This is a genomic window from Halomicrobium zhouii (genome assembly GCF_900114435.1).
Classification (GTDB): Archaea; Halobacteriota; Halobacteria; order Halobacteriales; family Haloarculaceae; genus Halomicrobium; species Halomicrobium zhouii.
Map to the genome: position 1 here is coordinate 1,073,964 of NZ_FOZK01000002.1, position 56,597 is coordinate 1,130,560.

Consider the following 56,597-nt stretch of genomic DNA (forward strand, 5'->3'; position numbering starts at 1 on the left):
CGACGCCGAGTGCGGCGACGGGTATCTGGAAGTAGAACGCGCCAGCGGCGAGCAGGCCGCCGAAGACGCCCTGCGTGAGCGCGACGTTCGCCAGGAGCGCGCCGGTCGTGAGTTCGAGCCCGTCGACGTGGACGCGGCCGCCCGACGCGACGTCGGACCCGCGTCGTTCGAACCGCGGGATAACGGGGTCGGTCCGATGGTCGCCGCGGGTCGTCGTGCCGCCGAACGGGCGCGACCTGTTGCCGTTCGAGACTGTAGAGCGGTCGCTGACGACTGACTGTGAGAGCCGAGCCAAAACGAGTAATAATGTCACGACGACGCCGGTGAGGCCGACGAATGCGGCCCACCTGGTCACGATTCTACTGCGGGCTGGGACTGCCGCCGCCGACTTCCCGCTGTTCGAGGGCCTTGCCCGTGATGGACTTGAGCCGGTCGACCAGCGAGTCCTTCTCGGGTTCGCCGGCGAGCGCGACGTCGAGGACCTCGCTGATGTGGGAGACCGGGATGATCTCGATCTGGTCCTCGTACTCCTCTTCGATCATCACGTCCTGCTCGTTCGCCTTGGGGATGATGACCGTGTCGAGGCCGGACTTTGCCGCGGCCTCGATCTTGTGGGTGACGCCGCCGACCGGGAGCACGTCGCCCCGGACCGACAGGGAGCCGGTCATGGCGAGGTGCTGTTCGATCGGGATGTCCTCCAGGGCGCTGATGACGGCGGTCGCTACCGTGATGGAGGCGGAGTCGCCGTCGACGCCGCCTTCACCGGCCTGGACGAACTGGATGTGGATGTCCTTCTCCGAGATGTCCTCGTCGGAGAACTTCTTGATGATCGCCGAGACGTTCTGGACGGCCTCTTCGGCCATCTCCTTGAGCTGCCCGGTAGCGATGACCTGGCCGGGCCCCTGTGACGGGGCGACTTCGGCCATGACGGGGAGGACGATGCCGCTGTCCTCGCCCATGACTGCGAGTCCGTTGACGCGTCCGATGACGTCGCCCTGGTTGACCGTGAGCTCGTAGTCCTTGCGGCGCTCGATGTAGTCGTCGGCGAGCTGTTGCTCGATGGAGCGACTGCGGCTCTTGGCCTGGAGGACGTCGTCGCGGGTGGTCATCTCCTGGTCCTCGGCGCGGGCGATGTCGCCAGCGACGCGGACGAGGCCGCCGAGTTCGCGCAGCTTGAGGGTCAGGTGACCCTTGCGGCCGGCACGGCGGCGGGCCTCGAGGATGACTTCCTCGATGGCGTCCCGGGTGAAGTGGGGCAGGCGCCCGTCCTTCTCGACCTCCTGGGCGATGAAGCGGGCGAGCTTGCGGCGCATCTCGGGGGTGTCCTCGATGGTGTCGTCCATGTACACCTCGTACCCGTACCCCTTGATACGGGAGCGCAGCGCGGGGTGCATGTTCTCCATGGCGTCGAGGTTCCCCGCCGCGACCATCGTGAAGTCACAGGGGACGGGTTCGGTCTGGACCATCGCGCCCGAGGAGCGCTCGGACTGGCCCGTGATGGAGAACTCGCCCTCCTGGATGGCCGTCATCAGCTTCTGCTGGCTGCGGACGTCGAGCGTGTTGATCTCGTCGATGAACAGCACGCCCTTGTTGGCCTCGTGGATGTTGCCCGACTCCACGCGGTCGTGGCTCGGGGTCTCCATCCCGCCGGACTGGAACGGGTCGTGGCGAACGTCGCCCAGTAGCGCACCGGCGTGGGCGCCCGTCGCGTCCTTGAACGGCGCGGTCTGCTGGTTCGCCGTGTTGATCAGGAGGTTCGGGATCATCGCGTCGTTGCCACGGGAGCCGTAGCGGAACGCGAGGTAGATGACACCGGCCGCGAGGATGCCCAGCAGGATCTGCTGGACGATGATCAGCGCGTAGCCGATGACGATGGCGATGATGATCCACATCAGGAAGGTCCGCATCTGGTTGCGCTTGCGGGCCTCCTCCTTGTGGGCGTCGACGATCTGTTCGCCCTTGCCCGCGGGGACGGTGCGGACCTTCGGCTCGTTGCCGTCGTCGGGGTTGTGGTAGACGAGAACGTCCTGCAGTTCTTCTTTCGGCAGCAACTGGCTCATCGCTTTGGCCAGCATCGACTTGCCCGTCCCGGGCGAGCCGATCATCATGACGTGCCGGCGTTGCTTGGCGGCCTTTTTGATGACGTCACGGGCGTGGTCCTGCCCGATGACCTGGTCGACGAGGCGGTCCGGGACCTCGATGTCTTCGGTGGACTCGACCTCGAGTCCACCGAGGACGCCGGCCTCCTCGGCCTCGTCGAACGTCGCTTCGCCCTCGAGTTCGACTTCGCTCCCCAGGTCGGGCTGGTCACCCGACTCGGGGGCGTCGTCGGCCTCGTCGACGAAGCCGTCGTCCGCCGTCTCCCGGTCCTCCTCGGCCGGGACGACGACGTCGCTACCGGACTCCTCGTCCGGTGTGGGCTCGGTCACCTCCCGCTCGGAGTCGGGAGTGTCGTCAGTGTCTCTATTGTCGCTCATAGAACGGTTGCTAACATCGGATCGGAAGGACTGTCCACTGATATACTTTCTCCCCTCGCGCCGCTCCGAATGGGGTGCATAACCGCCGTACTCCGGCCCAACGACCGTCTCGGTGGGCGCCTGCCGAAACACTCGTCGCCTTTTTTAGACGCGGCGCCGGAGAGGGAGTATGCGCGGGTTCTACATCGGACGCTTCCAGCCCTACCACAACGGCCATCACACGATGGTCTCGACCATCGCCGAGGAGGTGGACGAGCTCGTCCTCGGCATCGGGAGTGCGGGCGACTCTCACTCCGCCCACGACCCCTTCACCGCGGGTGAGCGCATCATGATGATCACCAAGGCCGTCCGCGAGTACGAGCGCGAGGACGACCTCGTGACCTACGTCGTCCCCATCGAGGACCTCAACCGCAACTCCGTCTGGGTGAGCCACGTCCAGAGCATGAGTCCGAGCTTCGACGTCGCCTACTCGAACAACCCCCTGGTCGTCCAGCTGTTCGAGGAGGCCGGTATCGAAGTCCGCCAGTCGAGCATGTTCGAGCGCGACCGCCTGGAGGGCAGCGACATCCGCCAGCGGATGATCGACGGCGAGACCTGGCGCGACCGGGTCCCCGACGCCGTCGTCGAGACTATCGAGGAGATAAACGGCATCCAGCGCCTCCGCACCGTCGCGGAAGACGACGTCGTCGAGCGCTGGGAGGCCAAGAACGGCTCGGGCGGGGAGAGCGTCCACCGCGACGACCACTGAGCGATGATCACGCTCAGCTCCGACTTCGGGTCGCCGTATCCTGCAGCGATGAAGGGCGTCGTGCTCCAGCAGTCCGACGCCCGCCTCGTCGACGTGGCCCACGACTTCCCCCGGCAGGACGTCCGCGCGACCGCGTTCTGGCTCCGCGAGGTCCTCCCGCACTTTCCGCCCGCGGTCCACCTCGTCGTCGTCGACCCAGGCGTCGGCACCGACCGGGCGGCCGTCGTCGTCCGCGCCGGCGACCACGCCCTCGTCGGGCCGGACAACGGCGTGCTCCTCCCGGCAGCGCGGGCACTCGCAGCCGGCGCCGATAGCGGCGGTGACGACGGCGACGCGGCCGACCTCGACGCGGCCGACGTCGAAATCTTCCAGATCGCCGTCGACGACCCCCAGAGCAGCACGTTCCACGGCCGCGACGTGTTCGCCCCGGCCGCAGCTACCGTCCACGAGGCGGGCGTCGACCACTTCCACGAGGACGACGGCTTCGCCCCCGCCGACTCTTTCGAGGACCTGCAGTTCCCGACGGCGACCGTGAGCGACCTGGGCGCCAGCGGCGAGGCGCTGGTCGTCGACGGCTTCGGCAACGTCGTCACCAACGTCCCGGGCGACGCCGTCGCCGGCCGGTTCGGCGAGCAGGTCCGGATCAACGGCGAGCCGGCGCCGGTCCGCAGGACGTACGCTCACGTGGACCCGGGCGACCGGCTCGTCACCGTCGGGAGCCACGGCAACGTGGAACTCGCGGTCAACCGCGGACGGGGCGACGAGGCGTTCCGCGTCGACCCGGGCTCGCGCGTAGAACTCGAGTACTGAGGAGGAGGAGGGAGAGGCGTCTACTGCAGGTCTACGGCGTCGAGGCTGTACGTCGCGACCTCTCGGGGCTGTTCGTCGAGCAGTTCCGCGGCGCGCGAGGCCGTCCGGAACGTCTCGCTTCCCGCGTAGGGCATCGCGTACGCGGCGTCGACGTCGGTCCCGGCGTCGTGGGATCCGGACAGCGAGAGGCCGTCGTCGAGGAACCTGTCGCGCCGGAGCCCGTAGCACAGCGCGACCGGGTCGGTTCCGACCGCCGTGGCGCTCACGTCCGCCGGTGATTTCGGCGTCCCCGTCCCGTCCTCGATTCCCGGGAGGCTCCCTCCCTCGGAGAGTCCCGTGCCGTGGAGCCAGAGGTCGAAGTGGTTGCGCCGGTCGAACCCCTCGCGTCGCTCGGCCGACTGCAGGTCTCGAATCGCGTCGAGCGAATCGGGATGCCGGAGTCCGTGGAGCGACGGTGGCTCCGCCCGCTCGATGGGAACGCTCAGTTGCCGAGTGTCACCAGGGACGAGCGAGGCCCGTTCGTTGCTCGCGCCGAGCGCGAACCGCTCGACCGGCGCGTCGCCGGCCAGCAGCGACGCGGCCTCGTGTTCCGCGACGTACGCGTCGGGGTCACAGGGCATCGCGAGCGCGTCGCGGAGGGTCGTCTCCTCGGCGTCGGTGCCCGACTCGATCCGGAGGGCGAGCGCGCCGCCGTCGAGCCACCGGTCCCGCCGGAGGCCGCGAACGACGGCGACGTTCCCGTCTGGCCCGCCCCCGTAGGGGTACTCACCGTCGACGTAGCCGTCGACGTCGCGGAGGAACGTCCATCCGTCGCGGTCCTTCGCCCGCACGCGACGGTCGTAAAAGGAGAACGCGTCGCCGCGGAGCCAGAGGTCGAACCGGTCGGCGGGGTCGAACCCTGACCGGGTGGAGTGCGTCGAGAGCCAGGCGTACTGGAGGCGGTCGCGGGCGACGGTTCCGGTCGTGACCGGTTCGTCGACGTCGACGTCGGGTTCGTTCGGTACGAACGGGTCGAACCCCTGTTCCGTGGGAGCGTACCTGGACCGCCCGTACCAGCCGAGGCCGGCCGCACCCGCTTCGAGCGAAGCTCGGAGGTTCGAGCGGAGAGACTGTTTGCTCGGCGTGTGGTTCGGATTGACCGTGTGTGCCTGGCCGAGATAGAAGACGGGGCTCCCACCGAGGGCGTCGCTGGCGTTTCCGACGAGGCTCCGAACCGCGTCGTCTGCCGGGCCGGGTCCGACGTCTTTCTCGTACCAGCCCCGGTAGAAGTCGAGGAACGCGAAGTCCGGCGTAGCCCCCCGGTCGGCGATACGGTCGGTCAACGTCCGGAACACCTCGGGATTCTTCGAGTCGACGACGTAGGGGAAGTGGACGAAGATGCCCACGTCCCGGTCGGTGGTCGCCTCCGAGACGACTCGCTTCTGGTCCGCGAAGATGCGCGGGCCGTGTTCGAGGAGGTTGTCGACCGCCGCGTCCGTCCACGCGCCGCCCTCGACCCACTGGCCCATCACCGGCGCCTCCTCCCAGAGGACGACACGGCCGGCGTCGGTCAGGTCGTCGTAGACTCCGCAGACCGCCGCGAGCCGGTCCAGATGCGCGCGGCGTGCGTCAGCATCGGCGACGAACTCGTCCGCAGCGAGTTCGGTCAGCATCCCCACCCGCAGCCAGACGTCCAACCCGGCGGCCGTCGCCTCGGTCATGGCTCGCCGGACCGTCCGTTCCCGCGACTCCCAGTTCGCCGACCGGACGGCCAGCACCACCGCGAGGTCGTGCCGACGGGCGAACGCGTAGCCGTTGGCCCGGAGCCGGTCGTGGTCCAGCGCCGTCCCGTGCATCCACAGGAAGTCCTCGCGCCGGTCCGACTCGGCCCCGTCCGCGACTCGTGGCACGCCGTCAGATCGCATGGAGTCGTCGACGAGGGCGCTCCCCATCAGCGACACCGCGCCGAGCGCGCCGGCGGCCTGGAGGTAGGTTCGTCGCGTGGTGGAGGTCGGGGCGTCGCGCCGGTCCGTCGTTCGTGATGAATCAGGCATGGAAGTGGCGGAAAGCGGGGGCGATATTCCGGGACTGCGGCCGGTTCGGAGGACGGCCCCGGTCGTATTGGTCCGTCAACACGTTCGGCGACGACGGGCTTGAGTCTTGGGCCCAGCAGGTGGAAATCACCGATGGATTTTTGTGCTTTAGGCCCACCTAAACTGATGTGTGCCGCGGAAGCCGGTACACGCCGGGCGACGCTTGCGAGACAGCGCACCGTTTCCGAACACCCGCGCGGCGGCCACAGTTACCGTGGGCATCCCGTCGCGCGCGTCTGTCCCCCTTTCCCGTGAGTACTCGACGCTAGAGGTCGCTGACTGCGACGAAAAATAGAGCCGCTCGACCGATCAGCTCGCGTCGGAATCTCCGCGAGCCGCAGCCTCGCGATGAACCGCTCGACCGATCAGCTCGCGGTCGGATCTCCGCCAGCTGCAGTCTCGCGATGAACCGCTCGACCGATCAGCTCGCGGAGATGACGTCGTCGATGCGTGCGATCATCGTCGCGGCCTCGGTGGCGCTCTCGACGGCCTCGCGCTTGACCGCGGCGGGGTCGAGGACGCCGTAGTCGATGGGGTCGTCGATGACGCCGGTCTGGCCCTCGCTGATGATGCCGGCGCGGCCCTCCTGCTCGTGCAGGCTGCGCAGGTCGACGAGCGCGTCGATGGGGTCCATCCCGGTGTTCTCGGCCAGCGTGCGCGGGAGTACGTCGAGGGCGTCCGCGAAGGCCTCGACGGCCAGCTGCTTGCGGCCCTCGATGCCGGCGGTCTCGCTGCGGACGTAGTCGGCGACGGCGATCTCCGTGGCGCCGGCGCCGGGGACGACGCCGCCCTTGTCGAGGGCGGCCGTCACGACGTCGAGCGCGTCGTTGAGCGCGCGTTCGAGCTCGTCGGTGACGTGTTCGGTGCCGCCGCGGGCGAAGACCGTGACGGACTCGGCGGTCGCGCCGCCGGTGACGAAGGTGAGGTCGTCGTCGCCGTACTTCTCGACGCTGACGTCGTCGGCTGCGCCGATGTCCTCGTCTTCGAGCGTGTCGACGCTACCGACGCGGTTGGCGTCGGTGGCGTTGACGATGGCCTGCACGTCGTCGTCGCCGACGCTGTCGAAGGCGACGACGCCGGCCTTGGCGAGGTGGGCGGCGACGCGGTCGTCGACGTCGCCGGTGACGAAGACGACGTCGACGCCGGTGTCGACGAGCTCCTCGGCGTAGCCCTGGAGCTCCGACTCCTCGGCCTCGATGGCGGCGTTGAGCTGGTCGACGCTGGAGACGTTGTACTCGGCGTCGATGTTGCTCTCGCGTACCTCCAGGTCGGCGTCGACGACGCCGATAGCGGCGTTCTGGACGGAGCGGGGCATGTTCTCGTGGACGGGCTCTTCCTCGATGACGACGCCCTCGATGAGGTCCGTCGCGGAGGAGGAGGACCCGGTCTGGGTCCGGACGACGATGTTGTCGCGCACGATGCCGTCGTCGCTGTCGGCGTGTCTGACGGCCTCGACGACCGTCTCGGCCAGTGCGTGGGCCGCGACGTCGCCGGTTCCCTTGCCGGTCATGGAGGACTCGGCGACCTTCTCGAGGATCTCGTCGTCGAGTTCGTCGTCGAGTACCTCCTCGTCGATGGCCTCCTGGGCGAGTTCGGCGGCCTGGGAGTAGCCCTCGACGATGGTCGTTGCGTGGACGTCGTCGTCGAGCAGGTCCTCGGCCTTCGCGAGGAGCTGTCCGGTGAGTACGGACGCCGTCGTCGTGCCGTCGCCGACCTCGTCTTCCTGGGTCTGGGCGACTTCGACGATCATCTGGGCGGCGGGGTGCTCGATGTCCATCTCCTGGAGGATGGTCGCGCCGTCGTTCGTGATGACGACGTCGCCCGAGTCGGAGACGAGCATCTTGTCCATGCCACGGGGGCCCAGTGTCGTCCGGACGGACTCACTGACGGCCTTTCCGGCGGCGATGTTCGAACTCTGTGCGTCCTTCCCGTGCGTCCGCTGGGTGTCCTCGTCGAGGATGAAGAGGGGCTGGCCACCCATGCGTCGCTGACCGGACTGTGACATAGCTGTATACCTCACTCAAAACATCGTTAGCGGTTCTATATAAAGCTTTCCGATCGGGCGGGCGAGACGGCGTGCGACACCCGGACGAGAACCGTCGTTCGCCGGCTGCGCTGCCGATGGTTTAATACAGCGATACCGCATCACTCGGACCATGCTGGAGCTGGAGCACGGATTTCGCGTGGTCGACGTCCACGCGCGCCTGGAGCCCGACGAGTCCCGCCGTCCCCGCGACGGCATCGGCGACCCGGAGCGACTGGAGCGGGAGATGCACCAGGCGGGCGTCGTCCGCGCGGTGGTCTACCCGGGCGACCGGGAGGGGAGCTATCTCAAGGCCAACAACGGCGTGGCCCGGATGAGCGTCGGTCGCCCGATGGTCGCGTTCGCCCGTATCAACGGCTCGCGCGAGGCCGGCACCGACGCCGGGTCACGGCTAAAGAACCTCGCGGCCCGGCGCGGGGAGGACCACACCTCCCCCGACGACGTCGAGAAGTACGCCTACGACGACCGCTTCGCCGGCTTCGAACTCCACCCCTCTCGTGACGGGCTCCCCGACGAGGCGGTCATGGCGGAGCTGGAGTCCGTCGGCAAGCCGCTCATCGTCCACGGCGGCCTGGAATTCCCGCCCGAGGCCGTCGAACGCCACCTCCTGCAATACGACCTGCCAGTCATCCTCGGGCACTTTGGCGCGCATCCGCTCCAGCGCGACCTGATGCACGAGTCCATCGACCTGCTGGACGCCTACGAACAGTGCTACCTGGACACGAGCGTCGTTCGATACCGGGAGCCGCTCGAACGCGCGATCATCGAACATCCCGACAGAGTGCTGTTCGGCAGCGGCGCACCGAGCGCCCATCCCAACGTCGCCGTCATGGAGATTCTCACCCTCGACGTCCCGGAGGACGCGATGAAGAAGGTGTTCTCGAAGAATCCCGTCCGCGTCGTCGAGGAACTCGCGCCGTAGAATTCTGGGATCGAGCGGTCGGCTCCGAACGTTACTCGTACACTTCGACCGCCCGGTCCACGCGCATCGAGCGTCCGTTCGGGTTCTGGCGCGGCGGATGGTCCCGGAACCGGGCGACGACGCCGTCCTTGGCACCGGTCGACACCCCGCAAGCGACCTCACGACCAGTGCCCAGCCAGTTCGAGGCGCCGGCGTCGCCCCGGAGCACGTCTCTGAGGCCGTCGTAGGCGTCGCGAGCGGCGTGAGCGGCGACCCGGTGGGCGACGGTCGGTCGGACCCCGTAGTTCTTGACGAGGCGGTAGGAAAGCGACTGGTACTTCGCGGTCCAGTCCGTCCGGCGCATCCCACCGTCGGCCTCGAACTCGCGGCGGACGCACATCGACGGCTGCCAGGCGACGTCGTAGTCGGCCCCGGCGATCCGGTGGGCCAGGTCGCGGGACCCGCCGATGTCGAGGTACTCGTCGAAGCCGTCGAACTCGTCGAGAATCTCGCTCGTGAACGTGACGTTCCCCGGGTTGAAGTACGTCACGTCGCGTCCGGCGATGGTGGTCGTCTCCTCGGACTCGGTCGTCATCCCGGCGGTGAGTTCCTGGTGAGTGGGCCCCGTGACGACTGGCGCCTCTGTCAGGCCTTCGAGGACGGCGTCGAACCAGCCGTCTTCGACGGAGAACGTCCGGTCGAGAAGCGCGACGGCGTCGCCGGTAGCCCGGTTGATGCCCGCGTTACGGGCGGCGTTGATAGTGCGGTCTGCGATCTCGACGAGCACGTCGACGTCCGCCCGGTCACGGACCATGCCTGTCGTGCCGTCCGCAGAGGGACCGTTGACCACGACGACCTCGGCGTCAGGGACGTGCTCGGCGAGCGCGTCGAGACAGCCCCGCAGCTCCTCCCGGCCGTTGAGCGTCGGGACGACAACCGAGAGTTGCATAGATACAAATAGTTCCGCCGAGCCGTATAAAGTTCGCGCACTTTCGCCCGCCGTGCGGGTCCGTGCCGGTGTCTACCTGCCATTTGCGGGGAAGCGGGCGCGCGGCCGGTCAGACCCGGGCGTCCCAGTACGACACAGAGGCCAGTGAGTCGCCGACAGGCGACTTCCCGACGGCGGTGTCGAGCGAGCGGAACGCGGTGGCGAGACTGTTCGGGATCTTCCGGTAGAAGCCGTAGGGCAGGACGAAGTCGTGTTCGTCGCTGGCCAGTTCCAGGTTCGCCCCGTCGAGGAGGCGGTCGATCTCCCAGCGGGAGTACAGCCGCGACCCCATCGGCAGCGCCCAGTTGTACAGCGACCGCGTCGAGAACCGGTTGAACGTGTCGAACACCACCTGCTCCTTCGAGACGCGCCGGAGTTCGGCGAGGAACGAGGCGGGGGTGTCCGCGAGGTGGAAGAACCGCATGGCCATGACGACGTCGAAGTGGTCGTCGGGGAACGGCAACCGCGCGGCGTCGCCACGCATGAACTCCACGTGGTCGTCGACGCCCGCCGCCTGGGCCTTGGTTCGCCCCTGCTGGAGCATCGGCCCGGAGATGTCGAGGCCGACGATGTCGGCGCCGCGTTCGGCGAGCATCACGGTGAACCTGCCGGTCCCGCAGGCGACTTCGAGGACGGACTTCCCCTCGACGGGGCTGATCGCGTCCAGCACCGCTTCCTTTTCACGACTGTCGATGAGGCGCCCGCCGCGCGAGAAGCGCTTCGAATCGTACTCCTCGGCGACGTCGTCAGCCTGGTACCACTCCTGCCCTTTCACGTGAACAGGTTTCGCCACCCGGGGAATAAAACGATACTGCTTCGACGTAACGACGACGCGGTCCTCCCGGTCGCTGCCGGGCTACGAGGTCGCCACGTGGTCGGGCCGGATCTCGACGATGACGCGGGCTCCTTCCTCGTTTTCCTTGTTCGGGTACTCGTCGACGTCCATGTACCGGCGCGCCAGTTCGTCGATGTGGTCGACGGCGCCGTCTTCGACCATCGCGTCGACCTCGCCCCGGACCGAGAGGAATCGGTAGGGGTCCTCGGGGTCCGTCATGCTCACGCCGACCTTCGGGTTCCGCTGGAGGTTCCGCTCTTTCAACCGCCCGCGGACGGTGTTGAGCAACAGGCGGTCGCGGTCGCTGTCGTAATCGACCCACACCGGCGTCACCTGGGGGGTGTCGTCGCCCATCAGCGTCGCGACGTGGGCGAACGTCCGCTTCTCGAACAGGTCGTGGAACGCCTCGGGTATCGCTGCCATACGTCCAGCGAGTCACGCCAGCCCTTTCAGCGTTCGCCGAAACCGCCAGATCGATCACCCGAATCCGGGAATATAAGGGGTCATTATATGCACTGTATACTTTCCATTGTATTGACCTCCATATAGCGAAGTTTTACCAGTGACGTCGCTGCAGGCTTTCGTATGAGCACGACCACCGAGGAACCCACGACTGATCCGTTCACCGAGCAAGCGTTCCGTGAAACCCTGCGTGAACTACCGCCGAGCGCCAAACTCGTGGCAAAAGTCCTCCAGTCCGGTGAACCCCTCTCCCAGGGCCAGCTCGTCGAGGAGTCGCTGCTCCCCGACCGGACCGTCCGCTACGCCCTGAACCGACTCGAGGAGTGCGACCTGGTCGACTCCCGCTACAGCTTCTCCGACGCCCGGAAGCAGGTTTACTTCCTGTCGGTGTGAACTGCCGGGCGAGTGGATGGAACGCACGCGAATCCCGGTCGACGTCGAAACCCGCGCCCCCGGCGGCCAGACGAATGCGTACGTGGTCGGTCGGACCGATGCGCTCCTCGTCGACCCGGCGCGTCGAACGCCCGCGCTCGACGAGGTTCTCGCGGACAGGACGCTCGCGCACGTCGCGGTCACCCACCACCACCCGGACCACGTCGGCGCCGTCGCGGCGTACGCCCGCGAGTTCGACGCGACCGTCTGGGCACGGGCGGGCCGTGAAGACGCGTTCGAATCGGCCACCGGCATCGCGCCGGACAGGACCTTTCGCGACGGGACGGTCATTCCACTGGGCGACAGCGGCCACGTCGGTGTCGTCGAGACGCCGGGCCACGCCCCAGAACACGTCGCCTTCGCCGTCGACGAGGATCTCCTCGTTGGCGACCTCGCGGTGGCCGAGGGGAGCGTCGTCGTCGGCGCACCCGAGGGCGACGTCCGGGCGTACCTGAGTTCACTCAGACGTGTCCACGCTCGCATCTCCTCCTCCGCACGGCTCCTCCCCGGCCACGGCCCGGTCGTGACCGACCCGCGAGCCGCGTGCGCGCGACTGATCGAGCACCGTCTGGACCGCGAGCAGCGCGTGCTCGCCGCGGTCGAATCCGGTGCGACGTTGGTCGACGACGTCCTCGACGCCGCATACGAGAAGGACCTCACGGGCGTGCGGGATCTCGCAGGCGCGACGGTGCGAGCCCACCTCGAAAAGCTCGCCGCGGAGGGCCGGGTCGAGTGGGACGGTCGGCGAGTGCGGCCCGCTTAGCCCTTCCAGAGGCTACGCGGGAGTCGAGGTTCACGTTCCGTACTCCTTTTCACCGCTGGCACGTACTCGTTCACGTGGAATCACTCGAAGCCGAACTCGAACGCGCGCGAGCCCTCGACGTGGGCGACCTGGCCGACGCTATCGAGCGAATCGGCTTCGAGTGCACGCGCTGTGGCGCCTGCTGCAAGGCGAACGAGATCGAAGAGAGCGAGGCCGACGACGAGCACGCCGACACCGAACCGCACACGGCGACGGTCCAGCCCGAGGAAGTCCGTCGGCTGCAGTCGGCCGGAGAGAAGGAGTACGACTGGCGCGACGTCGCGCGGCCGATGCCCTTCGGCGTCCGCGAGGGCGAGGACGGTCCCGAGGGCGAGACCTTCGAGTGGGCCCTCCAGACCGACGACTGCGGCGACTGCACCTTTTACGAGGAAGACGAGGACGGCGTCGGCGCCTGCTCCGTCCACGGGGACCGCCCGCTCATCTGCCAGACGTACCCCTTCAGCGTCGCGCTCGGTGGGACCAGTCAGCCGATGGGTGAGGCCGTCGACGAGGCGGGGATGGTCCGGGCCCACGAGTGCGAGGGCCTCGGCCGGGACATCTCCCGGGCGGACGCCGAGGAACTGGCGGCCACACTCAGGGAGCGGGCGGTTCGGGAACTGGCGTCGGCCATCGACGTCAGGGAGAACTACGAGCCGGCCAGGCCCGACCAGGGAGTCGTCGTGCACGACTCCGAGGGCCCGAAACGGCCCGACGGGACGCCGGTGGAGTAGGCGACCTGAAGGGACGTCGTCCGAGTACGGCCGTCCGAGCGGGAGAAACGAGCGCCTAGAACTCTTCGTCGATGATCTCGCCGACGGCGAAGTTGGACTTTACCTCGCTGATCTCGACTTTGACGCGCTCGCCGATCTCTGCGCCGGGGACGATGATGACGTAGCCGCGCTCGACGCGAGCGATGCCGTCGCCCTGCTTGCCGATGTCCTCGATCTCGACGTAGCGTATCTCGCCGCCTTCGACCGGCGGCTGGGGTTCGGTCGGCGCCGTCGTCGTCCCGCCGTCCTCGCTCGTCTCCTCGGATTCGTCGGCGGCGATGAGCGCGACCCGGTAGGTCTCGCCGGGCTGAATAGATCCGGTGTCGACCTCGCGACGCGGTACCTCGACGACGTAGCTGTCCCCGTCCTCGGAGACCTCCGCACTGAACAGACACAAGAGTTTCTCTGAGATTTCCACAGCTTTAGACCTCTACTCCCCGCATTGAAGGCCACTGATAAAGATGTTACGTCGGTCTCCCTGGTCTCGCGTCCCTAGAGAGACGTACCGATGTCTCCGGGTAGTCCATCACATCCGCGAGCGCTCACGCGGACCGCTCGTGCCGTCACCGGGCTTTCCACGGAGTAGGTGCCGGTTACCCGACCGTACCAGTGACGACAGCGGGCCGGTCGAATACCGGCGGCATGACCGCGAAAACCGCAAGAAAGCGAGCCGTTAACCGACTGTACCAAACCCACTAAGACCGTTTCCCCCAACTGTATTGATATGAGCGCGACAGCGTCGACGACGGACACCCGCCTCTCGGACAAGCAACGCCGCATCCTGGAGTTCCTCCGGGACAACGCCGACACCCAGACCTACTTCAAGTCACGACTCATCGGCGACGAACTGGACCTCTCGGCCAAGGAAGTCGGGACGAACATGACCGCCATCGAGGGCGGCGAGTTCGACGTCGAGGTCGAGAAGTGGGGCTACTCCTCCTCGACGACCTGGAAGGTCACCGCCTAGGGAGAGCGGACTGCACGGCAACGGTCTCTTTTCGACGCTGCCAGTGGTTCGAGCGACTGCTCTCGACGGACGTCGTCCTCACTCCGGCCGGTAGTTCGCTCGCTGGAGAACGGCGCCCGGTCCAGGCCAGTCGATAGACGACCAGGTCAGGGGTCGTACGCGAGGAGGTCCGCCGCCTCCGAGGCGAGGGCGACGGCGTCGGTGTCGAACGAATCCGCGTAGCGAACGACCAGCGTCAGCACCGTCTCCGGCGCGTCCACCGCGTAGCCGTCCTCCCGGGAGAGGAGGCCGGCTGCTTCCAGTTCGGCGGCGTACTTGCTGACCGTCGGCCGCGAGACGCCGAGGTGGTCGGCCAGGTCCCCCGCCGTCGTCGTCGGGTCGCGGAGCAACGCGACGAGCATCCCGCGAGTGGTGTCCCGCCGGAGGTACCCGAGCGTCACCTTCTCGTACTCGCTGAACTGGTCGGCGGGGAAGAACCGGCGATAGTCGCCGTCCTTCTGGCTCTCGATGGCGCCGTTCTCGGCCAGTTCCCTGAGGTGGTGCTGGGTCTCGCCGGTGCCCAGCTGGAGGTCGTCACGGATCTTCGAAAAGTGCGCGCCCGGCGTCGTCGAGAGGTAGCCGGCGATGGCGTCGCGGGCGTCGCTCCCGCTTCCGCTTTCGCTCTCCGAGAAGCGGACGAGCGGACTCGCCGCGCCGAGTGCGGCGAACCGCCGGAGGGTAGCCCGCTTGGACTCGTCGACGTCACCATCCCGACCCATTGATACGTTGGTATGACGAGGACGTGTAAAACGGCTTCGACTAGGATCAGTTCTCGTCCGAGGCGGTCGACCCGCCGTCGGCGTTGAACTCCTGGTCCATCTCCTCGATGACCTCGTCGGGGTCGGAGATTTCGTTCGGATCCTCGCCGTGTTTGACGGCCTGTGCGGCCTGTTCCATCTCCTCGACGTCGACGTCCGCCTCCTGGTCGATCTGGCCGAGGATCTTCTCGATGTCGTCGAGACCGAGCATCTCGCGGGCCTCCTCGTCGAACTCGAGGCCCTCGAGCACGTGGCCGTTCTCCTTGACGTCGGAGCCGCTCAGGTGCTTGCCGTAGCGACCGACGAGCGAGGTGAGTTCCTGGGGGAGGACGAACGTCGTCGACTCGCTCTGGCCGATTCCTTCCAGCGTCTCCATCCCCTTGTCGATGATGGCGCGCTCGCCCATCGCTTCGGCAGATTTCGCGCGGAGGACGGTCGAGATGGCGTCACCCTGCGCTTCGAGGATCTGGCTCTGCTTTTCACCCTGTGCGCGGATGATGTTGGACTGCTTGTCACCTTCCGCCGTCTCGACGGCGCTGCGCCGTTCACCCTGGGCCTCCAGGATCATGGCGCGGCGCTTTCGCTCGGCGGAGGTCTGTTGCTCCATCGCCTGCTGGACGTCCTTCGAGGGGTTGACCTCGCGGACCTCGACGCTCTCGACGCGGATCCCCCACTCGTCGGTGGGTTCGTCGAGTTCCTGGCGGATGCGGGAGTTGATCTCGCCGCGCTTGTTGAGCGTGTCGTCGAGTTCCATGTCGCCCAGCACCGCGCGGAGCGTCGTCTGGGCGAGGTTGGAGGTCGCCCGCTCGTAGTTCTCGACCTCGAGGAACGCCTTCTTCGGGTCCATCACCTTGATGTAGACGACGGCGTCGGCGGTCACGGGCGAGTTGTCGCGGGTGATTGCTTCCTGACGGGGGACGTCCAGCGTCTGGGTACGCATGTCGAAGCGCGTCACGTCGGAGACGAACGGCCAGACGAAGTGGATACCCTGGTCGAGCAGACCGTTGTACGAACCGAGGACCGTGTACGCGCCCTGCTGATAGGGTCGGATGATGACGATGCTGGAGTACACCAGTGCGATGACGAGTAACAGGAGGATGACGCCGACGAACATGACTCCGGCGCCGCCACCCTGGAGGACCACTGTTGGTAGCATAACGTTCGAGTTTCAGGTTCCCTAAAATAAAAGTGTTCGGTGTGCTTCCACGCCTCAGGAGGCCCGGTCCGACTCGACGTCCGTCTCCCGTGTCCCGTCGCCGGCGCTGTCGCCCTCGCTCGCGACGTTTCCGTCGGAGTCCGACGCGTCTCGCTCCCGTGCGAGCGCGCGATCGATGTCGTCGCCGGCGGCAACCGACTCGACGGTCACCACGTTGCCGCCGCCGGGGTCGACGACCATCACCTCGCTTCCCACCTCGATCTCGCCTTCGACGCTCCGGGCGCGGTAGTAGGGGTTGAAGCCGCCGTCTTCGAGTTTGACCTCGCCCTCGGTGGTGGTCACTCGCTCGGTGACCGTCCCGAACTGGCCCCTGAGTGACCCGGAGTGGCTCGTCTCCGCCGCGCCCTCGCCCCCGTAGATGTCCAGCCGCCGGTAGCCCCAGAGCGTCAGTCCGGTCAGGGCCAGCACGACGACGGCGAGGATTATCGGCGCGAAGATACCCAGCCCGCCGGGGAGCAACAGCCCCACCAGCCCGGCGGACAGCAGTGCCACCCCGAGGACGAAGAGATGCGCACCCGGCGCGAACGCCTCCGCGACGAGGAGGATGGCGCCGGCCAGGAACAGGAAGAAGGATATCGACTCGCTGAACAGTTCCGGCATATCCGAGGCTAGGGTCCCGGCGAAATTAAGTGTCGGGGGTCAGGAGTCGGATGTCAACACGCCGAAAAAGCCGAAGAGGACGAGGCCGACCAGGAACGTCCCACCCGTGAGGACGAGCAGGTCCTGCGCGTCGAACCCCTGGACGTCGACGAACAGCCGCGTCAGCCCCAGGACGGCGACGTACGCCCCGAAGACGACGAACAGCGAGTTCTCCAGCGACGGCGTTCCCGGTTCGATGGTCGCCGAGGGGCGGAACTCACCGGCGACGTTGCCGCCGACGTCCTCGTCGTCGCTGCCGTCGCCGTCGTCGTCCCCGTCCACGACCCCCGCCTCGTACTGCTGGTTGTAGTACTCCCGCTCCTGTTCCTCGTCGGGTCCGTCGCCGTTTACGCGCTCGTCGCTGGCGGGACCGCCCCAGGTTCCGTCCCGGGACTCCTCGCCGTCGTCTGCCCCGCGACCCGCGTCGTCTCGCATACAGAGGGGTTGTTCGTCGCGCTACTAAAGCGCCTCGCGTGCCGCCGGCGAGGAACCGACGAGGGGTTCGCCCTAATTCCGGCAGCCACGTGACGGAAACCATTTATCCCGGCCCGGAATGCACCCGCTATGGCCCTCCACGTACTGGCCGCCGTCGAGCAGGGACTCAGCCGGACCTTCCAGCGAAACGGCCTGCTGCTCGTCGCGGCCTTCGTCGCGTTCGGACTCCTCGGAACGCTCGCCAGCGAAGCGACTACCGGGACGTACGCGGCGTTCTTCACCGAGCAGTCGGAAATAATGACCAGCACAGACGGAACGACGCCCTCGCCGCTGGAACCGCTCTTCGACGTCACTTCGGACGGAATCGACTGGCACGTGACGACGTTCCCGCCCGGGACCGTCGTGGGGCTCTCCGTCCTGTTCGCCGTCGGCGAGGAAGCGCTCAGGATCGCCGCGATTCGCGTCTTCGCGTCGGCGGAGACCCGGACCATCCCCGCCACCCTCGTCCGCCGGAACCTCGCGTGGGCGACGCTCCACGCCGTCGTCGCGGGCGTTCTCGTCGCGATAGCGACGGCGATAGGACTCGTCCTCCTGATCATCCCCGGGATCTTCCTGGCCCTGTCCTTCTACTTCGTCAGGCAGGTCATCGCCCTCGAGGACGCCACCACGTCCGAGGCGATGGGGCGCGCCTGGGACCTGTCGGCCGGTAACCGCCTGGACCTGGTCGGCCTCGCCGTCGTGGTCGCCCTGGTCGGTCTCGTGGCCAGCATCCCGCCCGCGCTCGTCGGCCTCGTCTCGCCGCTGGCGGGAGCGGTCGCCGGGGCCGTCACGTCCGCGTTCGTCCTGGTCTTCAGTATCGCGGCGACGACGCGGGCCTTCGAGCAAGTTCGGGGCGCGGAAGCGAATCGCCCGTAGAAACGGTCGAACTGGTCGAAAACGCAGTTCTCGACCCGTTCAGTGGACGCGTGTCCCGAGCGGGGAGTCCTCGTGGGTGGTCAGCAGGTCGGCCTCGTCGCCGGCCGCCAGCACCATCCCGTTGGATTCGGTGCCGAACAGTTCGGCCTTCTCCATGTTGGCCAGCAAGACGACGCGGGTGCCCGGAAGCTCGTCGACGTCGTGGAGCTGTTTGATCCCGGCGACAACCTGGCGGACCCCGTGGCCGATGTCGACCTGGAGCTTGACGAGTTTGTCCGAGTCCTCGATGGGCTCGGCCGACTCGATCTCGCCGACGCGCAGGTCGATCCCCTGGAAGTCGTCGAAGCTGATGCGCTCGTCTTCGAGCGGTTCGAGGTCGACGGCCTGGTCGGACGTCTCCTCGTCGTCGTTCCCGTCGGTTTCGTCATCATCGCCCTCGCTCGCGGCCTGCACGCGCTCGCGGAGGTCCTCGTTGAGCGCCTCGATCTCGTCGTCCTCGACCTTGGCGAACAGCTCTTCGGGCTCGTCGAACTCGGCGGGCGGGGCTTCCAGTGCCGCCTCGAGGTTGGCGTCCTCGACGGTGCCGCTCTCTCCGATCTGTTCCCAGGCGTTCTGGGACTTCTCGGGGAGAACGGGCTGCATGAGGACGGCGACGGCCTTGGATAGCTGAACGCAGTCGCGGATGACCTGCGCCGCCTCGTCGGGATCGTCGTCGACGAGGTTCCAGGGCTCGTTGCGCTGGATGTACTCGTTGCCGTAGTCGGCCAGTTCGACCGCGGCGTCGGCGACGGTCCGGAGGTCGTACTCCGCGACGGCCTCCCTGAACTCCTCGACGGCGTCTTCGATGCGTGCTTCGACGTCGTCGCTCGTCTCGACGTCCGGCGTGCCGCCGTAGTTACGCTGGGCGAACAGCAGGGAGCGGTAGACGAAGTTCCCGACGTTTCCCACGAGCTGGCCGTTGACGCGCTCCTGGAAGCGGTCCCAGGAGAAGTCGACGTCCGATTCGAGGCCGGCGCCCGAGATCGTGTAGTAGCGGAACAGGTCGGGGTGGAAGCCGGTATCGAGGTACTCCTCGGCCCAGACGGCACGGTTGCGCGAGGTGGAGAGGGACTTGCCGTCGATGCCGACGAAGCCCGCCGCGAGGATGGCCCGTGGCTCGGCGTAGCCCGCGCCGCGGAGCATGGCCGGCCAGAAGACCGCGTGGTGCTGGATGATGTCCCGGCCGATGACGTGGACGATCTCGCCCGCGTCGTCGGTCCAGTCGTCGTCCCACTCGGTACCGTGGCGCTCGTCACCGTCGACTTTCCAGACCTGCTCCCAGTCGTACTCGTCGGCCCCGACGCGCTCGGTGTACTGCTTCGTCGAGGCGACGTACTCGATCGGTGCGTCGACCCAGACGTACAGGACGAGGTCGTCTCCGGTATTCTCGTCAGTGTCCTCGTCGCCGGGGTAGTCGATGCCCCAGTCGAGGTCCCGCGTGATACACAGGTCCTCCAGTTCGCCCTCGATCCACTCCCGGGGCTGGTTGCGGGCGTTGTCGGTCCCTTCGAGGCGGTCGATGAACCCCTGGAGATACTCCTGGAAGTCCGAGAGGCGGAGGAACCGGTGGTCCCGGGAGCGGTACTCGGCGGGGTTGCCGGTCAGCGTCGAGACGGGGTCCTCGATCTCGCCGGGTTCGAGGTGGCGCTGGCACCCCTCGTCGCACTCGTCGCCGCGGGCGTGCTCACCGCAGTAGGGGCAGGTTCCCTCGACGAAGCGGTCGGGGAGCCACTGGTCGGCCTCGGGGTCGTAGCCCACCTGGATCTCCTTCTCGTAGACGTGGTCCCCCTCGATCCACGATTCGACGAAGGACTGGGTGAGTTCGGTGTTGGTCTCGTCGTGGGTGTGGCCGTAGTTGTCGAAGGCGACGTTGAACTTCGGGAACGTCTCGGCGTACTTCTCGTGGTACTCCAGGGCGTACTCCTCGGGGTCGACGCCCTCTTCGGCGGCGTTGACGACGATGGGCGTCCCGTGCATGTCCGATCCACTCACGAAGGCGGTCTGCTGGCCGACGCGTTCGAGCGCGCGCGAGTAGGCGTCACCGACGACGTAGGTCCGGAGGTGGCCGACGTGCAGGTCGCCGTTGGCGTAGGGCAACCCGCACGTGACGACCGCCGGTTCGTCGGTCGGTAGCGTGTCGTGGCTCATGTGTGTGCGATGCCTCCTTGCGGGCCTAAAACCCGCGGGTTTGCTGTCGTCATCTGTGTCGTGACTGCTGGTACGATTCGCGTTCGACGCGTGCGGTACTGGTGACCCACCGGGGTTCACCAGTCGATGGCCACCCCGCCGCTTTACCGGCGGGGCGTCGTCGAGCCGGTCCACCCGGTGCTAGAAGGAGGTCATCATGCCGCGCATACCGGGGGACGCCGTCGCTGGCATGGGTGAAGGTTGGACGTCCGGTTTCAAAAACGTATCTGTGTCGCGTGAGCCGCTGTCACGACCGGGTCGGTCACTCGTAGGCGTGCCACCCGCGCGGAACGTCCGGGAGGCCTTTCATGCGAACCTCGCGGTCTCCGTCGTCACGCTCGCGCATCTCGAGGACGCAGTCGAACTCGCTCGTCAGCGTGTTGACGCTCTGCCGGTCGTGGGCGGAGTCGTCGAGCGTGAAGACGCCGAGTCCGTTCGTGTCCGCGATCCGCGAGGTGTAGATGTGGAGGAACTTGAACACCGTCCCGATGTCGAGGTACTGGATCAGCGTCGAGACGGAGACGAGGCCGTGACGGATGCCGGAGACGTCCCGCTTCGAAAACGCCTGCAGTAGCTTCGCGGTCCCGATGCTGATCCCCGTGAGATCGCCCGGTGAGGAGACCCGCTCCATCGCGATCTCCTCGATGGTTCGCTGGGAGTCACGGCCCGAGCAGTCGACGATACCGACGCGGTCGCGGTCCAGGCTCGGGATCTCTGCTTCTAGCTCCGAGAGCAGTTTCTCGGCGTTGTCGCTCGTCGTCACACAGAGGATCCCGTCGTCTTCTCGATGGCCGGCAGCCAGGAGGCGGATGGCCAGCTGGCGCTTGCCGATCATCGAGGGGCCCTGGACCAGGAGGCTGGTGCCCGAACGAAGTTCCGAGAGCATCCCGCTGGGGAGGACATTGCCGACGGCGTAGCCCGAACTCACTCTTCCTCACCTCTCATCGAGGGCGAGTCCGTCGGAGATGGGTCCGCCGGACCCCCGTCGTCGTCCATGATCTCTCGAACTGCCCCGACGAAGTCCGTGTCGTCGGCCATGTCTCCGAGGTCTTCGTCGACGGTCGTCTCCGCCGCCTCGATCCGATCGACCAGATCAGCGTACTCCCCGCTCTCAGCCAGTTCCGCCTCGGTCTTCGCGGTCTGGAGAGCGCTACGACGGGCGACGAGCGAGTAGTACTCCTGCATGTCGTCTTCGAGGGCCGCTCGTTCGTACAGCCGCTCGACCGCTGCCTCGAGTTCGTCCCGTTCCGGCGGCTTCGAGAGGTACTCGTCGAACCCCATCTCGATGACGTCGAAGTCAGCGTCGACGGCGGTCACCATCGCGACCCGACACTCGAGTCCGCGCTCGCGGATCGCGGCGAGAACCTCCTGGCCCGACATGCCGGGCATCATCCGGTCGAGCAACACCACGTCGACCGTCTCGTCGACAGCGTCCAGGGCCGCCGGCCCGTCCGGCGCCAGTCGAACGTCGTAGGATCCCTCGAGCCAGCGTCGATAGGTCTCGGCGACGTCGGGTTCGTCCTCGACGATGAGTACGACCGGTGTGTCGGCGTCGTCCATTCTTCTGTAACATGCACTGCTCTAGCGTATAGAGCCTTGCCCCGACGGGACGAGACCGGTTCGACGCGGGAACGGCGACGTCCGCCGCGGACGCGGTCACTCGGCGGTCGGCAAGTGCAGGACGAAGGTGGCTCCACCGTCGTCGTTGTCCTCGACGTCTATCGCACCGCCGTACTCGGTCACCATCGCGTCCACGAAGAACAGGCCGAAGCCGGAGCCGACCGACTTCGCGTGGCCGGTCTCGTCGCGGCGGAAGATCGCCTCCTTGTACTCGTCGTCGACGCCCTGCCCGTTGTCGGCGATGCGAACGACGCGGTGGCCGTCCTCGTCCACTACCGTGACCTGGATCCGGAGGCCGGCCGTCTCGTTGTGCTCGATCGCGTTCGTGAGAACGTTCCCGAGCACGTCGCCGAGCAGTTCGTTCGCGATCACCGGCGGCCCGTCCGGAACGGAGACGTCGAAAGAGACCTCCGGGTAGGTCGGTTCGAGTCGAGCGATCTCCGCCTCGAGCTCTGGACCGAGCCCCATCGCCTCCAGGTGCGGGTCGCCCGTGCCAGTCAGCGTCTCCAGGACGGTGCGCACGCGGGGGACGATCTCCTTGACGTCCTCGCTCCAGCGGACGATCGTCGCCGCGTCCTCGCGTTGCTCGCCCTCGAGGTCTGCCTCGAGGAACTCCGCCCGGGACTTTATCACGGTCATCGCGTTGAGCACGTCGTGTCGCAGGATGGAGTTGAAAAACTCCATCCGGTCGGTCTGGCGCTGGAGCTGTACCTCGCGTTCACCGCGGTCGAGTGCGGACTGGGCGTTCGCCCCGAGCAGTTTCGCCAGCGCCACGTCGCTGTCCGAGAAGGCGTCCGGTTCCCGTGAGGCGATGTTCAACACGCCGTGTTTGCCCAGCGGGATGACCATCTCGCTGCGGAGCGGCGTGTCGGGATTGTACCGACCCCCCGCGTCCCTGAGGTCCGCTATCACGATCGATTCACCGGTCGCGAAGGCCTCCCACGAGAGGCTATCTCCGTCCGTGTATACGGGCGGGCCGCCGAAGAGGTCCTCGGACGCCGTCGTCCAGGCTGCCGGTTCCAGGCGCTCGCCCCCCTCGTCGCTCAACCAGATGCCGGCGATCGGATGCGCGAGCGTCGTCTCTATCGTCTCGATACCGATGTCGGCGACTGACTGTGCGTCCGTCGCCTCGACCATCCGGCGCGTGGCGTCGTGAAGCTCGCCGATCTGGCGTTCGTGCTCCTCGCGTTCGGTCACGTCGCGGCTGTTGACGACGAAGCCCCGGACGTGGGGGTTCTCGAGTTGGTTGAACCCGCGAGATTCGAGCCATCGCCACGAGCCGTCGGCGTGCCGAAAGCGAAACTCGACGACGATCGCTCCCCCGGGTTTCTCGACGGCGGCCTCGAACCGTTCCATCACCCGCTCCTGGTCGTCCTGGTGGATGTACTCGAAGGCGTTCTCGCCGATCAGCGCTCCACTATCGTAGCCGAGGATCCGCTCCGCGGACGGACTCTGGTACTTGTAGTTCCCGCCGCCGTCGAGCACGCTGATGATGTCGTTCGACTGCTCGACGAACGCCTGGAACCGCTCTTCACGTCGTTTGCGCTCGGTCACGTCCTGGATCGTCCCGAAGTGATAGCGGACCCCATCGACGGCCATGCAGGTGGTCACCGTCTCGACGACGGCCTCGTGGTCGTCGAGCGTGACCGTCGTCTCCGCCGTCCGGGTCTCTCCTTCCTCGAAGGAGGCCCAGTACTGCGGGAATCGCTCGGGCTCGAGTGCCGGATTGACGTCACAGATCGACAACTCCAGCAGTCGCTCCGTCTCGGTATCGAGGATGTCCGCGAGCCGCTGGTTGACGTACTCGAACCGGCCGCTCTCCCGGTAGGCAGCGACGCCCACGCCGAGGGTGTCGACCATCTCCTCGACGAACTCGAGGTCACGCTTTCGCTCCTTCCGGTCCGTGATATCGCTGACGAACGCGATCGTTCGCGGCTTCCCACCGATGGTCGTGCGCTTCAGGCTCACTTCGGCCCAGACGGCGGTACCGTCGCGGTGTTCGAACAACCAGTCGAAGGTCTGGGACTCGCCATCGACGACCCGCTGCATGCGTTCCACGGCCGCCGCCTGGTCGAAGGCCGGATCGTCGGCGCTGACTTCCTCGATCCGTTTCTCGCCGAGTTCGTCGGGGTCGTATCCGAGCATGTCCGCGTAGTGCTGGTTGACCTCGCCGAACGTCCCAGTCTCCAGGTCGTTGATCGCGATACCGACGTTCGCGTTCTCGAAGACCTCGCGATAGTCGATTCCCCCGTCCGTCACGAGGGTCGACCGCGGGTCCTGTCGGTCAGTCACGTTCGGTATGGAGTATCGAAGCTCTTCAATCCGGGGGTCAGAACGCACGTGCGTCGCTCTCAGTACCAGTCCAGGTCGGCGACGAACGACCGGAGCATCGACCGGGTGACGTGGGGCATGCAGACGACGCGCATCTCGCCGGCGCCGGTCTTGGAGACGCGCCAGCCCCGCTCGCGGAGTTCGGCCGTCATCGGGACGGACAGGTCCGCGGCGACGAGCGGGAGTTCGGGGCCGACGACGTCGTGGCCGCGGGCGTCCAGCTGGTCGGCCAGCCACTCGGCGTTGGCCATCGAGCGCTCGTACTGCTCCCGGTACCCCTCGGACCAGAGCGCGTCCATCGCCGCGACGGCGCTGGCGACGCCGGCGCCGGAGCGGGTCCCCGTGAGGGTGACCTGACTGGTCGATTCGAGGTACGGCGTGTCGATGGCGAGTTCGTCCAGTAGGTCAGCGGAGCGGGCGAGCAGGCCCCCCGCAGGCACGGCCGCCTGGCCGACCTTGTGGGGGTCGATGGTGAGCGTATCGACGGCGGCGTGGTCGAAGCCCCACTCGTGGTCGGTGAAGGGGAGGTAGAAACCGCCCCAGGCCGCGTCGACGTGGCAGAGCGCGCCGGCGTCGGCGGCAAGGTCGGCGATGGCCGGAATCGGGTCGACGAAGCCGTACTCCGTGGTGCCGGCGACGCCGACGAGGGCCACCGTGTCGTCGTCGACGAGTTCCGCCATCGCGTCGACGTCGGCCCGGTGTCCCGTCGTCGGTGCGGTCCGCAACTCGACGCCGAGTAGCTCCGCGGCCTTCCGGAACGAGAAGTGGACGTGCTCGGGCGCGACGACGTTCGGGTCCTCCGTCGAGTCGCTGGCGCGGTTGCGAGCGACGCGGACCGCCTGGATGTTGGCCTCCGTCCCGCCGCTGGTGACGTAGCCCGCCGGGTCGGACAGGCCAGTGATGGCGCCAAGTCGCTCGACGGCCTCGCGCTCGAGTTCGGCGACCTGTTCGTAGGTCCCGGGGTCGCCGGGGTTCGTCGCGAGGAATCGTTCCGCCGCCTCGCGGGCCGCCGGGTGCGGTTCCGTGCACATCGAGGAGAGCACGCGGTCGAAGTCCTGGGGGGCGGCCCGCTGCATTCTACCCCATACCACGGGCCTGTGGCCTTTAGCCGTTGTGTTCGACTCAGGAGTCCACCACACCGTCGGGTGTGTCTGGTTCGAGGCTATGAACACCGACCCCGAAAGCCCCGCCCACGCCGGTTGACGAGGCTACCGACTGGAGGGAGGGGCCCGACGTCGGTACCGTCGGTGGAGACGAAGGCGACGTCGTAAAATAGCGGCTGAACCGGTCCTACCGCACCGACTCCAGCAGCAGGCGCTGTTCGACGCGCTTGACCTCCTGCTGGACGTCGAAGACGGCGTCGATGTTGGCGCTGATGGAGGTGACGCCGCTGTTGACGAGGTGGCGTACCATCTCGGGCTTCGAGCCCGCCTGGCCGCAGATGCTCGTCGCCACGTCGTGCTCGCGACAGGTCTCGATAGTGCTACTGATGAGTTCGAGGACGGCGGGGTGGAGTTCGTCGAACCGGTCGGCGACGTTCTCGTTGTTCCGGTCCACGGCGAGGGTGTACTGGGTGAGGTCGTTCGTTCCGAAGCTGGCGAAGTCGATGCCGGCCTCGCAGATGGATTCGATGGAGAGCGCGCTGGCCGGCGTCTCGACCATGACGCCCCAGGAGCGCTTTTCGGGGTCGAGGCCGACGTCCTCCATGATTGCCTTCGCCCGCAGGACGTCCTCGGCGTCGGTGACGAGCGGGAGCATCAACTCGACGTTGTCGTAGCCCATGTCGTACAGCCGGCGGAACGCTTCCAGTTCCAGCCGGAAGGTCTCGGGCCGGTCGAGGCTGCGGCGGATGCCCCGATAGCCGAGCATGGGGTTGTGCTCGTTGGGCTCGTCCTCGCCGCCGTCGAGCTGGCGGAACTCGTCGGTGGGCGCGTCGAGCGTCCGGACCCGTACCGGTCGCGGGTAGAACGACTCGGCGACGGTGCGGACGCCGTCGACGATCTCGTCGACGTAGGCGCGCTCGCCGTGGTCGGCGATGTAGCGCTCGGGCGTCTTGCTCGTCGAGAGGATCATGTGCTCGATGCGGAGCAGGCCCACGCCGTCGGCGCCGGTCGCTGCGGCCCGCTCGGCCGCGGCCGGGATCGAGACGTTGACCTTGATCTCCGTGCCGGTCATCGGCTTCGTCGCGGGCTGGCCGGTGGATCCGGACTGCGTGTCGACAGACTTGCCGGACTGGCCGTCCGGCCCCGTCGCAGTCTGGGTTTCGTCGCCATCGTCACCGCCATCGCTGGAACCCTCCGCGCTGGCCGGGCGGACGGTCCCGCGTTCACCGTCGATGATGACACGCTGGCCGTCCTGGAGGCGCGCCGTCGCGTCGTTCGTCCCGACGACCGCGGGGACGCCGAGTTCGCGCGAGACGATGGCTGCGTGGGAGGTCATCCCGCCCTCGTCCGTAACGAGCCCGGCGGCGCGTTTCATCGCGGGCACCATGTCCGGCGTCGTCATCTCGGTGACGATGATGTCGCCCGACTCGACCTTGTCCAGCTGGTCGAGCTTGGTGACGATGCGGACGTCGCCCGTCGCCGAGCCGGGGCCGGCACCGAGACCGTCGGCGAGGATGCCTTCCTCCTGACTCGTCATCGCGCCGCCGTCGGCCAGGCCCGCGTCGGCGCTGACGCTGGCAGAGTCAGCGTCCGTATCGATGGAGTGTGAGTCGTTTCCGTCGGCAGGCGCGTCGATAGCTTCGTCGATGGTGGTGATGGGCCGGGACTGGAGCAGGTAGACGTCGTCGTCGAAGATGGCCCACTCGACGTCCTGCGGGGTTTCGTAGTGGTCCTCGATACGCTCACCGAGCGTCACCAGTCGGTCGACGTCGTCGTCGTCCAGGACGCGCTGCTCCCGTTTCTCGTCGGGGACGGCGCGCTCGACCGTCTCGCCGCCGTCGCGGACGTACATCATCTTCTTGTCGGCGACGGTGACCTCCTCGAGGTCGCCTGACTCGCGGTCGACGACGTAGTTGTCCGGCGAGACGGCGCCCGAGACGACGGCCTCGCCCAGGCCCCACGCGGCCTCGATGATTGACGTGGGCGCGCCGGTCGAGGGGTGGCTCGTGAACAGGACGCCGCTCGTGTCGGCGTCGACCATCGCCTGGACGACGACGGCGATGTCGACGACGTCGTGGGCGAACCCCTGTTCCTGGCGGTAGTAGATGGCTCGCTGGGTGAACAGCGAGGCCCAGCACTCTTTGACGCGCTGGAGGAGGTCCGCGCGCTCGACGTTGAGGAACGTCTCTTGCTGGCCGGCGAACGAGGCGTCGGGCAGGTCCTCCGCCGTCGCAGAGGACCGAACCGCGACGACGTCGTGGCCCAGGTCGTCGTAGGCGCCGACGATCTCGTCGCGGACGTGGTCGGGGACCCCGGTCTCCAGAATCAGTTCCTGCGCGCGTTCGGCGGCCGCCGCGAGCGCCTGCGAGTCGTCGGTGTCGACGTCGACCACCTCGAACAGTTCGACGTCGATGCCGGTGTCTTCGATGAAGGAGCGATACGTGTCCGCGGTGACGACGAACGCGGGCGGTACGGGGAGCCCGGCTGCCGTGAGTTCACCGAGGGACGCCGCCTTGCCGCCGACCGAGTCGAGGTCGTCGGCCGTAATGTCGTCGAGCCATCGTAGCGCCATGTACTCGATGTCCACTACATGTACAAATATTAAGGTACTGTCGAAGCCGGCACCATCTAGTACCCCTGACTCGGATGCGAATCAATCGCTTCTCCGACCTGTTCGCTCGACACCGAGACGACGACGCGTCACGGTATCGCCCGTCAAACTTCGCTTCCGTCGCCCGTCAGATCTCGATTATCTCGTCCTCGTCGTCGTCGGGGATCACGAGGTCGCCGTCGAACGTCGTCACCGCGCGCCCGCCCACGCGCACCTCGTCCCCGTCGGACTCCACCCGGACCGTTCCCGGCCGGTCGAGGAAGTGTCCCTGCTCGACGAGTATCTCGTCGAACTCTCCGTCCATCGCGTTGTGCCGACGGAGATAGGCACCCAGCGCGCCCGCGGCCGTCCCCGTGACCGGGTCTTCCGGGATGCCCGCCAGCGGCACGAACGCCCGCGCGTGGACCGTCGAGTCCATGTCGAGCGTGTCGAAGGTGAACGCGTAGAGCCCCTCGCAGCCGGTTCGTTCGCAGAGCTCCTCGATCGCGGTCATGTCCGGGTCGGCGTTGCTCAGGTGCTCGAAGTAGTTGATCGGTACCATGAGGAACGGCATGCCGGTCGAAACCTTTCCGATGGGCACGTCAGCGCCGACGTCGCGCAACGACGCCACGTCGACGCCCAGCGCGTCTGCGGCCTCCTGCTCGTCGACGTCGACCCGGCCGAGCTCGGCGTTCGCCTGCTCCATCCACACGGTGCCGTCGATGGTGAGTTCGATGTCGAAGGTCCCCGCCGCCGTTTCGAGGGTGTGGGTCCCGTCGTCGACGACGGCCCGCTCGAACAGGTAGGCGTGGGCCGCTACCGTGGCGTGCCCGCACAGATCCACCTCTCGTTCGGGCGTGAAGTAGCGCAGCCGTCGGTCCGCCTCCTCGGAAGGGACCACGAACGCCGTCTCGCTGGCCCCGAGTTCACCCGCGATCGCCTGCATCTGGTCTTCGCTCAGGTCGGACGCGTCCGGCAGGACGCCGGCCGGATTCCCGGCCATCGGCTCGTCCGCGAACGCGTCGACTAATACTGCTTGCCGAGTGTCCATGGCCTGGGGTTTGCCGACGCGCGTGAAAACGATTCCCCTGACTGGGAGCTTCAGCTGATACGGTGATAACCGCCAACAACTCGAAAGCCCCCGGTCGCTCGTGGGCTCCGACTCGCTGCGCGCGGCCTTCGGCCGTGCTTACTTCGTCTCGCTCCACGAGCGACCGGCCCCTTTCAGTCCCGCCCGCCTGGTTAGTCCAGGAGGGCGGGGCTTTCGGGCTGTAGGTCCGATCGAAGTCAGTGGTATCGTCACCCGTTGCCCCGAGCAGACCGACCACCACGACTCTCACGGGTCGTACCTCCCCGTTCGAGCGACCGAGGTCTCCCTCCGGTCGACCTCTCGCTCGAAACACGGAAGGTCGGCGACGATGCACACCAACACATGAGCGACCTGCCGGACGACTTCTCGTGTACCATCACGAACTGGGAGTACATCTACGGGCTCTGTCGGGACGTCGCGGACGAGATCAAGCGCGCCGAGTTCGAACCGGACGTGGTCGTCGCGCTGGCCCGCGGCGGCTGGTTCGCCGGGCGTTGCCTGTGTGACTTCCTGGGACTCGACGACCTGACGAGCCTGAAGATGGAACACTACGTGGGGACGGCCCAGAAATCGGGCGAAGCCGAGGTCCGCTATCCGATGCCGGCAGGATCCGTCGAGGGCAAGGACGTGCTGATCATCGACGACATCGCCGACACCGGCGGGTCGATCAGTCGGGCCCACGAGTACGTCACCGACCGGGACTGCGGCGAGGTGCGGACGGCGACGCTGCAGTTGCTCGACACGAGCGAGTTCCAGCCCGACTTCGTCGGCGAGCGCCTGGAGGAGTGGACCTGGGTCGTCTACCCCTGGAACTTCATCGAAGACATGATCGAACTCGTCGAGGGCGCGATGGAGCGGGCCGACGAGGACGTGCTCGAAGAGGAGGCCGTCCGCGGCCTGCTCCGGACGTATCACGACGTCGACCGCATCGAGATGGAGATCGCCCAGCCCGACCGTCTCGGAGAGGTCCTGACCGAGATGGAGCGCCGCGACGTGGTCGACTGGACCGGCGACGGCTGGTCCCTCGTCGAGTGAGGGGCCTGACACGACGCGTGCGGTTTCGACAGGATTCTTAGCCCCGCCACGCACTTCACGAGCGTGTCGCTCCTGGGCATCTTCGCGTCGGCCATCCTCCCGATTATCGCCATCGCTGCCGTCGGCTTCGCCCTGGGCCGGGTGAAGGGCGTCCAGCCGGACGCGCTCAACACGGTCACGGTGTACCTGCTCGCGCCCGCGCTCGTCCTCCACAGCCTCGCGACGTCGGAACTCGGCGGGTCGACCATCCTCGAAATCGTGGCCGCCGTCGCCGTCTTCTCGCTCGCGATGATCGTCCTCGCCGAGGGTATCGGTCGCGCGTCGGGCCGATCGGAGCCGCTGCTGGGCGCGTTCGTCATGGTAGTCATCTTCCCGAACGTCGGCAACTTCGGCATCCCGCTGGCGGACTTCGCCTTCGGACAGGTCGGACGCAGCGTCGCCGTCCTCGTCACCGCCGTCCAGGGCGTCCTGCTCTACACCCTCGGCGTCTACGTCGCGGCCCGGGGAGACGAGGGCGCCGTCCGCGAGAACGTCAAGCGCGTGTTCTCCCTCCCCCTCGTCTACGCCGTCGTCGTCGCGCTCGCGGCGCGCTGGCTGGGCGTCGTCCCGGCGACCGACTCGACGGTGATGCAGACGCTCGAACTGCTCGGGAACGCGTCGATCCCGGTGATGCTCGTCGTGCTGGGTATCCAGCTCTCCAGTGTCGACGTCGAGGGGGCGCTCCGCCCCGTGGGCCTCGCGAGCGGGGTCAAGCTCCTCGCGGCTCCCGCAGTCGCGCTGGCCGCGGCGCTCCTCGTCGGCTTCGGCGACGCCACGGTCGCCCGCGTCGTCGTGTTACTCCTCGCGGGCCCGACCGCGGTGACACCGATCATCCTCGTCGGTGCCTTCAGCGGCGACACCGACGGTATCACCGCCAGTGAGTTCGTCAGCGCGACCGTGTTCCTGACGACCGTCGCGAGCGTGGTCACTGTCACCGCGCTGGTCGCGATTCTCCAGTCCGGCGTCGTGATCTGAGGGTCAGGGGTGGCGGCCGGATCGACCGTCGTCGCGGACGTACTCCAGCGCTGCGACGAACTCCTCGGGGTCGACACCGTCGCCGACCTCCTCGAGGCGTTCGCGGATTGACGTGGGGGTCATGGTCATTGGTATCTACCCACACAGACGATTTAGCCCTTCGCGTTTCGACGAGTAACTGGTCGGAGAATGGTCAAAACCGGAATATCAGTCCGCGAACGCTTCTTCCGACCCCGTCGGCGCGGCGGGGTCCTGCACCCACAGGTCGCCGAACAGTTCGTCCTGCTGGAGGCGGACGCGGCCGCGGTGGGAGAGGAAGAGCAGGCCGAGGTACGTCTCGACGCGCGACCCGCCGGCCAGGTGGACCTCGCGGTAGAGCACCTCGTCGCGGCCGGCGTCGTAGTGCTCGCGCAGCACCTCGTAGACGGCGTCGATGATGTCGTCCATGTTCTCCGCGTGCGTGGTGCCGGTGACGTCGTCCTCCGTCGGCTCGTCGTCCATCCGCAGGTCGTCGGCCGACCGGTAGTCCAGTTCCTGGGTCCCGCGCTGGAACCCCTGCGGGGAGTCGCTCGTGTCGTACTCCCTGGACTCTTTCCACCACGACTCGCGCTCGGCGTCCCGCAGGTCCCGCACCAGCTCGTCCAGCGTCTGGGGCATCCCGCGTGCCCGCCGGCGTTCGAGGCGCCGGTCCATCTCCTGTTCGAGCGAGGCGAAGGGGTCGGGCTCGTCGATGGGCGCGTCCTCGCCCATCGCCTGCTCCCAGGGCTCGACCTGTTCGGCCTCTTCCTCGTCGTCGTCGGCGAGCATCGCGTCGCTCTTCATCCTGATGAGAACGGAGGCGTAGAACAGCGCCCGCCCCGACGTCCGCAGGTCCTGGGCGTCGAGGACGTGCAGGAACTTGTCCGTCACCCGCACGACGTCGATGTCCCACGGGTCGATCTCGCCCTCGTCTGCCAGCTGGACGAGTACCTCGACCGGTTCGACGTTCTCGTCTTCGTCTTCGTCGGCCTCGGATTCCGCGTCATCTGTCTCAGTTGCCGTGGTTTCGGCGTCCGAAGCAGTGTCAGACTCCTCGTCGCTATCGTCGCTCGCGCCGAAGAGTTCTGCCGCGTCGGAACTACCACCAGGCCGTTCCCGATCATCGTGGCCCGCGATGTTCAGTGGGATGTCGTCGTTCCTGTCCCCACTGTCCTCGCCGTCCTCGCCGTCTCCACCTCCGTCAATCATCTGCGGGCACCTCCCCGTCGCCGTCGATGTCCACGTCACCCGAGAGGTCGATGCCGGTGACGGCGCTGATGTTGTTGTCCTGCATCGTCACCCCGATGGCGCGCTCGGAGCGGTCGAGCAGGGCCGAGCGGTGGGAGACGACGACGAACTGGGCCTGCCCCGCGAGTTCGTCGACCATCTCGCCGACGCGCTCGGCGTTGGCGGCGTCGAGGAAGGCGTCGACCTCGTCGAGCGCGTAGAACGGCGCGGGGTTGTGGCGCTGGATGGCGAAGATGAACGCGAGCGCGGTCAGTGACTTCTCCCCGCCGGACATCGCGTTGAGCCGCTGGATGGGCTTGTCGCCGGGCTGGGCCTTCATCGTCAGCCCGCCGTCGAAGGGGTCCTCCTCGTTCTCGAGGAACAGTCGACCCTCGCCGTCGGAGAGGCGCTCGAAGATGTCCTGGAAGTTCTCGTCGATGGCGTCGTAGGACTCCATGAACGTCTCCTTCTTCCGGGCCTCGTAGGTCTCGATGCGCTCGCGGATCTGTTCGGCCTCCTCGACGAGCGTCTCCTTCTTGTCCTCGAGCTCACCCAGGTCCTCGGCGACGCTGTCGTACTCCTCGATGGCGCGCATGTTGACCGGTTCGAGCTTCGCCATCTCGCCTTCGAGACGGTCGATCTCGGACTGGACCGTCTCGTGGTCGGGGACGTCTTCGGGGTCGTAGTCGCCGACCTGCGCTTCGAGTTCCTCGATCTCCCAGTCCAGGCGGTCCTCTTCCTCGCGGGCGTCCTCGAGGTCGCGCTCGACGTCGCTGACTTCCGATTGCTGTTCGTCGCGGGCCTCCTTGGCCTCCTGGAGTTCCTCGCGCAGGTCCTCCCGTTCGTCCTTGAGGTCGGCCAGCTCTTCTTCGAGTTCCTCGACCTCGGACTCCTTCTCGGATTTCTTCTCGCGGTGCGCTTCGATCTCCGATTCGAACTCCGCGATGCGCTCCTGGGCGTCGGCCTTCCGGTTCTGGGCCGTCTCGATGTCATCGTGGAGGTCGTCGATGGCGTCCTCCGCGTACTGCTTTTCCAGGTTCAGTTCGTTGAGGTCCGCGTCGAGGTCGTCCTGGCGGTCCTCCAGCTGGTCGATCTCGGCGTTGATCCGGTCCTTCTGGTCGGTCAGATCCGGGAGGTCGGAGTCGGCGACCTCGGCCTCCAGCTCCTCGATGTCGGCGTTCAGCCCGGCGATTGTCTCGTCCTTCTCCGATATCTGGGCCTCCAGTTCGTCCATCTCGTCGGAGACGGCCTCGCGTTCCTCTTCGATCTCTGCGAGTTCCTCTTCGAGACGCTGGATCTTCTCTTCCGCGTCCTCGATGGACGTCTCCTTGCGCTCGACGTCGGCCTCGATCTCCCGGACCTGGTCGGCCGCGTCGGCCTGGCGGTCGCGGGCGTCGTCGAGGCGCCCCTCGACGTCTCGCAGTTCCTCGCGGACCGCCTTGCGCTCGTCCTCGAGGTCGTTGATCTTCTTCGCGACCCGCTCCAGTTTGCCCTGGCCGCCGGAGAAGGAGTAGCGAGTCCCGGAGGAGGAGCCACCGGTCATCGCGCCGGACTTCTCGACGAGGTCGCCGTCGAGCGTGACGAGGCGGAACTGGCCCATCATGTCCCGGGCCGTCTCGATGTCGTCGACGACGACGGTGTCGCCCAGCACGTAGGAGAACACGCCCGCGTACTCCGGGTCGAAGTCGACGAGGTTGTACGCGAAGTCGATTACTCCGTCTTTGTCGGGCAGGTTCCCCAGCCCGCGCTGGTGCATCTCGGTGATTGGCAGGAAGGTCGCCCGCCCGGCGCCCTTCGACTTGAGGTACTCGATACCGCGCTGGCCGACGGTGTCGTCGTCGACGACGACGTGGGCGAGCCGTCCGCCCGCGGCGGTCTCACAGGCCGTCGCGTAGTCGGGGTCGACGCCGCCGAGCTGGCCGACGGTGCCGTGGACGCCCTCGATGCCGGCGTTGAGGATGGACGTGACCGCGCGGCCGTACGAGGAGTCGCCGTCCTGGCCCGCTCTCGCTTCGAGTTCTGCGTACTCCTGCTGTTTCGCGGAGATTTCGTCCTCCAGGTCGTCGATCGTCGACTGGAGCTCCTGTTTCTCGCTCTTGAGATCCTCGACGACGCCGGTGATGGTCTCCCGGTTCTTCTCGGCCTTCTCCAGTTCGTTCTCGAGGTCGCCGATCTCGGATTCGAGGTCGGGGATCTCTGCTTCGGCCTCCTCGATGGCCTCCTTCTTCTCCCGTTGCTCGTTCGAGCGGCGGCGGGCCTCGTCGATGAGGCGGTCCTGCTCGCGCTGGAGGTCGTTTTTTGCCGATTTAGCCTCCTCCAGATCCGCCCGCTTGTCCTCGAGTTCGGTCTTGACTTCCTCGAACTCGTCGCCGACCTCGTCGATCCGCTGCTGGACCTCCTCGAGTTCGACTTCTTTCTCCTGGATCTCCGCTTTCACGTTGGACTTCTCGACTTTCCGCTCGCGGATGTCGCTCTCCAGGTCGTCGATGGTCTCCTGCTTGCGGTCGATCTGGACGAACGCCTGCCGGCGGGTGTTTTCGGCGTCTTCGACCTTCTCCTCGGCGGTCTCGATCTTGTCCTCCAGGCGGGAGATGTCGCCTTTGATCTCTTCGATCTCCCGCTTGATGGCGAGCTGTTCGTCCTCGCCCTTGCGTTCGATCTCCGCGTTCAGGTCTTCCAGATCCTCTTCCAGGCGGACGACGGTGCCCTGGCGCTGGTCGAGCTCCTCCTGGAGCCCGGCGAGTTCGTCTTCGAGCTCGTCGATCTCCGATTCGATCTCCTCGAGTTCCTCGCGCTTGTCTTCGAGTTCGGCCGCCTTGCGGTACCCCTCGTACTCCTCTTTCTCCTCGCGGAGGCTCTGGTACTTCAGCGCGGTCTCCCGCTCGTCTTCGAGCTGGTCGAGGCGGTTCTGCTTCTCCTCGATCCGCAACTCGGCTTCGTCGATGCGCTCCTGGACGACCTCGAGTTCCTCGAAGGCCGCCTCCTTCTTCTGGTCGAACTCGGCGACGCCCGCAATCTCGTCGATGATCTCCCGGCGAGCGCCGGGGGTCATGTTGATGATCTCGGTGACGTCGCCCTGCATCACGACGTTGTACCCCTCGGGCGTGACGCCCGCCTGCGAGAGCAGGTCCTGGATGTCGGAGAGGTTGACCGAGCGGCCGTTGATGTAGTAGTAGGAGTAGTAGTTGTCCTCGGTCTGTTTGACGCGCCGACGGATGGATATCTCGTCGACGTTACCGACGTCTTCGGTGCCGGCGGCGTTGATCACCTGCGAGCGCTGGAGCTTGCGGTCGGAGTTGTCGAGGATGACCTCGACGCTGGCCTCGCGCTCGCCGCCGAAGTCGTCCTCGTCCTCGGCGTCCCGCGGGTTGTAGATGAGATCCGTCAGCTTCTCGGCCCGGATACCCGACGTGCGGGCCAGGCCGAGCGCGAACAGGACGGAGTCGATGATGTTCGACTTCCCCGACCCGTTCGGTCCGGTGACGACGGTGAAATCCTCGTAGAACGGAATCCGCGTCTTCCGGCCGAAACTCTTGAAGTTGTCAAGGACGAGCTCTTTGATGTGCATTGGGTCGCTCGTGGCCGTCCGACCTACGCGACGATGATGTCGGAGCCGGAGTCGGCCTCGCTTTCCTCCCGGTTGTCCTCAGTTGTGGCGTCCTCGGCTTTATGTGTGTCGGCTCCTCCCTGCTCCGCTGCCGGCGTAGTGTCCGTCTGCGTACTGTTCGGCGTCGACTCGCCAGCGGACCCGGAGCTGTCGTCGCTGAGTCCGATATCGGTGTCGACGGCGTTCTCCAGTTCGCGGAGGCGGACCTTGCACTCGACGAGTTCGTCGGTGAGCCCTTCGACGGACGCTTCGAGTTCCTTCACGCGCGATTCGAGTTCCTCGACACGGTTACCGCACATGGACATACAGCGCGACTGATAGACCTTAAACCTCCGTCAGACATTGACAGCGCGATTGACAACTCCCCGACCAGTCGCCCCCGGTGTGTCCGGTCGCTATCTGGCGATCATGCGCCGTAGGTCTCGTCCAGATACGCCGACACGCGGTCGACGACGGCGGGGTCGAACGTCCAGAGGCCGGTCCACTCGTTCGGTCCGACCTCCGTCGCGAGCAGGGCGCCCTTGAACTCGTCGGGGCAGTCGGTGTTGACGACGAACCACGAGGTACGGATCTCCTCGCTATCGTCCGCGTGGACGGAGATGTCGTCGGGAATAGCCGGTGAGTCGTCCGGCGTCCCGTACACGTGGACAGAGACGTCGGCGTCGACGAGCCGCTCGTACACCGATCTCGTCCCGCGTTCGTCCTCGATGCGAGAGAGGTGCTGAAAGCCGGTGTGTAACGTGCTCCCGCCGGACCGGTAGGCCAGGGCCTCGACGTGGCGCGAGATCTCGATCAGCAGCATCTTCTGCTTGCCCGAAACCGTGAACGTCGTCTCGTCCAGCCCCGCGAGCACGTCTGGCGTGTCGACCTCGTCGATCGATCTGGTGCCGGTGATATAGAGGTCCGAGTTCACCATCAGGACGCTGTTTCCCACGTCGGCGATCGAAGAGATGGCGAGTTGCGTCGTCCCCTCCCCGTCTCCTTCGAGAATGACGAGGTTTCCGGGGCTTCCCGCTGCGGGCACGTCCTCCCGGATCCGCACGTCCGGCGCGTCGACCATCCGCCTGAGCATCCGCACGATCGGCTCCGGTTCGTCGCGGTTCCGTATCGTGAGCGTCTTCTCACCGGAGTCGACGTCCGCGATGATGTCGGCGAGTCCCATTGCGTACTCGTTCGGGTGGAGTGCTAAATACGACGCGGGGCGATTACCATCGCTGATAGCGATGCGCGAGGGCTACGCGTCCGTCCACGGAAACAGCGGCTCGTCGCACCGCTCCCGAACGGCGTCGCTCGTCAGCGTCGATCCGTCCGTTCCGTAGACCATGGCGGGATGGTCCTGCGGCGTCAGCCCGGGGACGTCGGCGTCCCAGTTCGCCTCGTAGGCCAGCGACGAGTGCGGCGAGAACGGTTCCGTCCCGATCGGCAGGTACGCCTGTGTCGCCCACGGGACGAACCGCTCCCGGTTCATCTCCTGGTTCCGGAGCCAGTTGCCGTCCTCGACGCTCCCGTCGAGACGCTCGTCGGTCCCTCGCTCCAGTCCGTTCGTCATCCCGCCTTCGGGCTGGGTCCCGTTCACGTAGAAGACGTGGAGCGGGTACGGGCTGGCGTCCCACGTGCGGGCAAGGGTCGTGCCGTCGGCCAGCACGATCAGGTCCAGGAACGTGTACACCGTCGGCGGCGTCCGGATGTACGAGGGGACGTCCTCCGGGCCGTTGTCCGGGAACTCCGCCTGGAACCGGACCGGGTCCCGGTAGAACAGTTCGTTCAGCTTCCGGATGTAGGTGTCCTGCCCGCCGACGATGGCAGAGACGCGGACACCTTCGACCGTCTCGCCGTCAGGCCCGTCCACTGCGACGCGATTCAGATCCTCGGACCTCGGTTCGTAGCCCGCACTGTCTCCGTCGCCGCCCCCTCGCTCGACGATATCGTCGTCGTAGCGAATGCGGTGTGCCCTCGCCTTCTCGCGCCCGTCGAACCAGTCCCAGAACTCGCTCGGCGGGTCCTCGATCAGGGTCCGCATCGCGTTGTCCTCGCCGTGGTCGGTCTCCCCCTCGACGCAGACCCAGACGGGGTCGTGCTCGTCGATTGCCACCGTCACCGCGTCCCAGTCGTCGATGCGCCGGCCGCCGCTCGACGGAAAGGTAACTTCGAGGTGGTTCTTCAGCCGGTAGGCACGGAACTCCTCGCCGGGGTACTCGGGGAACGTCTTCCTGGCCGCCAGCGCGTCGTCGAGGGCCGTCGGCAGGGACTCCCGCTGGTCCCCGAGGAACCACGCGTCGAGGCCCTTCCCCCAGTAATCCGGCATCGCGCTGTCGAGGTCGTCGCCGCCCGCGGCGCTGTGTTCGCTGCCGCCGGGGATCAGCGAGAGCGTCGTCGCCGACCCGGTCACCGTCTCGTCACTCACAGCCACTCACCTCCGAACAGGTACTCGACGCCGTCCAGCACGAACTCCACCCCGTCGTCGGTCAGCGTCTCGACGGTGTAGGGCACCGAGGACCCGCTGGCGAAGACGAACTCGCCGGATTCCAGGTGTTCCGTCCGGAGGTGGACCTCCGTCGAGCGGTAGGCCCCGAGGGCGAACTGGAGGCGTTCGAAGTGCTCGCCCAGTCGCAGGCGCCTGATCCGGTCGCCGTCGTCCGTCAGGTGGACGTCGTCGACGACAACTGTCCACGCCTCGCCGGCGTCGCTGTCCAGCGAGTCCGACGCGGAGTCCGTGGCCGGCGACCAGTCGATCTCCAGTTTCGTCGCGTCGGCTCGCGTCGTCTCGGCCAGCTCGCGCAGGTCCCACGAGACGACTGCGGGCGCGTGCGGCCGGACGGTCTGTGCGTCCGATTCGACGACGCCAGTGTCGTCGCCGAAGAGCCCATCGTCTACGTAGTGCAATCGAAACCGCACCGAGATAGCCACGTCGCTCCCCGGGATCCGGCCGGGCGTGACCGTCGCGAACAGGGAGGGGTTCGCGACGAGGTCGGCGTTTCGGACGCGTTCCTCGTTCTCGATGCGTCCGGCAGTTCGGTCCGTCGTCGCCGCCAGCGCGTGGTCGCCGCTCGTGACGGCAGCCGGTCGCTCAGACTTCGCGACCCGGTCGAGCGTCGTCTCACCGACGCCGCGCCAGCCGGCCAGGCCCGACTCGAAGTCGCCCAGAGTGACGGCATCGTCGCTCGTCTCAGCCGCCCCGCTCGCGGGCACCGCACCGCCGGCGAGCGCCGCGGCAGTCGTGGCCCCTATCCCCTTCAGCACGTTTCGACGCGTCGCTGACCCAGTCGACCCCCATGTACCTTCCATTTTCAGGTCCGAAAGACCTCGGCCACCACTCAAAACGTTACCCCCTAATCGCTTAGCCCGGGGAATGCACGTCGACGAGCGGAACGAACCCCTTCGTTAGCCTTTAGCCGAACGGCGTCGAATCCCGGACAATGACCGCTCAGGCCACGGAGTCGCGCGAACTCGCGACCGTCATCGGGCTCGAGGTCCACGTCCAGCTCGAGACCGAGACGAAGATCTTCTGCGGCTGTTCGACCGACGTGGGCGACGACGAGCCCAACACCCACACCTGCCCGGTGTGCCTCGGCCTCCCCGGCGCGCTCCCGGTCGTCAACGAGGCGGCCGTCGAGTCGGCGGTGAAGGTCGGCAAAGCCATCGACGCCGACGTCCCCGAGGAGACCACCTTCCACCGGAAGAACTACTATTACCCCGACCTGCCGAAGAACTTCCAGATCACCCAGTACGACGCGCCAATCTGCCAGGACGGCACGCTGGAGTTCTCCCACGAGGGCGAGCGCCGCGCGGTCGACATCCGACGGGCCCACCTCGAAGAGGACCCCGGGTCGATCAAGCACGTCCGCGACGGCAGCGGCCCGCTGGAATCCCGGACGACGGGCATCGACCGGGCGGACTACACCCTCATTGACTACAACCGCGCCGGCACGCCGCTGATGGAGATCGTCACCCAGCCCGACTTCCGCGCGCCCGGTGAGGTTCGAGCGTTCCTCGAAAAGCTGGAGGAGGTCCTGGAGTACCTGGGCGTCTTCGACGCGACGCGGGACGGCAGCCTGCGCATCGACGCCAACCTCTCGCTGGTCGACGCCGACGACGTGGGCGACGACGGCGACATCGACGAGTCGGTCCTCGAAGACGCCAACCGCACCGAGGTCAAGAACATCTCCAGCCACCGGGGCGCCGAACAGGCCCTGGCCTTCGAGGCCTCCCGGCAGAAGAAGCTCGTCCAGTCCGGTCGCGAGGTCGCCCAGGAGACCCGCCACTTCAACGAGACCCACGGCAACACCGTCGGGATGCGCTCGAAGGAGGAGGAGAAGGACTACCGCTACTTCCGCGAGGCCGACCTCCCGCCGCTCCGCGTGAGCCACTGGAAGGAAGAGATCGCCATCCCGGAACTCCCCGACGCCCGCCGCGAGCGCTTCGTCTCGGAGTACGGCCTGAGCGACGAGGCGGCCTCGAAGCTCACCAGCACCAAGCAGGTCGCGGACTTCTTCGAGAGCGTCGCCGAGCGCTTCGACGCCGACCTGGCCGCGACCTGGGTCGCCGACGAACTGCTGGGCGAACTCAACTACCGCGACATGCAGATCACCGACGTCGAGGACCGCTTCGACGAGGTGACCCGCCTCGTCGAACTCGTCGCCGAGGACGAGATAACCGCCAAGAACGCCAAGGAGACCGTCCTGCGCGGGATGCTCGACAACGGCGAGGACCCGGACAGCATCGTCGAGGCCGAGGACCTGGGCAAGACGAGCGGCGACGAGATACAGGCGGCCGTCGAGGACGCTATCGACGAGAACCCCGACGCCGTGTCGGACTTCCACGACGGCGACGACGGCGCCATCAACTTCCTGGTCGGCCAGGTTATGCAGAAGACGGGCGGGAGTGCGGACCCCGGCGAAGTGAACGGGCTGTTGCGGGAGGAGCTGGAAGGGTAAACACGATTTCAGCGGGAGGCGATACGACATGAGCAAAACCGAATCCGCCGTCGAAGACACCGTGCTGACGGACGTCCTCGGCCCCCACGCCAAGGTGAAGATACTGACCGCGCTGCTGGGCGAAAACGACCGGGATCTCGACGCGACCGAGATCGCCCGCCTCGCGGGTATCGACCGGAGCACGTTCTACGAACACCTCGACGACCTGCTCGGCTACGAGCTGATCGAGGAGACGCGTCGCGTGGGCAACAGCCAGAAGTACGCGATCAACCGGGACAACCCCGCCGCAGAGGACCTGGCCCAGATGGAGTGGGACCTGCTCGAGTACGTGGACGAGTCGGAGTAGACGGAAGCAGCAGAACCTACGCCAGCGACTCGTCGACGACGCCCTCCGTCAGGTCCGACAGCGGCGCCGTCAGTTCGTAGCTCGGCGTTCGCAGGTCGATGGGCGACGTCGAGGAGAGGCCGCTGAAGTGCAGCGTCATCTGGTAGCTCCCGTCGTCGGCGATTGGCACGGCTTCCTGCTGGTCGCTCGCCTCGTGGCTGGCCCAGGCGTACTTCCCGGCGTCCGCCGGGTCCGACTGGCCGCGGATTTCGAAGCTGGCGTTCGACGCGCTGCCGGTCGTCGGATAGCCGTTGTCTATCCAGGCGCCGAATCCTTCGTCGATGGCGTAGACGTCTTCGTACCCCTCGGCGATCAGTTCGCCCGCGCGGAGCGACGAGAGGTGGTGGGGACACCGGCAGTAACAGACGATACGCTGGTCCTGGGACCACTCGTCGGTCGGGTCGTCTTGCCGTGATTTCGACCAGTCCTCGACGCGACGGGCGGTACTCAGGACTGCGTCGGTGATGTGCGCCTCGTCGTACTGGCGCTGGCCGCGGGCGTCCACGAACTTCGTGTCGGTCTCCTGGTGCCACGTGTGGGATTCGTCGACGGGTACTAGCGGCACCTGCTCGTCGCCGACGTCCAGCGTCTGGTACTCAGATTCCGTCCCCGAGCCCGATCCACCGCCGAGACACCCCGCGAGACCGCCTGCCAGCGCCGCGGCCGACGTCAGGAAGGTTCGCCGATTCATATTGACGAATAGTTAGTCGAAAGGAATGATAAAGTCGTCGGGAGCGGTCGCCGGGCGCGCCACTACTCCGCGTCGGCGTCGGCATCGAACCGCAGGAGGAACGCGAACAGCGCCGCCGCGAGCAGTTCGACGCTCTTGATGAATCCCTCGACCGGTTCGACGACGTAGTGTTCGGCGATGGTTCCCAGGATGCCCCCGCCGTGGGAGTGGCCGCCGCCGGCGCCGGGGGCAGCCGACCCCGTCAGGAAGGCGCCGTGGCCCGTCTCGTGCCAGAACACCCAGCCGAGAAAGGAGAGCACCATCAACGCCAGGCCGATCTGGTAGGCCCGGCGGAGCGAGAGCTTGTCGTGGATGACGAGGTAGGGCCCCGACAGGAGCGCGAGCGCGAAGGCGACGAAGAGGAACGGCCGCGGGTCCGGCGGCAGGCCGCGCGAGGCCAGGTCGAGGAGGGCGGTCCCGTAGATGAGGCTCCGCGGGAACCCCCACCAGAGGTGGTAGGCCGCGGTGACGAACACGAGGGCGGCGACGGTGGCTCGCGCCGCGCGGACGTACCGGTGATCCATGTCCGAAACGCCGGCGAGCGAAGCCAAGAGCGCGTCGATACGCGCCGAGAACGGGACACCACCGCGCACGTGTGCGAGCGCAGGCACGAGCACGCGCCTGGCGCGGACACCCGCGCCCGCCCAACCGGGCGCACACACGCGCTATCTGCCGATTTCGGACGAAACACTTTTGGATGCACCTCGCCCTATCCACCTGTAATGAGCGAGCAATCTGGTGATGTCTCGTGGAGCTGATCATCACCGAGAAGGAGAACGCTGCCCGCCGGATCGCGGAGATCCTCAGCGAGGGGAGCGCGCAGGCCGAGCGCAAGAACGGGGTCAACGTGTATCGCTGGGGCTCGAAACGCGTGATGGGGCTCTCGGGCCACGTCGTGGGGGTCGACTTCCCGCCCGAGTACTCCGACTGGCGCGACGTCGAGCCGGCGGAACTGGTCGACGCCGACGTCGTCAAGTCGGCGACCCAGGAGAACATCGTCGAGACGCTCCGCTTCCTCGCCCGCAAGGCCGAGGAGGCCACCATCGCGACTGACTACGACCGCGAGGGGGAACTCATCGGCAAGGAAGCGTACGAGCTGATCCGTGACGAGACGGACGTCCCCGTCAAGCGAGTCCGCTTTTCCTCCATCACCGAGCGGGAGGTCCGGAACGCCTTCGCGAACCCGGACGACCTCGACTTCGACCTGGCCGCCGCCGGCGAAGCCCGCCAGATCATCGACCTGGTCTGGGGCGCCGCGCTGACGCGCTTTCTCTCCCTCTCGGCGCGCCAGCTCGGCAACGACTTCATCAGCGTCGGCCGGGTCCAGTCCCCGACGCTGAAGCTCATCGTCGACCGCGAACGCGAGATCGAGGCCTTCGACCCGGAAGACTACTGGGAGATCTACGGCGACCTGACCAAGGGCGCCGAATCCTTCGAGGCCCAGTACTTCTACGACGACGACGGCACCGAGGCCGAGCGCGTCTGGGACGAGGAGTCGGCCGAGGCCGCCTACGAAGCCATCGCGAGCACGGACGCCGCGACGGTCACCTCGGTCCGTCGGCGGACCCGTACCGACGACCCGCCGGAGCCGTTCAACACCACGGCGTTCATCTCCGCCGCGAGTTCGCTCGGTTACTCCGCCCAGCGCTCGATGTCCATCGCCGAGGATCTGTACACCGCCGGGTACATGACCTACCCGCGGACGGACAACACGGTGTACCCGGACGACCTGGAACCGGACGAACTGCTCGACGAGTTCGTCGGCGACTCGACGTTCGGCGAGCACGCCGAGATGCTGCTGGAGCAAGAGGAGATCGTGCCGACGGAGGGCGACGACGAGACGACCGACCACCCGCCCATCCACCCGACCGGCGAGATTCCCGCGCCGAGCGAACTCGGCGAGGATGAGTGGGAAGTGTTCGAACTCGTCGTCCGCCGCTTCTTCGCGACGGTGGCCGAGCCCGCGAAGTGGGCCCACCTCCGTGTGGTCGCCGAGGCGGCCGACCACTCGCTCAAGGCCAACGGCAAGCGCCTGGTCGAACCGGGGTACCACGAGGTCTATCCGTACTCCAGCGCGAGCGAGAACTTCGTCCCCGCCGTCGAGGAGGGCGAGGAACTCGCGCTGTCCGACGTCGAGCTCCAGGCCAAGCAGACCCAGCCGCCGCGCCGGTACGGCCAGTCCCGGCTCATCCAGAAGATGGAGGAACTTGGCCTCGGGACGAAGGCGACCCGGCACAACACCATCGAGAAGCTGTACGACCGGGGCTACATCGAGAACGACCCGCCGCGGCCGACGACGCTGGCCACGGCTGTCGTCAAGGCGGCCGAGGAGTTCGCCGACCACGTCGTGAGCGACGACATGACCGCCCAACTGGAGGCGGACATGTCCGCCATCGCCAACGGCGAGGCGACGCTCGACGACGTCACCGTGGAGTCCCGCGAGATGCTGGAGGCGGTGTTCGAGGAACTCGCCTCCTCCCGCGAGGAGGTCGGTGAACACCTCCAGGAGTCACTCAAGGCCGACAAGCGACTCGGTCCGTGTCCCGACTGCGGCGACGACCTGCTCGTTCGCCGCTCGCGCCAGGGGTCGTACTTCGTCGGCTGCGACGGCTTCCCGGAGTGTGAGTACACGCTGCCGCTCCCCTCGACGGGCGACCCGCTCGTCATCGAGGAGACCTGCGAGGAACACGAGATGAACCACGTGAAGATGCTCGCCGGACGGGACACCTTCGTCCACGGCTGTCCCCGCTGTGAAGCGGAGAAGGCCGACGAGACCGAAGACGAGGTCATCGGGGTGTGTCCGGAGTGTGGGGAGGAGCACGACGGAGAGTTGGCGATCAAGCGCCTCCGCTCTGGCTCCCGACTCGTCGGCTGTACGCGCTACCCCGACTGCGACTACTCGCTCCCGCTGCCGCGCAACGGCGACATCGTCGTGACCGAGGCACGCTGTGAGGAACACGACCTCCCGGAGATCGAAATCCACGACCAGGCCGGCGACGGGGCAGATGATGTGGCTGACGACAGGGCTGACGACGAGGAAGGCGATGACGCCGACGACGACGGACCGTGGGAACTGGGCTGTCCCATATGCAACTTCGAGGAGTACCAGGCCCGCCAGCGCGTCGACGACCTGGAGGACCTGTCGGGGATCGGCGGCGCGACCGCCGAGAAACTCGCCGACGTCGGCGTCGACTCGGTGGACGACCTGAAGGACGTCGAACCGGGCGAGGTTGCCGCCACCGTCCAGGGCGTCACCGCCAAACAGGTCGAGGAGTGGCAGGAGACGCTGGACGGCGAAGGCGAAGCACCCGCCGCGGACTGACCGAGTTCCTGTTTTCTGACCCGGCGGCCGTCGACTCGATGGCTACAGCGTCGTCGAGACGCGTTCGCCGCTGACGACCTCGGGGATGATCACCTCGTCGGCGCCCGCGCGGCGGGCAAGCGTCTCGTCGGTCTCGTCGCCGACGCGGACCACCAGCCGGACCGTCGGCGCCAGCTGGCTCGCCGCGAGGACGATCTGGATGTTCGCATTCGAGTCGTCGATGGCGCCGACGACGGCGCTGGCCCGCTCGATGCCCGCGTCGCCGAGGGTCTCCTCGCGTCTGGCGTCCCCCCGCACCGCGAGGACGCCGTCGTCGATGGCCTGGTCGTACTGTGCCTCCTGGGTCTCGACGACGACCACGTCGCGACCGGCGTCGTCGAGGCTGCGAGCCACGGTCTTGCCGAAGGTGCCGTAGCCGCAGACGACGACGTGGTCGTCGAGGTCGCCGATGGTGGATAGTTGCTGCATCGCTCTGAGTTCCTCGCGCATCTGTCCGCCGAACGCCGCCGTCAGGACCGTCTCGCCGGTCCACAGCCCCGTGAGTACGAGCCCCGTCAGCACGACGATGGCGTACCCCTTCACCAGCGTCGCCGGCCCGTCGTGGTTCTGGAAGTGCAACTCGATGCTCGTTGGGTCGAGCAACCAGAACAGCGCGTCGACGACGCCGACGCCGCCGAGGGCGGTGAAGCCCGCGACGCCAGCGAGGACGACGGCCGCGAACGCGGCGATCGGTCTGAGGGCGTGTCTGAGCAGTGGTCGACGGAGCAAGCCGCCGAGCGGAACAGGTGCCACGTAGTGATGGTGTGTGGTAGTTCGTATCAAATGGGCGTTCGTGGCGAGATTTGCTATTGTGTGGGTTGTTTGTTGGGGATTTTCGTTTGATTCGGGCGTGTTTCGAGTGAATGGGTGTGTTAGTGGGTCGGTGCTGGGAGAAACGAGCCCGCAAACAACCAGAAAGCCCTCAGCGTGCTCGACTTGCGCGGACCCGCTGCGCGCGCTCGTTCCTCGCGTGCTTGCGGGTCCGGGCTTCGCCGACCACGCCTCGCCCTTTCATTCCTCCAGGTCCCGCATCGCTCGCGCGATGAAACGCGCTCGCGATTGACTCCACCACCCCTCCCCGGATTCGGCGCGTCCGCGCCGAATCACGCTTCCTGCCCGCCCAGCATCCGGCTGGCCGGGAACGCGTCCCCGAGCAACGCGAGGGGCGCGCGACCTGGGGAAGGGCAGGGCTGCGGTGTGGTGCCTGGAGGACTGAAAGGGCGAGGCGCGGTCCGGGAACCCCGGTCCACCAAGCACCGCAACGCAGTGAGGAGCGCAGGTGGACCGCGGGACCGGAGCGCGCCGAGGGCTTTCGAGGTGTTGGGCGTCGTGGTCACAGCAGCTCCGCCAGATCGCTCGGCCCTTCATCTGTATCGATCACATCACGCGAGATACCGAACACCTAGAAGCCGATGTGGGAGGTCGAACTCGGGCCGTCGTCGTCGCCCTCGCCGATGCCGCCCTCGTGGGCGAAGGTGTACTCGTCGTCGGTCAGGAAGATCGCTTCGTCCTTGACGACGAGGTCGACGTCGGGGAGGGTCGTGTCGGCGGCGTCGCCGTTGTCGCAGTAGCCCGAGCAGGCGTCGAACATCGAGCCGTGTTTCGGGCAGATGATCTGCCCGTCGCGCATGGCGACGCCGCGGCCGGTGTCGAATCGCTGGGCCTCGTGGGTACAGCGGTTGACGAACGCCCGCACGGGTCGGTCCTCTTCGTCGCAGGGAACGACGATCAGCTCCTCCTCGGCGCCGTACTCGTCCGTCGCTGTGAAGCGATAGGAGCGGTTCTCGCGGACGTCGGAGACGGTGGTGAGTTCGGTTCCCGTCGGCATGGGTGAATCGAGTGGTTTCGGCGACTAAGTTCTGTGGGCGGTAGACGAGGCCGACGGGTTCGCGGGCTTCCGCGAGACGGCGACCAAGACCAACTCGCTGGTGGACCGCCTCCGGAAGCTCACCCTCCCCGCCGTGGACGACGTGCGCGAGGGGCTGGAAAGCTACGTCGAGACGATGGAGCGTGCCGAGGAACTCGAAGAGAAAATCCAGCGAACCGACGACCTGATCGACGAAATCGTCTACGAGCTGTACGGGCTGACCGACGAGGAAATCGAGATCGTGGAAGATGCGGTGGGCGAGGACTGAGTACCGCGAGCGAGCGGAGTGAGCGAGCGGCCTTTTTCGCCACCGGGAGAGCAAGCTCTCCCGAGCCCACCCTCGCTTCGCTCGCGTGGACCACGTTTTTCGAGGAGTGGTTCCCGCAGCGAACGGAGCGGGCGCGAAGCGCCCGCGATTGTTCGAACGGGGAACGGAGTGACCCGTGAGAACGAAGTGAGCGAGGAAACCCGACGATGAAAAAGGTGGTCGTGTAGGAGCTGTACGGGCTGACCGACGAGGAAATCGAAATCGTGGAGGCAGCGGTGGGCGAGGACTGAAGAGACGACCTCGAATTTAAATGCCATCGGGACCCACCTGTTTTCATGGGAATCGTCCGGGACAGCGAACACAGCAACGGTGCGCCAACCGTGGAAGGGACGGGAATACGGGTGAAGGATATAGCAACTGCCTACGAGCACAGTGGGTACGAGCCCGACGAGATTACCCAGTTGTATCCCGATCTCTCGCTGGGTGACGTTCACCGCGCGCTGGCGTTTTACTACGACCACATCGACGACTTCCGATCAGCCGGTTCCGAGTCTGCGCCTGCATGACGCCCCCGTTGTATTGCGACGAAAGTATCTGGATTCCCGTCGCCGACGGACTCCGTCGTCGTGGGTGGGAGGTACGTACAGTCCGAGACGAGGGAACCCTGGGTGATCCTGACCGGGACAGCTGCAGTACGCGACGGAACGGGACTGGATCGTCGCGACGTTCGACGACGACTTTCTTTCCCTCGTCGAAGGCGAGGGGTTAGACCACGCAGGCCTGATATACGTTCAGCAAGCGGGACGCAAGATCGGTGACGTCGTGAAGGCCGTCGATACGTGTCTCGAAGCATTCGAAGAGACTGAGCAGGATATTCACTATCTATAGCCGAGCAGTACGGACTGATCAACGAGGAAATCGAAATTGTCGAAGAGGCGGTGGGAAGGAATTGAGTACCGCGAGCGAACGGAGTGAGCGAGCGGCCTTTTTCGCCCACGTTTTTCGAGGAGTGGTGCCGGAGCGACGCGACGGCACCCGACGAAGAAAAAGGTGGTTCCGAAGCGGTTTTACCGTCCGGCGAGAGTCACTCACCAACATGAGCGACTGGGCGGACTGGGACCACATCGTGAAGATCGACCCGGACAAGACGCTGGTCGAGGGGGAGACGTTCGAGGACGTCGCGGCGACGGGCACCGACGCCATTGAGGTCGGCGGCACGACCGGCATGACCGAGGAGAAGATGGCCCGCGTCGTCGAGGCCTGCGGGAAACACGACGTACCGGTGTACATCGAGCCCTCCAACCCGGCCTCGGTCGTCCACAGCGACCTCCACGAGGGCTACCTGGTCCCGGTGGTCCTCAACGCGGGCGACGTGACGTGGATCACCGGCGCCCACAAGGAGTGGGCCCGCATCGACGACGGCATCGACTGGTCGCGCACGTGGACGGAGGGGTACATCGTCATGAACCCCGAGGCTTCCGTCGCCAGCTACACGCAGGCTGACTGCGACCTCGAGGCGGACGACGTCGCGGCCTACGCCGAAGTCGCCGAACACCTGCTGGGCCAGGACATCGTCTACGTCGAGTACTCCGGGACCTTCGGCGACCCCGAGATCGTCGAGGCCGCCGCGGCGACCCTCGACGAGGCCACGCTGTTCTACGGCGGCGGCATCCACGACTACGACTCCGCGCGCACGATGGCCGCCGTCGCCGACACCGTCGTCGTCGGCGACCTGGTCCACGACGAAGGCGTCGACGCGGTCCGCGAGACGGTCGAAGGGGCCAGGGACGCACAGCCCGCCGCACCGACTGGCGAGTAGTTCTTCCCTCGACCACATTCTGTGACTTCGACGCATGGGTTCTCGCTCTACAACGGGCGCCTCCGGGATGTGGTCGGTACAGGGAGTGGAGTGAGCGATCGGTTGGGTTACGGGATTGTCGGTCTTCGCACGAAGTCAAACAACTCGAAAGCCCTCAGCGCGCTCGACGCGCCCTGTGCGGGATATCCTCGCTCCTCCGTCGCTCGGATAGGGCCCGCGCAGGCCACGCGAGCCCGCCTCGCCCTTTCAGTCCGCCAGGCACAGCCTCGCTCGTGCGATGAAACGCACTCACGATTGACTCCGCCACCCCTCCCCGGTCGCTCGCCGGACGGCGAGCGACACGCGTCCTGACCGCCCTGCAACCGCCCGGCCGGGAGGCCGTCTCGTCGGCCGACCAGGGGAAGGGCAGGGCTGCGGTGCGGTGCGGGCCTCGGAGGACTGAAAGGGCGAGGCGCGCTCCGGGAACCCCGGACCGATAAGCACGCGAGGAACGAGCGCGCGCAGTCGGTCCGCGGGACTGGAGCCCGCCGAGGGCTTTCTCGGTGTTGGCGGTGCCGTTTCTTCCAGCACCAACTCAGAAGAACCACCCACTCAGTTCACATACGGACATCCCAGAGGCCGGGAGCGCGTCTCCGAGCAAACGCGAAAGAGGCGACCGAATCGCGGGATCCACCCGTTAGAAGACGAAGCGTTCGAAGAGGCGGCGCAGGATCGTCGACCGCTTGGCGCCCTGTGGGTGGACCTGGATGGCCGTGCAGTCGACGGCGTCGACGATGCGGTCGGCGGGGCGGCCGAACAGGCTGCCGGTGATCCGGCCGCCGTCGGTGCCGATGACCAGCAGGTCTGCCGGGTCGATGGCCGAGACGATGTCGCGGGCTGGGTCATCGGAGTCGACGATTTCCCGGTGGACGGGGACCGAACACAGTTCCTCGAGTTCGGCGAGGTACTCGGTGATGGTCTCGCGCTGGGCGTCGGTCGCAGTGCCCTCGATGGGGTAGAGCAGGTCGATGCGTGACCCGGTCTCGGTCGCCAGGGCGCTCGCGACGGCGATCCGCTCGGGGTCGAACGGGCCGTTGTCGGTGACGACGGTGATCGTGTGTATGCGGTCGAGGTCCCGGTCCTCGACGAGGAGGACGTCACACGGCGCGTTGCGGGTGATCCACTCGATGCCGGTGCCGAACACGGACGCGTAGAGGGGGTCGTCCCGGCGTGCCAGGAGCAGGAAGTCCGGGTCCTCGTGGTCGGCGAAGTTGACGATGGCTCGCTCGGCGTCGTGGCTGACGATCTCGCCGTAGCGGATCGGGACGTCGAACTCCGCAGTGAGTTCCTCCGTCTGGCGTTCGAACTTGACGTCGGCGGGCGACTGCGTCTCGGAGGCGTGTTCGAGCGTGGCCTGGTCGGGAACCTCGTCGAACTGGACGACGGTGACCGAGCCGTCGTTCTTGCGGGCGACGTCGGCCGCGATCCGGAGGAGTGACCGTTCACGTTCCTCGCTCGTGTGCTCGGTGATGGCCACCAGTACCTCGTAGCCCGTGACGTCGTCGAAGGCCGACTTCGTCCGCTCGACGGCCTTGCGGCCGACGCTCCGGCGGACCACGTCCGTCGCGGCGCCCTCGCGGTCGACCTTCTCGCGGGCGTAGACGGCGTACCAGAGGATCGAGCCGACGGTGATGACCAGGGCTCCGAGGAGCGGGATGGTTCCCATGAACCCGATGAGCAGGAAGCCACCGAGGATGCCGGCGATCTGGGTCCACGGGTACAGCGGCGACTCGAAGGAAGGATCGTAGTCGCCGACAGCGCCCTCGCGGAAGGCGATGACGGCGCCGTTGACGAGCGCGAACACGACGATCTGGAAGGCGCTGGCGAGCTTGGCGATCTCGGCGATGGGGACGAAGGCGATGAGGATCAGCATCACGGCGCCGGTGAGGGTAATCGCTCGCACCGGTGTTCCGTACTTCTCGTGGATCTCCGTCAGCGACGGGGGCGCCAGGTCGTCGCGGGCCATCGCGAACGGGTAGCGCGACGAGGAGAGGATACCCGCGTTGGCGGTGCTGACGAGGGCCAGCACCGCAGCGGCGATGATGGCGTACACCCCCACTGACGCCAGCGACGCCTCGGCGGCGTGTATCATCGGGACGTCGGAGTCGCTGAGCAGGTCCGGCGTGGTGACGCCGACCATCACGACGACGATGAGGACGTACAGCAGCGTGGTGAACGTCAGCGATCCGAGGATGCCGAGCGGGATGTTCCGGTCGGGATTCTCCACTTCCTCGGCGACGCTGGCTATCTTCGTCACCCCCGCGTAGGAGACGAAGACGAGGCCGGTCGCCGCCAGGAGGCCGCCCGACCCCTCGTCGAAGAAGCCGCCGTAGTAGGCCGGCGTCGTATCGGGCAATCCGCCGATAACGAACCACAGCAGCGCGGCGAGCATCACGGCGACGATGCCGACCTGCAATCGACCGGTCTGCTTGGCGCCCAGCATGTTGACGACGATGAGGACCGCCGCGAGCCCGAGGGCGACGGGTTTCTGGGGGAGGTCGAACAGGTACAGCATGTAGGGGACGCCGCCGACGAGCGCGAGTGCGCCCTTGAACGACAGGGAGAACCAGGTGCCGACGCCGGCGATGGTGCCCAGCAGCGGCCCCATCCCGCGCTCGATGTAGATGTAGGTCCCGCCGGCCTCCGGCATCGCCGTCGCCATCTCCGACTTCGAGAGGGCGGCTGGGAGCACGAGCACGCCGGCCAGCAGGTACGCGAGGATGACTGCCGGCCCGGCCGTCTCCAGCGCGAGGCCCGGGAGGATGAAGATGCCGCTCCCGACCATCGCACCGATGCTTATCGCTATCACCGCGAACAACCCGAGGTCTCGTTCTAGTTCCTTTGGCATGTCAGTAGTCGTCGACTGGCAGCAGTCTCGTCGATACGTCGCAGCGGGCCTCCGTCGGAACGTCGCGGGGCCGATTCGGTGAGCTGTCCGTCACGTTATCTGTAGAGACGAAATCATTTCAGTGTTCGATCGGTCCACACCACCGTCGGTCATCGGTTGGATAGCTAGGTATCCCTCCCGCATCCCGATAAAGAGCCCGATTGAATTGCGGATGCGTGAATATATAGACTATATTTTGTGGGGTCGTCCGAAAGTAGTGGCCGAACCCGGTGTCTCTCCGACGTCCGATGCCGGTCGCAGCGAACGACGGAGTTCGACCGACGCGAGTCAGACGTCGACGTCGAACTCGTGGAACTGGTGTTCGTACTCGTTACGGATGAGGTCCTCGTCGACGACTTCGAGGCCCAGCGCGTCCAGATCCTGGCCGATGCGGCTGAGGTCGTCACCGTCGGTGCCGATGGCCTCGACGTGGACGTTCTCCGTTCCCGTCGTTATCTCGCGGACGGCGACGACGCCCGGTACCTCCAGCGCGTCCCGTGCGAGTTCTTCGCGCTCGGGTATCGGGGCGGTACAGACGATGAGCGTCCGGAGCTGGTAGCCCGCCTTCTCGTAGTTCACTTCGGGCCGATAGCCCATCAGAATGCCTGCGTCCTCCAGTTTTCGGATCCGGTTCCGGACGGTGCTCGCCGAGACGCCGACGTTCCCGGCGACGTCGCTGGCCGAGGTCTTCCGGGCGTCACACTGCAACGCGTGGATAATCCGCTTGTCGAGGGGGTCGAGCGGCTCGTCGTTCATACCCTGGCTCTGGCGTGACGGACAGTAGGCCTTTTCCCTGTGGGCACCGGCCGTCGGCGACCGAAAAGACGGTTTTTAAGGCCGGTCCTCCAGAACGGGCACGTATGGACGACCGCACCTACACGGCCGACGCCGAGCCGGGCGACACGGTCACTGTCGCCGGCTGGGTCCACGAGGTACGGGACCTCGGTGGCATCGCCTTCCTGATTTTGCGAGACACCACGGGCAAGATCCAGGTCAAGTTCGAGAAAGACGAGATGGCCGACGAGCTCGTGGAGACGGGGCTGAACGTCCAGCGCGAGTCGGTCATCTCGGTCACCGGCGACGTCGAGGAGGAGCCCCGCGCCCCGACCGGTGTCGAGATTACGCCCGACTCCGTCGACGTCGTCTCCGAGGCCGACCCCGAACTCCCGCTCGACCCCTCCGGGAAGGTCGACGCCGAACTCTCGACGCGGCTCGACAACCGCACGCTCGACCTGCGAAAGGACGAGACGAAGGCGATCTTCGAGATCCGCGCCGAAGTGCTCCGTGCCGTCCGCGAGCAGTTCCGCGAGATCGGTTGCACAGAGATCAACACGCCGAAGATCGTCGCCACGGGGACCGAGGGCGGCACCGAGCTGTTCCCGATCACCTACTTCGGCCGCGAGGCGTTCATGAACCAGAGCCCGCAGCTGTTCAAGCAGCTGATGGTCGGCTCCGGCCTGGAGCGAGTGTTCGAGATCGGTCCGATCTTCCGCGCCGAGGAACACAACACGCCGCGGCACCTCAACGAGGCAACCAGCATCGACTTCGAGTCGGCCTTCGCCGACCACGAGGACGCCATGGACGCCTGCGAGTCCGTCGTCCGCGCCGCCTACGAGGCCGTCGAGGCGAACTGCCAGGACCAGCTCGAAGCGCTGGACCTGGCCGACGAGTTCGAGGCGCCCGCCGACAGCTTCCCCCGGCTCACCTACGAGGAGGCCATCGAGCGCATCAACGCCACGGGCGAACTCGACGAACCGCTCGTCTGGGGCGACGACCTCCCCACCGAGGGCGAGCACGCGCTCGGCCAGGACGTCGGCGAGCACTACTTCATCACCGACTGGCCCAGCGAGATCAAGCCCTTCTACATCATGGACAAGGACGACGACGTCTCCACCGGCTTCGACATGATGCACCCGACGATGGAACTGGTCTCGGGTGGGCAGCGCGAACACCGCTACGACCAGCTCGTCGCTGGCTTCGAACAGCAGGGCCTCGACCCCGAGGCCTTCGACTACTACACCCGAATGTTCAAGTACGGCATGCCGCCCCACGCCGGCTGGGGGCTGGGCGGCGAGCGCCTCGTCATGACGATGCTCGGGCTCGGTAACATCCGCGAAGCGGTTCTCTTCCCGCGAGACAGGCAGCGTCTGTCGCCCTAGACGAACCGTTCCGCGACCGCTTTTCAGCGCAGTCTGCGAGTCCAGCCCCTGCTCAGAACAGTCCACTCAGCGTCGCCGACGAGAGCCAGAACGCGACCAGCTGGCCACCGCCGACCATCGCAACCCCGAGGAGACCTGCGCCGTAGACCCGTCGCCGGAGTTGCGACGCCGCCGCGTCGAGGTCGCCGCGGATCAGGACGGCGTCGCCCTCGGAGCCGTCGCCGACGGTGTAGTCGGCGTGGGTCCCGAGCAGGTCGTCCGGTGGCGCCTCGTCGACGACCACCTGCCCGGGCTCGTCGCCCTGCCGGGGCGTCCCGACGACGGTGACGTGCTCGTCGGCGGGGACGAACTGCTCGACGAAGGTGAGCGACTTCTCCCGGTCGTCGGGGTCCGGTAGCGCCTCGTGGTCCCGGAGGAACGCCCCATCCGTCCGGCCGGGGAGGTCCTCGTCCGGATCGACAGTCCGGTGTAACTCGGCGTCGGTGAACGCCCGGGCCCGTCCGGCCTCGACGCGGACCGCGCCGCCGCCGAGCGTGAACGGGACGTGCTCGACGCCGCTCGCGATGGCGCTCCACGTCTTCCGGAACCCGATCCGTCGCCGCCGCTGGACCACCCACTCCGTGTGGACGGCGGGAACGCCGGAGAACGGAGTCCTCGCGTCGGTCTCGCTCTCGACGGATGGCACGCCAGAGACCGCCACGAGTTCGTCGCTCGCGCCCGGTGGGACAGCGTCCGGTCCGTATCGCGTCGCCCGAGCGAGGAGGCGGTGTTCGTCGAGCGAACTGGCCGCGACGGCGACCAGGTAGAACCCCCCGCCGGCCACGGCCGACCCGACCATCCACAGTTCTCCTTCTCCCGCATCCGCGCCGCCCAGGAGCGGCAGGAACATCCACAGGACCGCGACCGCGAACAGTCCGATGCCCTTCGTGCGGTCGAGTTCGACCTGCCGCGACAGGTGGTCGACGACCGCCGGTTCGAACCGCGGAATCGCGAACCCGATGACAATAACTATCCCCACCATCCCTGCGTACGAAACCACGCCCATGGCCGTTCAAGAGAGCAATCCACCAAAAGTCTATCCGCCACGGCAGGCTTCCTCGTCCCCGTTTCCGGCCGCTCCTGATCAGTCGGCCACTTCACCGACGGCGCGCTCGCGCAACTCGCCGGTCATGTGCAACCCGTGTTTGTCCGTTCGCCGGATGATCCGCTTGGCCGCCGCCGAGGAGAGGTACTTGTCCTCGATGGCCGCCCGTGCCACGACGCCGTAGCTGCTGGTGACCGTCGCGCCCAGGCCGTGGGCCAGTGCCCGGAGGTGGGTGTCCTCGGAGAGGACGGCGACGGCGGTCCGGTCGTCGCCGTCGCGGTGGGCCAGCACGCCCGCCAGGACGGCGGCCTCGTGGGTCTCCTCGTCGGTGTCGAGCATCGACGTCGCGCGTTCGAGTGCCTTCGAGGGGACCGCCGTCGAGACGTCCTCGTCTTCGAGGAACTCCGCGACGCCCGTCCGCGCGGGTTCTGAATCGACCTCCGCCTGAACAGCGTCGGGGATGACGAGTCGCCCGTCGAGGTGGGTGAGCAGCGGCAGCTCGCCGATCTGGCCCAGCGAGTGGAGCACCGTGGGCCCCACGTAGATGCGCGTCATAGCTCGGTGGCTTCTTCGACATCGCGCTCGACGTCCTCCGGCGAGAGGTGGGACGTGAGGTGCGTGTCGTGGGCGTAGGCCAGCCACTCGGCCACCGAGCAGTCGGCGATGCGGGCCGCCTCGGCGATGGAGACGTCGTTCGACTGGTAGCGCTCGGCGGCCACGCGGAATCGCATAGTCTCCAGTCCCTCCCTGAGCGCCTTCCTGATCGTCGTACTGCGGTCCTCCGCGAGCAACTCCGCGACCTCGTCGAGGTCGGCTTTCTCCGCTCGTGGCAACCGGGCGCTGATAGTCGGCATGTGTACGCTTTCACACACCGTCCGACATAAATCCGTAGG

Annotated in this window: 51 protein-coding genes and 1 pseudogene (1 of these 52 only partly in view); 18 read left to right on the forward strand and 34 right to left on the reverse strand. The window is 67.0% G+C overall.

Translation table 11 applies throughout. The features are described from left to right. A protein-coding gene (locus BM337_RS12495; protein WP_089816926.1) for a CPBP family intramembrane glutamic endopeptidase crosses the window boundary here: on the reverse strand, nt 1-355 show its beginning. Its footprint begins 494 nt before the window's first position; 355 of the gene's 849 nt are visible here — the first part of the coding sequence; it begins with the start codon at nt 353-355; its stop codon lies off the left edge, out of view. A 4-nt stretch (nt 356-359) separates the two neighbouring features. Then, entirely contained in the window at nt 360-2,477 is a 2,118-nt protein-coding gene (gene lonB, locus BM337_RS12500) for an ATP-dependent protease LonB (protein ID WP_089816927.1), read from the reverse strand. A 169-nt stretch (nt 2,478-2,646) separates the two neighbouring features. On the opposite strand from lonB, the gene BM337_RS12505 reads away from it, so the two are divergent. Together BM337_RS12505 and BM337_RS12510 are read left to right on the forward strand one after the other, a co-directional pair. After that, nucleotides 2,647-3,225 carry a nicotinamide-nucleotide adenylyltransferase gene (locus BM337_RS12505; RefSeq protein WP_089816928.1) on the forward strand — a complete coding sequence of 193 codons (579 nt, stop codon included), beginning with the start codon at nt 2,647-2,649 and terminating at the stop codon, nt 3,223-3,225. 3 nt (nt 3,226-3,228) lie between these two features. Beyond that, nucleotides 3,229-4,035, forward strand: coding sequence for an SAM hydrolase/SAM-dependent halogenase family protein (locus tag BM337_RS12510; protein WP_089816929.1), 807 nt, complete (start codon nt 3,229-3,231; stop codon nt 4,033-4,035). A 20-nt stretch (nt 4,036-4,055) separates the two neighbouring features. On the opposite strand, the gene BM337_RS12515 is transcribed toward BM337_RS12510, so the two are convergent. Together BM337_RS12515 and thsA are read right to left on the reverse strand one after the other, a co-directional pair. Then, nucleotides 4,056-6,068, reverse strand: coding sequence for a hypothetical protein (locus tag BM337_RS12515; RefSeq protein ID WP_089816930.1), 2,013 nt, complete (start codon nt 6,066-6,068; stop codon nt 4,056-4,058). A 460-nt stretch (nt 6,069-6,528) separates the two neighbouring features. Continuing rightward, nucleotides 6,529-8,088, reverse strand: a complete 1,560-nt coding sequence (gene thsA, locus BM337_RS12520) for a thermosome subunit alpha (RefSeq protein ID WP_089816931.1) — start codon at nt 8,086-8,088, stop codon at nt 6,529-6,531. A gap of 175 nt (nt 8,089-8,263) precedes the next feature. On the opposite strand from thsA, the gene BM337_RS12525 reads away from it, so the two are divergent. After that, complete coding sequence (locus BM337_RS12525; protein ID WP_089816932.1) at nt 8,264-9,073, forward strand: amidohydrolase family protein; 810 nt, start codon at nt 8,264-8,266, stop codon at nt 9,071-9,073. Nucleotides 9,074-9,104: 31 nt separating this feature from the next. Here the strand turns inward: BM337_RS12525 and BM337_RS12530 are convergent, their stop codons facing one another. From BM337_RS12530 to BM337_RS12540, 3 genes are all read right to left on the reverse strand, one after another. Continuing rightward, nucleotides 9,105-10,001 carry a glycosyltransferase family 2 protein gene (locus tag BM337_RS12530; RefSeq protein ID WP_089816933.1) on the reverse strand — a complete coding sequence of 299 codons (897 nt, stop codon included), beginning with the start codon at nt 9,999-10,001 and terminating at the stop codon, nt 9,105-9,107. 109 nt (nt 10,002-10,110) lie between these two features. Beyond that, nucleotides 10,111-10,815, reverse strand: a complete 705-nt coding sequence (locus tag BM337_RS12535; RefSeq protein ID WP_089816934.1) for a class I SAM-dependent methyltransferase — start codon at nt 10,813-10,815, stop codon at nt 10,111-10,113. 81 nt (nt 10,816-10,896) lie between these two features. Further along, entirely contained in the window at nt 10,897-11,298 is a 402-nt protein-coding gene (locus BM337_RS12540) for a PPOX class F420-dependent oxidoreductase (RefSeq protein WP_089816935.1), read from the reverse strand. Nucleotides 11,299-11,460: 162 nt separating this feature from the next. Here BM337_RS12540 and BM337_RS12545 point away from each other — a divergent pair, with 162 nt between their 5' ends. The 3 genes from BM337_RS12545 to BM337_RS12555 all read left to right on the forward strand — a co-directional run bounded on the left by BM337_RS12545 (nt 11,461) and on the right by BM337_RS12555 (nt 13,302). Then, nucleotides 11,461-11,730: a MarR family transcriptional regulator gene (locus tag BM337_RS12545; RefSeq protein ID WP_089816936.1), complete on the forward strand. Its 270-nt coding sequence runs from the start codon at nt 11,461-11,463 to the stop codon at nt 11,728-11,730. Between the two features lie 16 nt (nt 11,731-11,746). Further along, nucleotides 11,747-12,532, forward strand: coding sequence for an MBL fold metallo-hydrolase (locus BM337_RS12550; protein ID WP_089816937.1), 786 nt, complete (start codon nt 11,747-11,749; stop codon nt 12,530-12,532). A 74-nt stretch (nt 12,533-12,606) separates the two neighbouring features. Continuing rightward, a complete protein-coding gene (locus BM337_RS12555) occupies nt 12,607-13,302 on the forward strand; it encodes a YkgJ family cysteine cluster protein (protein ID WP_089816938.1) in 696 nt (231 codons plus the stop codon). Between the two features lie 55 nt (nt 13,303-13,357). Here the strand turns inward: BM337_RS12555 and BM337_RS12560 are convergent, their stop codons facing one another. After that, nucleotides 13,358-13,759 carry a TRAM domain-containing protein gene (locus tag BM337_RS12560; RefSeq protein ID WP_089816939.1) on the reverse strand — a complete coding sequence of 134 codons (402 nt, stop codon included), beginning with the start codon at nt 13,757-13,759 and terminating at the stop codon, nt 13,358-13,360. A gap of 306 nt (nt 13,760-14,065) precedes the next feature. Here BM337_RS12560 and BM337_RS12565 point away from each other — a divergent pair, with 306 nt between their 5' ends. Beyond that, nucleotides 14,066-14,308 carry a DUF7123 family protein gene (locus BM337_RS12565; RefSeq protein WP_089816940.1) on the forward strand — a complete coding sequence of 81 codons (243 nt, stop codon included), beginning with the start codon at nt 14,066-14,068 and terminating at the stop codon, nt 14,306-14,308. Nucleotides 14,309-14,454: 146 nt separating this feature from the next. On the opposite strand, the gene BM337_RS12570 is transcribed toward BM337_RS12565, so the two are convergent. Genes BM337_RS12570 through BM337_RS21195 form a run of 4 tightly spaced genes read right to left on the reverse strand, consistent with a single transcriptional unit; the run spans nt 14,455 to nt 17,395 of the window. Further along, nucleotides 14,455-15,066, reverse strand: a complete 612-nt coding sequence (locus tag BM337_RS12570) for a winged helix-turn-helix transcriptional regulator (protein ID WP_089816941.1) — start codon at nt 15,064-15,066, stop codon at nt 14,455-14,457. 46 nt (nt 15,067-15,112) lie between these two features. Further along, nucleotides 15,113-16,261, reverse strand: a complete 1,149-nt coding sequence (locus BM337_RS12575; protein WP_089816942.1) for an SPFH domain-containing protein — start codon at nt 16,259-16,261, stop codon at nt 15,113-15,115. Between the two features lie 54 nt (nt 16,262-16,315). After that, on the reverse strand, nt 16,316-16,921 hold the full coding sequence (locus BM337_RS12580; protein ID WP_089816943.1) for an NfeD family protein: 606 nt from the start codon (nt 16,919-16,921) through the stop codon (nt 16,316-16,318). A gap of 39 nt (nt 16,922-16,960) precedes the next feature. Continuing rightward, nucleotides 16,961-17,395 (reverse strand): DUF7312 domain-containing protein, encoded by a 435-nt coding sequence (locus BM337_RS21195; protein ID WP_089816944.1) that lies wholly within the window; start codon nt 17,393-17,395, stop codon nt 16,961-16,963. Nucleotides 17,396-17,524: 129 nt separating this feature from the next. Between BM337_RS21195 and BM337_RS12590 the strand changes: the two genes are divergently transcribed. After that, the gene (locus tag BM337_RS12590; protein ID WP_089816945.1) at nt 17,525-18,310 is read left to right on the forward strand and encodes a DUF7847 domain-containing protein; all 786 of its coding nucleotides are present in this window, start codon (nt 17,525-17,527) and stop codon (nt 18,308-18,310) included. A 39-nt stretch (nt 18,311-18,349) separates the two neighbouring features. On the opposite strand, the gene metG is transcribed toward BM337_RS12590, so the two are convergent. From metG to BM337_RS12625, 7 genes are all read right to left on the reverse strand, one after another. Further along, the gene (gene metG / locus BM337_RS12595; RefSeq protein WP_089816946.1) at nt 18,350-20,497 is read right to left on the reverse strand and encodes a methionine--tRNA ligase; all 2,148 of its coding nucleotides are present in this window, start codon (nt 20,495-20,497) and stop codon (nt 18,350-18,352) included. 301 nt (nt 20,498-20,798) lie between these two features. Further along, nucleotides 20,799-21,464: an RAD55 family ATPase gene (locus BM337_RS12600; protein ID WP_177227469.1), complete on the reverse strand. Its 666-nt coding sequence runs from the start codon at nt 21,462-21,464 to the stop codon at nt 20,799-20,801. Continuing rightward, nucleotides 21,461-22,096, reverse strand: coding sequence for a response regulator (locus BM337_RS12605; protein WP_089816947.1), 636 nt, complete (start codon nt 22,094-22,096; stop codon nt 21,461-21,463). Before BM337_RS12605 ends, BM337_RS12600 begins: the two co-directional genes overlap by 4 nt. A 96-nt stretch (nt 22,097-22,192) precedes the next feature. Further along, the gene (locus tag BM337_RS12610) at nt 22,193-24,448 is read right to left on the reverse strand and encodes a PAS domain S-box protein (RefSeq protein WP_177227471.1); all 2,256 of its coding nucleotides are present in this window, start codon (nt 24,446-24,448) and stop codon (nt 22,193-22,195) included. Between the two features lie 59 nt (nt 24,449-24,507). After that, nucleotides 24,508-25,563 (reverse strand): tyrosine decarboxylase MfnA, encoded by a 1,056-nt coding sequence (gene mfnA / locus BM337_RS12615; RefSeq protein WP_089816949.1) that lies wholly within the window; start codon nt 25,561-25,563, stop codon nt 24,508-24,510. Nucleotides 25,564-25,777: 214 nt separating this feature from the next. Then, on the reverse strand, nt 25,778-28,162 hold the full coding sequence (gene ppsA / locus BM337_RS12620; protein ID WP_089817196.1) for a phosphoenolpyruvate synthase: 2,385 nt from the start codon (nt 28,160-28,162) through the stop codon (nt 25,778-25,780). 166 nt (nt 28,163-28,328) lie between these two features. Beyond that, nucleotides 28,329-29,231, reverse strand: a complete 903-nt coding sequence (locus BM337_RS12625) for a PhzF family phenazine biosynthesis protein (RefSeq protein WP_089816950.1) — start codon at nt 29,229-29,231, stop codon at nt 28,329-28,331. Nucleotides 29,232-29,612: 381 nt separating this feature from the next. Here BM337_RS12625 and BM337_RS12630 point away from each other — a divergent pair, with 381 nt between their 5' ends. Further along, a complete protein-coding gene (locus BM337_RS12630; protein ID WP_089816951.1) occupies nt 29,613-30,305 on the forward strand; it encodes a phosphoribosyltransferase in 693 nt (230 codons plus the stop codon). Nucleotides 30,306-30,368: 63 nt separating this feature from the next. After that, nucleotides 30,369-31,319 carry an AEC family transporter gene (locus BM337_RS12635; RefSeq protein ID WP_089816952.1) on the forward strand — a complete coding sequence of 317 codons (951 nt, stop codon included), beginning with the start codon at nt 30,369-30,371 and terminating at the stop codon, nt 31,317-31,319. 207 nt (nt 31,320-31,526) lie between these two features. On the opposite strand, the gene BM337_RS12640 is transcribed toward BM337_RS12635, so the two are convergent. From BM337_RS12640 to BM337_RS12665, 6 genes are all read right to left on the reverse strand, one after another. Beyond that, nucleotides 31,527-32,546: a segregation/condensation protein A gene (locus tag BM337_RS12640; protein WP_089816953.1), complete on the reverse strand. Its 1,020-nt coding sequence runs from the start codon at nt 32,544-32,546 to the stop codon at nt 31,527-31,529. Then, a complete protein-coding gene (smc, locus tag BM337_RS12645) occupies nt 32,539-36,132 on the reverse strand; it encodes a chromosome segregation protein SMC (protein WP_089816954.1) in 3,594 nt (1,197 codons plus the stop codon). Before smc ends, BM337_RS12640 begins: the two co-directional genes overlap by 8 nt. Nucleotides 36,133-36,155: 23 nt before the next feature. Further along, the gene (locus BM337_RS12650; protein ID WP_089816955.1) at nt 36,156-36,470 is read right to left on the reverse strand and encodes a DUF7518 family protein; all 315 of its coding nucleotides are present in this window, start codon (nt 36,468-36,470) and stop codon (nt 36,156-36,158) included. A 107-nt stretch (nt 36,471-36,577) separates the two neighbouring features. Continuing rightward, nucleotides 36,578-37,333, reverse strand: coding sequence for a DICT sensory domain-containing protein (locus BM337_RS12655; RefSeq protein WP_089816956.1), 756 nt, complete (start codon nt 37,331-37,333; stop codon nt 36,578-36,580). A gap of 72 nt (nt 37,334-37,405) precedes the next feature. After that, nucleotides 37,406-38,575 carry a hypothetical protein gene (locus BM337_RS12660; protein ID WP_089816957.1) on the reverse strand — a complete coding sequence of 390 codons (1,170 nt, stop codon included), beginning with the start codon at nt 38,573-38,575 and terminating at the stop codon, nt 37,406-37,408. Beyond that, nucleotides 38,572-39,411: a hypothetical protein gene (locus BM337_RS12665; protein WP_089816958.1), complete on the reverse strand. Its 840-nt coding sequence runs from the start codon at nt 39,409-39,411 to the stop codon at nt 38,572-38,574. Before BM337_RS12665 ends, BM337_RS12660 begins: the two co-directional genes overlap by 4 nt. Before the next feature lie 176 nt (nt 39,412-39,587). Here BM337_RS12665 and gatB point away from each other — a divergent pair, with 176 nt between their 5' ends. Continuing rightward, the gene (gene gatB / locus BM337_RS12670) at nt 39,588-41,105 is read left to right on the forward strand and encodes an Asp-tRNA(Asn)/Glu-tRNA(Gln) amidotransferase subunit GatB (protein ID WP_089816959.1); all 1,518 of its coding nucleotides are present in this window, start codon (nt 39,588-39,590) and stop codon (nt 41,103-41,105) included. Between the two features lie 28 nt (nt 41,106-41,133). Then, nucleotides 41,134-41,451: a winged helix-turn-helix domain-containing protein gene (locus BM337_RS12675; protein WP_089816960.1), complete on the forward strand. Its 318-nt coding sequence runs from the start codon at nt 41,134-41,136 to the stop codon at nt 41,449-41,451. Nucleotides 41,452-41,467: 16 nt separating this feature from the next. Here the strand turns inward: BM337_RS12675 and BM337_RS12680 are convergent, their stop codons facing one another. Together BM337_RS12680 and BM337_RS12685 are read right to left on the reverse strand one after the other, a co-directional pair. Continuing rightward, complete coding sequence (locus tag BM337_RS12680; protein ID WP_089816961.1) at nt 41,468-42,181, reverse strand: rhodanese-like domain-containing protein; 714 nt, start codon at nt 42,179-42,181, stop codon at nt 41,468-41,470. 62 nt (nt 42,182-42,243) lie between these two features. Then, nucleotides 42,244-42,744: a hypothetical protein gene (locus BM337_RS12685; protein WP_089817197.1), complete on the reverse strand. Its 501-nt coding sequence runs from the start codon at nt 42,742-42,744 to the stop codon at nt 42,244-42,246. 224 nt (nt 42,745-42,968) lie between these two features. Between BM337_RS12685 and BM337_RS12690 the strand changes: the two genes are divergently transcribed. After that, the gene (locus BM337_RS12690; protein WP_089816962.1) at nt 42,969-45,542 is read left to right on the forward strand and encodes a DNA topoisomerase I; all 2,574 of its coding nucleotides are present in this window, start codon (nt 42,969-42,971) and stop codon (nt 45,540-45,542) included. 42 nt (nt 45,543-45,584) lie between these two features. Here the strand turns inward: BM337_RS12690 and BM337_RS12695 are convergent, their stop codons facing one another. Both BM337_RS12695 and BM337_RS12700 read right to left on the reverse strand, forming a co-directional pair. Next, the gene (locus BM337_RS12695) at nt 45,585-46,334 is read right to left on the reverse strand and encodes a potassium channel family protein (protein ID WP_089816963.1); all 750 of its coding nucleotides are present in this window, start codon (nt 46,332-46,334) and stop codon (nt 45,585-45,587) included. A gap of 649 nt (nt 46,335-46,983) precedes the next feature. Further along, a complete protein-coding gene (locus BM337_RS12700; RefSeq protein ID WP_089816964.1) occupies nt 46,984-47,409 on the reverse strand; it encodes a Rieske (2Fe-2S) protein in 426 nt (141 codons plus the stop codon). A 37-nt stretch (nt 47,410-47,446) separates the two neighbouring features. Between BM337_RS12700 and BM337_RS12705 the strand changes: the two are divergent. The 4 genes and pseudogenes from BM337_RS12705 to BM337_RS12715 form a co-directional block, all read left to right on the forward strand. Continuing rightward, nucleotides 47,447-47,716 (forward strand): annotated as a pseudogene (locus BM337_RS12705) (restriction endonuclease); the annotation flags it as partial. A gap of 335 nt (nt 47,717-48,051) precedes the next feature. Continuing rightward, on the forward strand, nt 48,052-48,282 hold the full coding sequence (locus BM337_RS12710) for a DUF433 domain-containing protein (protein ID WP_089816965.1): 231 nt from the start codon (nt 48,052-48,054) through the stop codon (nt 48,280-48,282). Nucleotides 48,283-48,403: 121 nt separating this feature from the next. Beyond that, nucleotides 48,404-48,604, forward strand: a complete 201-nt coding sequence (locus BM337_RS21915) for a DUF5615 family PIN-like protein (RefSeq protein ID WP_394327770.1) — start codon at nt 48,404-48,406, stop codon at nt 48,602-48,604. Nucleotides 48,605-48,812: 208 nt separating this feature from the next. Further along, the gene (locus BM337_RS12715) at nt 48,813-49,535 is read left to right on the forward strand and encodes a phosphoglycerol geranylgeranyltransferase (protein WP_089816966.1); all 723 of its coding nucleotides are present in this window, start codon (nt 48,813-48,815) and stop codon (nt 49,533-49,535) included. Nucleotides 49,536-50,211: 676 nt separating this feature from the next. Here BM337_RS12715 and BM337_RS12720 read toward each other — a convergent pair. Beyond that, nucleotides 50,212-52,422, reverse strand: a complete 2,211-nt coding sequence (locus BM337_RS12720) for an amino acid permease (protein ID WP_089816967.1) — start codon at nt 52,420-52,422, stop codon at nt 50,212-50,214. A gap of 327 nt (nt 52,423-52,749) precedes the next feature. Then, complete coding sequence (locus tag BM337_RS12725; protein WP_089816968.1) at nt 52,750-53,217, reverse strand: Lrp/AsnC family transcriptional regulator; 468 nt, start codon at nt 53,215-53,217, stop codon at nt 52,750-52,752. Between the two features lie 104 nt (nt 53,218-53,321). Between BM337_RS12725 and aspS the strand changes: the two genes are divergently transcribed. After that, nucleotides 53,322-54,620, forward strand: coding sequence for an aspartate--tRNA(Asn) ligase (aspS, locus tag BM337_RS12730; RefSeq protein ID WP_089816969.1), 1,299 nt, complete (start codon nt 53,322-53,324; stop codon nt 54,618-54,620). Between the two features lie 52 nt (nt 54,621-54,672). Here the strand turns inward: aspS and BM337_RS12735 are convergent, their stop codons facing one another. From BM337_RS12735 to BM337_RS12745, 3 genes are all read right to left on the reverse strand, one after another. Continuing rightward, complete coding sequence (locus BM337_RS12735; protein WP_089816970.1) at nt 54,673-55,665, reverse strand: hypothetical protein; 993 nt, start codon at nt 55,663-55,665, stop codon at nt 54,673-54,675. Between the two features lie 78 nt (nt 55,666-55,743). Beyond that, the gene (locus tag BM337_RS12740; RefSeq protein WP_089816971.1) at nt 55,744-56,259 is read right to left on the reverse strand and encodes a PIN domain-containing protein; all 516 of its coding nucleotides are present in this window, start codon (nt 56,257-56,259) and stop codon (nt 55,744-55,746) included. Continuing rightward, nucleotides 56,256-56,558 carry a UPF0175 family protein gene (locus BM337_RS12745; protein ID WP_089816972.1) on the reverse strand — a complete coding sequence of 101 codons (303 nt, stop codon included), beginning with the start codon at nt 56,556-56,558 and terminating at the stop codon, nt 56,256-56,258. The genes BM337_RS12740 and BM337_RS12745 overlap by 4 nt, the downstream gene beginning before the upstream one ends. Between the last annotated feature and the right edge of the window lie 39 nt (nt 56,559-56,597).

What these genes read in the sequence shown, in the direction of transcription:
- BM337_RS12525 (WP_089816932.1), top strand. Translation starts at nt 8,264, where the DNA reads ATGCTGGAGCTGGAGCACGGATTTCGCGTGGTCGACGTCCACGCGCGC.
- BM337_RS12505 (WP_089816928.1), top strand. Translation starts at nt 2,647, where the DNA reads ATGCGCGGGTTCTACATCGGACGCTTCCAGCCCTACCACAACGGCCAT.
- BM337_RS12720 (WP_089816967.1), bottom strand. Translation starts at nt 52,422, where the DNA reads ATGCCAAAGGAACTAGAACGAGACCTCGGGTTGTTCGCGGTGATAGCG.
- BM337_RS12530 (WP_089816933.1), bottom strand. Translation starts at nt 10,001, where the DNA reads ATGCAACTCTCGGTTGTCGTCCCGACGCTCAACGGCCGGGAGGAGCTG.
- BM337_RS12545 (WP_089816936.1), top strand. Translation starts at nt 11,461, where the DNA reads ATGAGCACGACCACCGAGGAACCCACGACTGATCCGTTCACCGAGCAA.
- BM337_RS12575 (WP_089816942.1), bottom strand. Translation starts at nt 16,261, where the DNA reads ATGCTACCAACAGTGGTCCTCCAGGGTGGCGGCGCCGGAGTCATGTTC.
- BM337_RS12675 (WP_089816960.1), top strand. Translation starts at nt 41,134, where the DNA reads ATGAGCAAAACCGAATCCGCCGTCGAAGACACCGTGCTGACGGACGTC.
- metG (WP_089816946.1), bottom strand. Translation starts at nt 20,497, where the DNA reads ATGAGCCACGACACGCTACCGACCGACGAACCGGCGGTCGTCACGTGC.
- BM337_RS12565 (WP_089816940.1), top strand. Translation starts at nt 14,066, where the DNA reads ATGAGCGCGACAGCGTCGACGACGGACACCCGCCTCTCGGACAAGCAA.
- BM337_RS12740 (WP_089816971.1), bottom strand. Translation starts at nt 56,259, where the DNA reads ATGACGCGCATCTACGTGGGGCCCACGGTGCTCCACTCGCTGGGCCAG.
- BM337_RS21195 (WP_089816944.1), bottom strand. Translation starts at nt 17,395, where the DNA reads ATGCGAGACGACGCGGGTCGCGGGGCAGACGACGGCGAGGAGTCCCGG.
- BM337_RS12715 (WP_089816966.1), top strand. Translation starts at nt 48,813, where the DNA reads ATGAGCGACTGGGCGGACTGGGACCACATCGTGAAGATCGACCCGGAC.
- lonB (WP_089816927.1), bottom strand. Translation starts at nt 2,477, where the DNA reads ATGAGCGACAATAGAGACACTGACGACACTCCCGACTCCGAGCGGGAG.
- BM337_RS12700 (WP_089816964.1), bottom strand. Translation starts at nt 47,409, where the DNA reads ATGCCGACGGGAACCGAACTCACCACCGTCTCCGACGTCCGCGAGAAC.
- BM337_RS12680 (WP_089816961.1), bottom strand. Translation starts at nt 42,181, where the DNA reads ATGAATCGGCGAACCTTCCTGACGTCGGCCGCGGCGCTGGCAGGCGGT.
- aspS (WP_089816969.1), top strand. Translation starts at nt 53,322, where the DNA reads ATGGACGACCGCACCTACACGGCCGACGCCGAGCCGGGCGACACGGTC.
- BM337_RS12745 (WP_089816972.1), bottom strand. Translation starts at nt 56,558, where the DNA reads ATGCCGACTATCAGCGCCCGGTTGCCACGAGCGGAGAAAGCCGACCTC.
- BM337_RS12590 (WP_089816945.1), top strand. Translation starts at nt 17,525, where the DNA reads ATGGCCCTCCACGTACTGGCCGCCGTCGAGCAGGGACTCAGCCGGACC.
- BM337_RS12725 (WP_089816968.1), bottom strand. Translation starts at nt 53,217, where the DNA reads ATGAACGACGAGCCGCTCGACCCCCTCGACAAGCGGATTATCCACGCG.
- gatB (WP_089816959.1), top strand. Translation starts at nt 39,588, where the DNA reads ATGACCGCTCAGGCCACGGAGTCGCGCGAACTCGCGACCGTCATCGGG.
- BM337_RS12630 (WP_089816951.1), top strand. Translation starts at nt 29,613, where the DNA reads ATGAGCGACCTGCCGGACGACTTCTCGTGTACCATCACGAACTGGGAG.
- BM337_RS12735 (WP_089816970.1), bottom strand. Translation starts at nt 55,665, where the DNA reads ATGGGCGTGGTTTCGTACGCAGGGATGGTGGGGATAGTTATTGTCATC.
- BM337_RS12570 (WP_089816941.1), bottom strand. Translation starts at nt 15,066, where the DNA reads ATGGGTCGGGATGGTGACGTCGACGAGTCCAAGCGGGCTACCCTCCGG.
- BM337_RS12605 (WP_089816947.1), bottom strand. Translation starts at nt 22,096, where the DNA reads ATGGACGACGCCGACACACCGGTCGTACTCATCGTCGAGGACGAACCC.
- BM337_RS12510 (WP_089816929.1), top strand. Translation starts at nt 3,229, where the DNA reads ATGATCACGCTCAGCTCCGACTTCGGGTCGCCGTATCCTGCAGCGATG.
- BM337_RS12625 (WP_089816950.1), bottom strand. Translation starts at nt 29,231, where the DNA reads ATGGACACTCGGCAAGCAGTATTAGTCGACGCGTTCGCGGACGAGCCG.
- smc (WP_089816954.1), bottom strand. Translation starts at nt 36,132, where the DNA reads ATGCACATCAAAGAGCTCGTCCTTGACAACTTCAAGAGTTTCGGCCGG.
- BM337_RS12515 (WP_089816930.1), bottom strand. Translation starts at nt 6,068, where the DNA reads ATGCCTGATTCATCACGAACGACGGACCGGCGCGACGCCCCGACCTCC.
- BM337_RS12550 (WP_089816937.1), top strand. Translation starts at nt 11,747, where the DNA reads ATGGAACGCACGCGAATCCCGGTCGACGTCGAAACCCGCGCCCCCGGC.
- BM337_RS12580 (WP_089816943.1), bottom strand. Translation starts at nt 16,921, where the DNA reads ATGCCGGAACTGTTCAGCGAGTCGATATCCTTCTTCCTGTTCCTGGCC.
- thsA (WP_089816931.1), bottom strand. Translation starts at nt 8,088, where the DNA reads ATGGGTGGCCAGCCCCTCTTCATCCTCGACGAGGACACCCAGCGGACG.
- BM337_RS12650 (WP_089816955.1), bottom strand. Translation starts at nt 36,470, where the DNA reads ATGTGCGGTAACCGTGTCGAGGAACTCGAATCGCGCGTGAAGGAACTC.
- BM337_RS12685 (WP_089817197.1), bottom strand. Translation starts at nt 42,744, where the DNA reads ATGGATCACCGGTACGTCCGCGCGGCGCGAGCCACCGTCGCCGCCCTC.
- BM337_RS12655 (WP_089816956.1), bottom strand. Translation starts at nt 37,333, where the DNA reads ATGGGACTCGCCGACATCATCGCGGACGTCGACTCCGGTGAGAAGACG.
- ppsA (WP_089817196.1), bottom strand. Translation starts at nt 28,162, where the DNA reads ATGGCGCTACGATGGCTCGACGACATTACGGCCGACGACCTCGACTCG.
- mfnA (WP_089816949.1), bottom strand. Translation starts at nt 25,563, where the DNA reads ATGCAGCGGGCCGCCCCCCAGGACTTCGACCGCGTGCTCTCCTCGATG.
- BM337_RS12710 (WP_089816965.1), top strand. Translation starts at nt 48,052, where the DNA reads ATGGGAATCGTCCGGGACAGCGAACACAGCAACGGTGCGCCAACCGTG.
- BM337_RS12540 (WP_089816935.1), bottom strand. Translation starts at nt 11,298, where the DNA reads ATGGCAGCGATACCCGAGGCGTTCCACGACCTGTTCGAGAAGCGGACG.
- BM337_RS12640 (WP_089816953.1), bottom strand. Translation starts at nt 32,546, where the DNA reads ATGATTGACGGAGGTGGAGACGGCGAGGACGGCGAGGACAGTGGGGAC.